The organism is Schumannella sp. GW821-FHT10F01 (genome assembly GCF_058809295.1).
Genome location: NZ_JBXASM010000002.1, coordinates 1 through 53,950 on the forward strand (window position 1 = coordinate 1; position 53,950 = coordinate 53,950).

Sequence of the window (53,950 nt, forward strand, 5' to 3'; positions counted from 1 at the left end):
CTGCCGCACCCGTCGCGGCAGCGCCCGTCGCCGAGCCGGTCGCCGCGCCCGTCGCGGCGGCGCCCGTCGCCCCGGTAGCCCCGGCCGCCCCGGTGGAGGAGCCGGCGCTCGCCGTGCCCGCCACCGCCGCGCCGGTCGACGAGGAAGACGTCTCCGACCTCAACCCGAGCAGCGGCGAGCCGGACGCAGACCTCATCGCGGCGCTCCAGCAGGTGCTGCTGACCGGCGCCTCCGACCTCCACATCTCCTCGAACGCGCAGCCGATGCTCCGCGTCGACGGCGGCCTCAGCCCGATCGCCGGCGCCGACGTCTGGGATCGCGGCATGGTGAAGAAGGCGCTCTACTCGCTCCTCTCGCCGAAGCTCATCGAGCGCTTCGAGGAGCACCTCGAGCTCGACTACGCGTACACGCTCAACGCCAACGCGCGCTTCCGCGTGAACTACTACCAGGACCGCGGCTCCATGGGCGCCGCCTTCCGCATCATCCCGACGCGCATCAAGACGCTGAAGGAGCTCGGCATCTCGCCCGAGGTCGGCTGGTTCTCCACGCTGCCCCGCGGCCTCGTCCTGGTCACCGGCCCGACCGGCTCCGGCAAGTCGACCACGCTGGCGGCGATGATCGACCTCGTCAACGAGACCCGACGCGACCACGTCGTCACGGTGGAGGACCCGATCGAGTTCCTCCACAACAACAAGAAGTCGCTGATCAACCAGCGCGAGGTCGGCCGCGACACGCACAGCTTCGGCAACGCGCTCAAGCACGTGCTGCGCCAGGACCCCGACGTGATCCTCATCGGCGAGCTCCGCGACCTCGAGACCATCTCGATCGCACTGACCGCCGCCGAGACCGGCCACCTCGTGTTCGCCACGCTGCACACGCAGTCCGCGCCGACCACGATCGACCGCGTCATCGACGTCTTCCCGCCGCACCAGCAGGACCAGGTGCGCACGCAGCTCTCGGCGACGCTCCAGGGCGTCGTCTGCCAGACGCTCGTGAAGAAGGCCGGCGGCCAGGGCCGGGCGGTCGCGACCGAGGTCATGTTCACCACGCCCGCCATCGCGAACCTCGTGCGCGAGGGCAAGACCTACCAGATCACCTCGATGCTCCAGTCCGGCAGCGCGCAGGGCATGCACACGATGGACCAGGCCCTCGCGGATCTCGTCAACGAGGGCGCGATCACCCGCGCCGTCGCGATGGAGAAGGCGCAGGACCCGGAGACGCTCGAGCGCCTCATCACCCGCGTCGACATGAACAGCACCGACGGTCCGTCGTTCTCGAGCTTCGACGCCGAGATGGACGCCCACATGGCCCAGCAGAACGGAGCGCAGTACTGATGGCTGCCGCAACCGCAACCGCCCGCTCGTTCGAGTACAAGGCGCGCAACGCCGACGGCAAGATCGTCAAGGGGCGCCTCGAGGGCTCCAGCGAGGGCGCCGCCGTCGAGAAGCTGCGCCTCATGGGGCTGTCGCCCGTCGAGGTGAAGGAGTCGCTCGGCGGCACCGGCCTCAACCGCGACATCTCGTTCGGCAGCTTCGGCAAGGGCGTCGACCTCAAGTCGCTCGCGATCTTCAGCCGCCAGATGGCGACGATGATCTCGTCCGGCCTCTCGATGCTGAAGACGCTGAGCATCCTCGGCGAGCAGACCGAGAACAAGAAGCTCGCCTCGATCCTGCAGCAGGTCACGCGCGAGGTGGAGTCCGGCTCCGCGCTGTCGGACGCGATGCTCAAGCACCCGACCGACTTCCCGCCGATCATGATCAACATGATCCGCGCCGGCGAGGCCGGCGGCTTCCTCGAGGGGGCGCTCGACTCGATCGCCACGAACTTCGAGAAGGAGTCGAAGCTCAAGGCGACGATCAAGTCGGCGCTGACCTACCCGGTGATGGTGCTGATCCTCGCGCTGCTCGCCGTCGTGATCATGCTCATCTTCATCGTCCCGATCTTCAAGAACATGTTCGAGGGGCTCGGCAAGGAGCTGCCGGCGCCGACGCAGCTGCTCGTGACCCTCTCCGAGAACATGGTCTGGGTCGTGCCGACCGCGGTGGTCCTGATCATCGCGTTCTCGATGTGGTGGCGCGTCAACAAGAACACCGAGGCGGTCCGCTCCAAGGTCGACCCGCTCAAGCTCCGGCTCCCGGTCTTCGGCAGCCTGTTCCAGAAGATCGCGGTGGCGCGCTTCGCCCGCAACCTGGCCAACATGATCGGCGCCGGTGTGCCGATCCTGCAGGCGCTCGTCATCGTCGGCGAGACGTCCGGCAACTGGGTCGTCGAGAAGGCCACCAAGGCCGTCGCCGAGTCGGTTCGCCAGGGCAAGTCGATCGCCGGTCCGCTGTCGGAGGAGAAGGTCTTCCCGCCGATGGTCACGCAGATGGTCGCGGTCGGCGAGGACTCGGGTGCGCTGGAGATCATGCTGACGAAGATCGGCGACTTCTACGACGACGAGGTCGAGGCCGGCACCAAGGCCCTCACGAGCCTCATCGAGCCGCTCATGATCGCCTTCCTGGGCGTCATCATCGGCGGCATGATCGTCGCGCTCTACATGCCGATCTTCAGCATCGCAGGTGCCGTCGGCGGCTGACCACCGCCCCGCGAGGGGCCCGGACTTCCTGGGGAGGAGTTCGCAATGCAGAGAATCATCAAGGCCCGGGTGGGGACCCGGGACGACGGCTTCACGCTCATCGAGCTGCTGGTGGTCGTCATCGTCATCGGCATCCTGGCCGCCATCGCGTTCCCGGTCTACTTCATGGGCCAGCAGGGCTCCAAGGAGGCCGGCGCGAGGACGGATCTCGAGCACGCGAAGACGGCGCTCATCAGCTACTGGACGACGAAGGGCACGAACGGCGCCACGCCGACGTTCGACGCCAATGCGACCACCGGCCTCGCCAAGTACGGCTACACGCTGACGCCGAGCACCACCACGTCGGTGGCCTTCATGGGCGGCACGCCGACCATGACCTCGTTCTGCATCCAGGCCACCGCCGTCACGACGAACTCGTTCCACATCACGCAGTCCGACGGCGTCGTCGCCGGCGGCTGCTGACCCCTCCAAGTGGGGTCAGCCGTACCACCGTTTCACCCCCGGACGCGGGATTCCGCGCCGGGAATGCACTGAATAACTTCATATCTGTCGGGTCGCACCGTTTGGGGGAACGGCTCGGACATCCATCACAACGAAGAAGAAATGGACCCATCATGACCCGCATCATGGAGGCGCTCGCCGCCCGCATGGACAAGATCCGCAAGGGCGACAAGGGCTTCACGCTCATCGAGCTGCTCGTCGTCGTCATCATCATCGGCATCCTCGCCGCCATCGCCATCCCGGTCTACGTGGGTGTGCAGAACAACGCCAAGGACTCGGGCGTCAAGTCCGACCTCGCCAGCCTGAAGACCGCGGTCGTCTCGCTGCAGACCTCGAACGGCTCGCTGCCGACCAAGTTCGCCGGCGCCACCACCCTGCCGACGACCCCGAAGTGGGCCGACGCGGGCGCGACCATGGGCACCGACACCGTGAAGCTCTCCTACGGCCCCGTCACCGCGAACGCGACCTCGGGCGCCTTCTGCATCATCGGCGAGTCCTCGACGAGCAACAAGTTCTACGCGACCGACACCCTCGGCGTCAGCTCCACGCCCTGCACCATCGGCTGATCTAGCCGCCTCTGAGCGGGGCGCCGGTTCCCACCGGCGCCCCGCTCTCCACGGATCCGGACCCGCAGTCCGGGAACACCAGGCAAGCAACCTTCGGGGGGAGGGGACCATGTCGATCCAGCAGCGAATCCGCACCGCGTTCCGCGGCATCCGGACCGGCGACGCCGGCCTGTCGATGGCGGAGATCATCGTCGCACTCATGGTCTTCTCGATCCTCGCCACGTGCGTGGCCTACAGCCTCACCTCCACGCTGGTGCAGACCCAGCACACCCGCGCTCGCGAGACGGCACTGTCCCTCGCCACGCAGGACCTCGACTCGCTCCGCATGCGCGCCCTCAACACGAAGGACGGCATCCTCCAGGTCACGTCGACGTCGACGCCGACCTACCAGAGCGTCGGCGGCACGACCTACGCCCTCGAGCGCGTGGTCAACTGGGCCGACACCAACGGCAAGCTCGGCGCCTGCGGCACCGGCACCGGCACGCTCGCCTACAAGAGCGTCGTCGACACCGTCTCCTGGCGGCTCAACTCGAACTCCGACCTGCAGAAGGTGACGATGGCCACGTCCATCGCGCCGATCAGCAACCTCAACACCGACACGACCGGCACGATCATCGTCTCGATCATCGGCGCCGACGGCTCGCCGCAGCAGGGCGTCACGATCACCATGAGCCCGGTCAGCGGCGGCGCCACCGCGCTGACCACCGCCCCGTCCGCGACCGACAGCGACGGCTGCTCCTTCGGCCTCAAAGCGACGCCGGGCACCTACAAGGTCACCGCGACCCGCGCCGGCGGCATCGACTTCAAGCAGGCCGACCCCTCGGTCAACGGCAACGTCGTCATCAAGGCGGGCCAGAACACGATGGTCAACTTCAGCTACGACACGGCGGCGACGTTCCCGCTCACCTATCCGGCCGCCGTCACGCCGGACATGGCCGTCAGCTTCGTCAACCCCACCTCGGGCGTGTCGACGTTCGCCGGTGCGCCGGCCGGCGTGAACGCCTACCCGTGGCAGGACGGCTACGGCATCGTCGGCGGCGCCTACGTGCCCGGCAGCGGCACGGCGAGCTGCCTCAGCCCGTACCCCGGCGCCTGGCAGACCCCCGACACGGACGGCGCCATCGGCGTCGCGCCGACGCCGGTCGCGGCGCAGGCCGGCACCACCGCGCCGTCGACCTCCGTGCCGATGGGCACCGTCACGATCACCGGGCTCAGCGGCGGTGGCGACTACGTCACCGCGGTGACGTCGACGGCGTCCGGCAAGGGCGACCCCGGATGCCAGGCGAAGCAGACGCTCGCCTTCCCGACGCCGTTCAAGACGACCGCGACCATCGCCCTGCCCTACGGCACCTGGAGCATCTACACGAGCAACAAGAAGGGCGAGCTGAAGAAGAACATCTTCGACCTGGCGAGCCTCGGCACGAACATCACCATCACCGGGCGCGGCCAGGTCAACCCCGGGCTGCTCTACCCGCTGTTCCCGAACACCGTCACCCTCGACCCGCGGACGGTGGTCTCGTGATCCGCCTCGCCCGCCGCGTGCGCCGCAGCGACGCCGGCCTCACGCTCGTCGAGGTCATGGTCGCGGCCGCCCTCGGACTGCTGATCCTCGCGATGCTCGGCGGGATGCTGATCTCGACGACCCGCGGCATGAACACGGCCGCGCTCGCCGATCGCAACACGCGCCCGGCGGCGAACATCATGGCGCAGTTCTCGCGGTACTTCCACGCGGCGACGCCGTACCCGATCTCGACGCAGACGAGCCCGCTGCCCGCCTTCGACACCGCGAAGCCGACCGAGGTCATCTTCTACGCCTACGTGAACCTCAAGGACACGACGGCGGCGCCGCAGAAGGTGCGCTTCTCGCTCGACGCGAACGGCAACCTCGTGCAGGAGGTCTGGGCGGCGAACGCCCCGGTCAACGGCTACTACACGTTCTCGACGGTCAGCACGAAGAACGTGCTCGGCGGCCCCATCGCCTCGCCCACGAGCGACGGCCCGCCGCTGTTCACGTTCCTCAACTCCGGCGGTGACGCCGTGACCGACCCGGCCGCGTTCTCGTCGGTGTCGGTGAACCTGGAGCTCGGCTCCAAGACGGCCGGCGCGTCCGGCAACTCGCACCTGAGCTCGGTGATCGCCCTGCTCAATGTCGGCCAGGCTGGAGCGTACGACGGCTCATGATCACGACCATCCTGCGCCGCATCCGGCGCGACGACCGAGGCGTGGCGCTCGCCGCCGTCATCCTCATGGGCATGGTGCTCACCGTCATGATCGCGACGGGGCTCTCGCTGAGCACCTCCGGCGCGGTGAAGTCCGGCACCGACCGCGACGGCGCGAACGCGTCCGCCGCCGCCTACGCCGGCCTCGCCGATTACCAGAGCCGCATCACCACCGACAACCAGTACTGGAACTACGGGGTCACGACTGCGTTCACCGGCACGAGCGTCTTCTCCGGCACCAAGAGCAACCCGGCCTTCGGCATCACCAAGGGCGGCACCTGGGCCGAGGTGCCGAACAGCGACGGCTCCGAGTTCTTCCGCTACGAGGTCGACAACTCGAACTTCGCCGCGACGGGCACGCTCAAGGTGCGCGTGACCGGCAAGATGAACAACCAGGTCAAGTCGCTCGTCGCCTCGCTGCGCGGCACCGGCTTCATCGACTACCTCTACTTCACGGACTACGAGTCGTCGAATCCGGCCATCACCGGCGAGACCATGGCGAGCAACAGCTCGAAGCTCTGCGTCTCGCAGCACGTCACCGACAGCGACTACGACGCGAACAAGGCCTGCAAGCAGGTGCAGTTCATCGAGAAGGACATCCTGCGCGGACCGGTCCGCACGAACGACTCCTTCTACATCTGCGGTGCGACCTTCCAGCGCCAGGTGCAGTCCACCGCCGCCAACGGCGTGTACAAGAAGCCGAGCACGACCTGCAAGAACGCGAACTTCCAGCAGGCCTCGTCGTCGAACCCGCAGCCGGAGAACGTGCAGACGTTCACGCTGCCCCAGACGAACTCGAAGATGATCCAGGAGACGCGCTACGACGTCGCCGGCACGACCCCGGGCTGCCTCTACACCGGCCCGACGCAGATCCTGTTCACCCAGGAGAGCGGCGTCGGCTACATGACGGTCTGGTCGCCGTGGACGAAGGCGACCCAGGTCGCGATCGCCGCCGACGGCAAGATGACCGGCAAGGACGCGTCGGCCCAGTGCGGCGCCCTGTCCGCGCTCAAGAGCACCACCGGCGCGAAGGTCAAGGTGCCCGCGAACAACCTCGTCTACGTGCAGTCCGTGCCCTCGAGCCTGCTCAACACGAACACCGACCCGAACTGGTGGGCGCCGACCGACCAGCCGACCTCCCCGTCGTCCGCGACGTTCTGCACGAAGACGACCATCGTCAGCGGCAAGACCGTCACCACCTACGGCAACGGACTGACGAACAAGAACGGCATGACGTACCCGGCGACCAACGAGAACACCGGCAGCGACGGCGCCGCCTCGTACTACGGCTGCCGCAACGGCGACGCCTTCGTGCAGGGCACGTTCGACGGCGCGCTGACGGTGGGGGCCCAGAACTTCCTCTACGTGACCGGCGACCTCCTCTACGCGGACGCGACCAGCGACATCCTCGGCCTCGTCGGCCAGACCGCCGTGCAGGTGTGGAACCCGATCAGCTGCTCCTCGGTGCTCAGCGACGGCAGCTGCTCGACGAGCAACGGCAAGAGCACGCTCCTCGCCCGTTCCGGGCTGGCCAACGTGACCATCCAGGCCGCGATCGCCTCCAACGGCGGCACGTTCCAGGTGCAGAACTACGGCTACGGCGCGCAGCTCGGCACCCTCACGGTGAAGGGCTCCATCGCCCAGGAGTGGCGCGGCGCGGTCGGCGTCTCGTACGGCGGCTCGTACCAGACGGGCTTCACGAAGGACTACGGCTACGACGACCGCCTCAAGGCGACCGCCCCGCCGAAGTACCTGCAGCCGGTCCAGACGACCTACGGCATCAACATCCAGGTCGAGGTCGCCGCCGCATTCAAGGCAGACGGGACCCCGGTCTGATGAGCGCCCTGACCTCCATCGCGCTCGGTGTCGCCGTCCTCGGCGGTGCGTTCGGCCTCGCGATCGGCTCGTTCCTCAACGTGGTCGTCTACCGCGTGCCGGCCGGCCTCTCGGTCGTGCGGCCCGCGAGCGCGTGCCCGAAGTGCCACACCGAGATCCGCGGCTACGACAACATCCCGGTGCTCTCGTGGCTGCTGCTGCGCGGACGCTGCCGCGACTGCGCCGAGCCGATCTCGTGGCGCTACCCGGCCGTCGAGCTGCTCACCGCCGTGCTGTTCGTCGGCACCGCCCTCGCCTTCGCGCCGCGCATCTCGGCCGCGACCGGCGGCGCGGCGACGGCCGGCGCCGTCGTCACGCTCGTGGCGTTCCTCTACCTCGCGGCGATCACCGTCGCGCTCGCCCTCATCGACCTCGACGTGCACCGGCTGCCGGATGCGATCGTGCTGCCCGCGTACGCGGTCGCGGCCGTGCTGCTCACCGCCGCCTCCGCGCTGTCGGGGGACTGGGGCGCGCTGCTGCGCGCCGGCATCGGCGCCGTGGCGATGTTCGTCTTCTACTTCATCCTCGCCATCGCCAAGTCCGGCGGCATGGGCGAGGGCGACATCAAGCTCGCCGGCGTGCTGGGGATGTTCCTCGGCTGGCTCGGCTGGCCGCAGCTGCTCGTCGGCGCCTTCGCCGCGTTCCTGCTGGGCGGACTCGTCTCGCTGGCGCTGATCCTCGCGAAGCGGGTCGGCCGTAAGGGCGGCATCCCGTTCGGGCCGTGGATGCTCGCGGGCGCCTGGGTATCGATCTTCGCCGGAGGGCCACTGGCCGCCGGCTATCTCAGACTCGTCGGCCTCGGCTGACGCAGCGAAAACAAGGGGGGAAGCATATGTCGTCCAGTGTCGTCGGTCTCGACATCGGGAACGGCGTGATCCGCGCTGCGGAAGTGATGGACACCGGAAAGGGTCGTCCGACACTCCTGCGGTATCACGCCATGAACGTGGCCACCACGGCCGCGCAGCGGGGTGAGGTGCTCGAGCAGGGCACCTTCGCATCCACGCTGAAGCAGCTGTGGTCCGCCGCGGGGTTCAAGTCCAAGAAGGTGGTGCTCGGCATGGGCAACCACCGCGTCCTGGTCCGCGACGTGACGGTGCCGAAGGCCCCGCTCGCGCAGATCAAGGAGTCGCTGCCGTTCCAGGTGCAGGAGCTCCTGCCCGTGCCGGTCGCCGACGCCCTGCTCGACTTCTACCCGGTCTCGGGCGGACGCGTGGAGAACGGCGAGGTCGTCAACGGCCTGCTGATCGCCGCGGTCAAGGAGCCGGTGCTCAACAACGTGCTGGCCGTGCAGGAGGCGGGACTCGACCCGGTCGAGGTCGACCTGGTCCCCTTCGCCATCGTGCGCGCGCTGCTCGGACCGCAGGAGGCCCGCGGCACCGCCGCGATCGTCCACGTCGGCGCGACCATGACCACGGTCATCGTGGCGCAGGACGGCGTGCCGCAGTTCGTGCGCATCGTGCAGCAGGGCAGCGAGGACGTCACGTCCGCGCTCGTGCAGAAGCTCGGCATCGAGCGCCACCAGGCCGACCAGGTCAAGCGCGGCTTCGGCCTCGCCACCGCCCAGGTCACGCCGGAGTGGCGACCGGCCGTCGAGACGATCGCGGCGGTCACGTCCGACCTGCTCGACAGCGTGCGCAACACCCTGAGCTTCTACGTGAACACCCGCCAGGGCGCCCGCATCGAGCGGCTGCTGCTCTCCGGCGGCGGCGCGCAGCTGCCCGGCCTCCCGCAGGCCATGGCGGAGGCGACCCGCATCCCCGTCGGCGTGCCGGATGTCACCACGCGGCTCACCGTCGCCAAGACCGTCGACCAGGCGCAGCTCAAGGCGGAGGCCGGCGGCCTCCCGGTGGCGGCCGGACTCGCGATCGGGGCGCGCGCATGAGCATCCTGACCCGCCCGCTGGGCAAGCAGAAGGAGAAGGCGCCGAAGAAGGAGGCGGCACCCGCCGCCCCCTCGACCGAGGTCGCCACGACCCGCGGCCACGCCGCGGGCTCGATCTCGCCGATCGCGCCGCGGGCGAACCTGCTCCCGCCGGAGCTCGCGATCGGGCAGAAGCAGAAGAGCGTCCGTCGCGGCCTGCGGCTGATCATCGTCGCCGTCGCGATCATCGCCATCGGCGGGGTGGGCGGCAGCGTCTACCTCTCGATGGCCGCCCAGGCCTCGCTGCTCACCTCGCAGCAGGAGACGGCGAACGAGCAGGCACGCCTCGGCAAGCTCCAGGACATCAAGAACACGAAGACCTGGATCGCCCAGGCCGAGGCCGCGCAGAAGGTGGGCGGCTCGACCGACATCGACTGGGCCGCGTTCTTCGCCGACCTGAAGGCGCACCTGCCGGCGGGCGTGACGCTCACCGGCGTCACCGTCGACTCCGCGGACGCGCTCACGCCGTACCCACAGTCGATCATCCCGCTGGAGGGCGAGCGCATCGGCACCGTGTCGATCACCGCCACGACCAGCACGCTGCCCGAGCTGCCGACCTGGATCACCGGGCTCTCGCAGGTGAAGGGCTTCGCGGACGCGTCGCCGCAGGGCGTCACGCTCTCGGACGGCCTGTACACGGCGTCGCTCACGATGCACATCGACGAGAAGGCGTACTCGCACCGGTTCGCGCCGGAGAAGGAGGGGGACAAGTGAAGATCGACAACCGCATCTGGGTGATCATCACCATCGTCGTCTGCGGCGCGCTGCTCGCGGGCGGATGGTTCCTCGGCGCCGCACCGGCGCTCGCCGCGGCCTCGGCCGCCGACGAGCAGCGGGCCACCGTCGACGCGCAGAACTCGGCGATCGCCGCCGAGGTCGCGCAGCTCGAGAAGGACAAGGCCTCGGAGTCCGACCTCAACGCGCAGCTCGCGGAGCTGAAGAAGTCGGTGCCCCCGGGCGTCGACGGCGACGGGTTCCTGCGCGAGCTCGAGACGGCGGTCTCGGCCAACGGCGTCGAGCTGCAGTCCTGGTCGCTCGGCGACCCGATGCCCTACGTCGCGCCGGTCGACCCGGCCGCTGCCGCAGCCGCTGCGGCCGCCGCCGACCCGAAGGCGAGCGCGTCGGCGTCCCCGTCGGCCTCCGCCTCGGCCGCTCCGGCAGCGACGACGACGGAGACGAATGTCATCACGCCGCTGACCGATCCGCTCGTCAGCTCGTCCAACCTCATCACCATCCCGGTGATCATCACGGTCACGGGCGGCAGCGACCAGACGTCGGCGTTCCTGTCGGCGATCCAGAAGGGCAGCCGGCTCATCCTCGTCGACAACGTCGTGAAGACGGCGGGCGAGGACGGCGTCTACACCCTGACGGCGACGGGCACGCTCTACGTGCTCCGCGACCCGTCGTCCGCCGGTTCCACAGCCGCCTCGGGGAGCACCTCCTCGAACGGCTGACACAGATGTGCGGGGCACTCCCTCCGCCCTTGCACACGAGCGCCCGGCCTGCCCTCCGCAGGCCGGGCGCTCGCGCTTCTCCCCGGAGCAGATGATCGGCCTCCGCCCTGAGCGGACAGCGCCCCGACCGGCCCGCGCCGCCTTGCGAGCGCCAGGTCATCCGGGGTAATCTGGGGCACGTGTGTGCGCGCTTCGTCGTGCGCACGGGACGCAGGTCCTCTCCGAGGACCCACCCCCACGGCATATCCGCTCGATCCGCGCTTCGCGGAGCACGGCGGATCTCGATGGCCGAGACCATTCCATCAATCGCTGTCACCGTGCAGCACAAGGAGAATCAGTAGTGCCCACCATTCAGCAGCTGGTGCGCAAGGGCCGCACGCCGAAGGTCGTCAAGACCAAGGCGCCCGCGCTCAAGGCGAACCCCCAGCAGCGCGGCGTCTGCACCCGCGTATACACCACCACCCCGAAGAAGCCGAACTCCGCGCTGCGGAAGGTCGCTCGCGTGAAGCTGAGCAACGGCGTCGAGGTGACCGCCTACATCCCCGGCGAGGGCCACAACCTGCAGGAGCACTCGATGGTGCTCGTGCGCGGCGGCCGTGTGAAGGACCTGCCCGGCGTCCGCTACAAGATCGTCCGCGGCGCCCTGGACACCCAGGCCGTGAAGAACCGCAAGCAGGCTCGCAGCCGCTACGGCGCGAAGAAGGGCTGAGGAAGATGCCTCGCAAGGGACCCGCTCCGAAGCGCCCCGTCGTCGCCGACCCGGTGTACGGCGCGCAGATCGTGAGCCAGCTCGTCAACAAGATCCTGCTCGACGGCAAGAAGGACCTCGCCCAGCGCATCGTGTACGGCGCGCTCGACGGCGTCGGCACGAAGTCGGGCCAGGACGCCGTCCAGGTGCTCAAGAAGGCGCTCGACAACGTGCGCCCCACCCTCGAGGTCAAGAGCCGCCGCGTCGGCGGCTCGACCTACCAGGTGCCGGTCGAGGTCAAGCCGCACCGCGCGAACACCCTCGCGCTGCGCTGGCTCACCTCGTACGCCAAGTCGCGTCGCGAGAAGACCATGACCGAGCGCCTCCAGAACGAGATCCTGGACGCCTCGAACGGCCTCGGCGCCGCGGTCAAGCGCCGCGAGGACACGCACAAGATGGCCGAGTCGAACAAGGCCTTCGCGCACTACCGCTGGTAGCAGCTCCGCGCTGAGCGGGGCCGCGACCCGGCCCCGCTCATCGCATCCGCATTTCTCCCGAAAGGAACCCCCGTGGCACAGGACGTGCTCACCGACCTCTCGAAGGTCCGCAACTTCGGCATCATGGCCCACATCGATGCCGGCAAGACCACCACGACCGAGCGGATCCTGTTCTACACGGGCATCAACCACAAGATCGGCGAGGTGCACGACGGCGCCGCGACGATGGACTGGATGGCGCAGGAGCAGGAGCGCGGCATCACGATCACGTCCGCCGCGACGACCTGCTTCTGGGAGGGCACCCAGCTCAACATCATCGACACGCCCGGACACGTGGACTTCACCGTCGAGGTGGAGCGCAACCTCCGCGTGCTCGACGGCGCGGTCGCCGTGTTCGACGGCAAGGAGGGCGTGGAGCCCCAGTCGGAGACCGTCTGGCGTCAGGCCGACAAGTACGACGTGCCGCGCATCTGCTTCGTCAACAAGATGGACAAGCTCGGCGCCGACTTCTACTTCACCGTCGACACGATCATCAAGCGCCTCGGCGCGAAGCCGCTCGTGATGCAGCTGCCGATCGGGTCGGAGTCCTCGTTCGAGGGCGTCGTCGACCTGGTCTACATGCGCGCGCTCACGTGGCGCGGCGACGCCAAGGGCGACGTGGAGATGGGCGCGAAGTACGCCATCGAGGAGATCCCGGCCGACCTGGTCGAGAAGGCCAACGAGTACCGGCAGATCCTGCTCGAGACCGTCGCCGAGACCGACGACGCGCTGCTCGAGAAGTTCTTCGGCGGCGAGGAGCTCACGGTCGACGAGATCAAGGGCGCCGTGCGCAAGATGGTCATCGCGAGCGAGATCTACCCCGTGTTCTGCGGCTCCGCGTTCAAGAACCGCGGCGTCCAGCCGATGCTCGACGCGGTCGTCGACTACCTGCCGTCGCCGCTCGACGTGCCGGCCGTCGAGGGCCACGACGTCAAGGACGAGGAGAAGGTCATCGAGCGTCACGCCGACGCCGACGAGCCCTTCTCCGCCCTCGCGTTCAAGATCATGACGCACCCGTTCTTCGGCCGTCTGACCTACATCCGCGTCTACTCGGGCCGTCTCGACTCGGGCGCCGGCATCGTCAACTCGACGAAGGGCAAGAAGGAGCGCATCGGGAAGATCTTCCAGATGCACGCCAACAAGGAGAACCCGGTCGACAGCGTCACCGCCGGTCACATCTACGCGGTCATCGGCCTCAAGGACACGACCACCGGCGACACCCTGTCCGACCCGAGCGCGCAGGTCGTGCTCGAGTCGATGACCTTCCCCGCGCCCGTCATCGAGGTGGCCATCGAGCCGAAGACGAAGGGCGACCAGGAGAAGCTGGGCACCGCGATCCAGAAGCTGGCCGAAGAGGACCCGACGTTCCGCACCGAGCAGAACCAGGAGACCGGCCAGACCATCATCAAGGGCATGGGCGAGCTCCACCTCGACATCCTGGTCGACCGCATGAAGCGGGAGTTCCACGTCGAGGCGAACGTCGGCAAGCCGCAGGTGGCGTACCGCGAGACGATCCGCAAGACCGTCGTGAAGTACGACTACACGCACAAGAAGCAGACGGGCGGCTCCGGCCAGTTCGCGAAGGTCCAGATCACCATCGAGCCCCTCGAGGTGACCCCCGAGACCTCGTACGAGTTCGTGAACGCCGTCACCGGCGGTCGCGTGCCCCGCGAGTACATCGGCTCGGTCGACAGCGGCATCCAGGACGCCATGCAGGTCGGCGTGCTCGCCGGCTACCCGACGGTCGGCGTCAAGGCGTCGCTCGTCGACGGTGCGGCGCACGACGTCGACTCGTCCGAGATGGCGTTCAAGATCGCCGGCTCGATGGCGTACAAGGAGGCCGCTCGTCGTGCCGACCCGGTGCTGCTCGAGCCGCTGATGGCCGTCGAGGTGCGCACGCCCGAGGAGTACATGGGCGACGTCATCGGCGACCTGAACTCGCGTCGTGGCCAGATCCAGTCGATGGAGGACGCCACCGGCGTCAAGGTCGTCACGGCGAAGGTCCCGCTCTCGGAGATGTTCGGCTACGTCGGCGACCTGCGGTCGAAGACCTCGGGCCGTGCCGTCTACTCGATGACGTTCGACAGCTACTCGGAGGTCCCGAAGGCCGTCGCCGAGGAGATCGTCCAGAAGTCCAAGGGGGAGTGAGCTCCCCGCTCACGAAGCCCTGACGGGAGGGGCGGCGACGCCCCTCCCGGATCCACGTAAGATACTCAACGCAGAAAACCGTCCTAGGGAGGACCACAGTGGCTAAGGCCAAGTTCGAGCGGACCAAGCCGCACGTCAACATCGGAACGATCGGTCACGTCGACCACGGCAAGACCACGCTCACCGCGGCGATCTCCAAGGTGCTCGCCGACAAGTACCCGTCGGACGTGAACAAGCCCCGCGACTTCGCGTCGATCGACTCCGCTCCCGAGGAGCGCCAGCGCGGCATCACGATCAACATCTCGCACGTCGAGTACGAGACGCCGAAGCGCCACTACGCGCACGTCGACGCCCCGGGTCACGCCGACTACATCAAGAACATGATCACCGGTGCCGCCCAGATGGACGGCGCGATCCTCGTGGTCGCGGCGACCGACGGTCCGATGGCCCAGACCCGCGAGCACGTGCTGCTCGCGAAGCAGGTCGGCGTGCCGTACCTGCTCGTCGCCCTGAACAAGGCCGACATGGTCGACGACGAGGAGATCCTGGAGCTCGTCGAGCTCGAGGTCCGCGAGCTGCTCTCGAGCCAGGACTTCGACGGCGACAACGCGCCCGTCGTGCGCGTCTCCGGCCTCAAGGCGCTCGAGGGCGACGAGAAGTGGTCGCAGTCCGTCCTGGACCTCATGGAGGCCGTGGACGAGAACATCCCCGACCCGGTGCGCGACAAGGACAAGCCGTTCCTCATGCCGATCGAGGACGTCTTCACGATCACCGGTCGTGGAACCGTCGTCACCGGCCGTGCGGAGCGCGGCACCCTCGCCATCAACTCCGAGGTCGAGATCGTCGGCATCCGCGCGACGCAGAAGACCACCGTCACCGGCATCGAGATGTTCCACAAGCAGCTCGACGAGGCGTGGGCGGGCGAGAACTGCGGTCTGCTCCTCCGCGGCACCAAGCGCGAGGACGTCGAGCGCGGCCAGGTCGTCGTCAAGCCGGGTTCGGTCACGCCGCACACCGACTTCGAGGGCACCGCGTACATCCTGTCGAAGGACGAGGGCGGGCGTCACAACCCGTTCTACGCGAACTACCGTCCGCAGTTCTACTTCCGCACCACCGACGTCACCGGCGTCATCACGCTGCCCGAGGGCACCGAGATGGTCATGCCCGGCGACACCACCGACATGACCGTCGCGCTGATCCAGCCGATCGCCATGGAGGAGGGCCTCGGCTTCGCCATCCGCGAGGGTGGCCGCACCGTGGGCGCCGGCAAGGTCACGAAGATCGTCAAGTAGTCCTTCCGGACTGCTGACCAGGAGGGGTCGGACCGCGAGGTCCGGCCCCTTCGTCGTCCCCGCCCCGTCGGATGGCTGAGCCTGTCGAAGCCGGCCCCTCTCGTGGCTGAGCCTGTGGAAGCCGGCCCCTCTCGGATGGCTGAGCCTGTCGAAGCCCGCTGGGGGCTGACTGCGGGGATCCCGCGCCCCGGGACGCCGCCATTAGCGTGACCGCATGGCCCGCCTCCGCCGCTCGGACTCCTCCGGCCCCGGTCTGCATCGCGTGCGCTCCGGCCGCGGTTTCAGCTACCGCACCGCCGACGGCGAAACGGTGCAGGACGCCGAGCTGCGCGCCCGCATCGAGCACCTCGCCATCCCTCCGGCGTGGACCGAGGTGTGGATCAGCCCGTACGGGAACGGCCACATCCAGGCGACCGGGATCGACGGTGCCGGGCGGCGGCAGTACATCTACCACCCGACCTGGCGCGAGCAGAAGGACCGCATCAAGCACGACCGCGCGCTCGCTCTCGCCGAGACCCTGCCGGCGGCGCGCCGGGCCGTCACGATCGACCTCCGCCGCGACGGGATGCCGCGGGAGCGCGCCCTCGCCGCGGCCTTCCGGATGCTCGACACCGGCAGCCTGCGGGTCGGTTCGGAGCGCTACGCGGCCGAGCACGGCAGCTTCGGGCTGTCGACGCTGCTCGGCGCCCACGCCTCCGTCACGGGCGGTGACACCGTCGAGCTGCGGTTCCCGGCCAAGAGCGGCCAGGAATGGGAGTCCGACATCCGCGATCCGGACCTGGCGGCCGCGGTGGCCGCGCTGAAGCGGCGCGGCGGCCGCGCCCGTCTGCTGGCGTGGAAGGACGAGCGCGGCTGGCATCCGCTCGCCGCCGCGGAGATCAACGCCGACGTGCGGGAGCGCACCGGCGGGGAGTTCTCGGCGAAGGACTTCCGCACGCTCCACGGCTCGGTCGCCGCCGCGGTCAGCCTCGCGCGGCACGGGACGGAGCCGACGCCGACGCGACGCAAGCGCGCCGTGGCGCAGGCCATGCGCGACGCCTCCGACGTGCTCGGCAACACGCCGGCGATCGCGAGATCGAGCTACGTCGACCCCCGCATCATCGATCTGTACGACGCCGGCACCACCATCGACGCCGCTCGGCTCGCGTCGGCCGAGTCGGAGCTCCGCGCGCTGCTCTTCGACTGATCGCATCCCGCGCGCGGCGCCTCCTTCGCCCGTGGTTCCAACGATGCAACCGGTTGCATAGTTACCGATCCGTGACCGCGGTCGGTTGCGCGACCTGCCGCGCTGTTCCAGAGTTGACCAGACGCGATCCCGACGCGCGGACCTGGTCCGTGCCGGCGGTTGGAGCGAACTCGATGAGGAGGACACCATGCGCAACTCGACCCGACGCGGCCGACTGCTGGTCCCGCTGGCGCTCGCCGGCGTGGCGGCGATCGTGCTGGCCGGATGTGCCGAGACCGGATCCGGCGGAGGCGGCGGTACCAACGAGACCGTCCAGATCTCCGGCGGCATCACCGGAACCGAGGCCGACGCCCTGAACAAGACCTTCGACAAGTTCACGAAGGACACCGGCATCAAGGTCAAGTACACCGGCGACAAGAGCTTCGAGGGCAACATCGTCACGAAGGTGACCGGCGGCTCCGCCCCGGACATCGCCATCGTGCCGCAGCCCGGACTGCTGAAGAGCCTGATCGGCACCGGCGAGGTGAAGACGGCGACCGCGACGGTCGACAAGAACGTCGACAAGTACTGGGGCGCCGACTGGAAGAAGTACGGCACCGACGGCGGCAAGTTCTACGCCGCTCCGATGCTCGCCAACCTCAAGGGCTACGTCTGGTACTCGCCGGCGCAGTTCAAGGAGTGGGGCGTCGAGGTGCCGCAGACCTGGGACGACCTGATCGCGCTCACCAAGACGATCCGCGAGAAGACGGGCGCCGCGCCCTGGTGCGCCGGCTTCGCCTCCGACGCGGCCTCCGGCTGGCCGGGCACCGACTGGGTCGAGGACCTCGTCCTCCGTCAGTCCGGCACCGACGTCTACGACAACTGGGTCGCCGGCAAGGTGAAGTTCACCGACCCGGAGATCAAGAAGGCCTTCGACTCGGTCGGCGAGATCCTGCTGAACCCGGACTACGTGAACGCCGGCTTCGGCGACGTCAAGAGCATCAACTCGACCGCCTTCGCCGACGTGGCGAACAAGGTGGCCGACGGCAGCTGCCCGATGACGCACCAGGCCTCGTTCCTCTCGGCGAACTTCCTCACCGCGAAGACCAAGTCCGGTGAGACGCCGAAGATCGGCGCCGACGGCGACGTCAACGCGTTCGTGCTGCCGGGCGACAAGGCCGGTCAGCTCTCGGTCGAGGCCGGCGGCGAGTTCGTCACCCGCTTCTCCGACACCGACGCGGTGAAGAAGGTCGTGGAGTACATGTCGACCCCGGAGTGGGCCGACGCCCGCGTGAAGCTGGGCGGCGTGGTCTCGGCCAACAAGGGCGCCGACCCGACGCTCGCCTCGAGCGAGTTCCTGCAGGAGACGATGAAGACGCTGCAGAGCGACGACACCACCGTCCGCTTCGACGCGTCCGACCTGATGCCGGCCACGGTCGGATCGGGCTCCTTCTGGAAGGGCATGGTCAACTGGATCGACGGCGAGCCCACCGACAAGGTGCTCAGCGACATCCAGGCGGGCTACGAGAACTAGCACGGCATGACAGCGGCCGGGGAGGGATGCCGAACCCTCCCCGGCCGCTTCACCACCTCCCCCTGAAAACCGGCATCCCCGATCGAACCCGCGCAACGGCGCGCGAGGAAGGCAGATCCCCATGGCCGTCGTCAGTCCCGGCGTCACCCGTCGCCGCAGGATCCCGCGCACCGCGACGGGAGTGATCGTCGCGATCGCCGCCGTCGCGATCGTCATCCTCTTCGTCGTGATGATCAGCAGGGGCCCTGCCGAGAGCGTCGTCCCGACCTCGCTGGGCTTCTCGCTCAACAGCTTCTTCGTCTGGCTCGGCGGCCTCCAGCCGCTCGTGCAGATCCCGATCGTCGTCGTCGCGTTCGCGGCGGTCGTCGCGCTGATCCTCGTGCTCATCGAGTTCGCGCCGCGACCCGGCACCCGCTACACGGTGCTCCGCATCGCGGCCTGCTTCGTCATCCCGTTCCTCGCCTTCATGGTGCTGCGGCCGTACCAGAACTCGGTGATCTACGTCGTCGGCATCGCGCTGCTCGCCGGCGCGCTGCTGTTCTTCGCCGACTACCGGGCGCGCGAGGGCTCGGGCTACCTGTTCCAGCTCGTGATCTTCCTGGCGCCGGCCGTGCTGCTGCTGCTGCTCGGCCTGGTCTACCCGGCGCTCTCGACGATCTACCAGTCCTTCTTCGACAAGACCGGCAAGTCGTTCGTCGGCCTCGAGAACTACGCCTGGACCTTCACGAACCCTGACGGCTTCTGGTCGGTCATCAACACCCTGATCTGGGCGCTCATCGCGCCGATCGTGTCGACCGTGATCGGGCTGATCTATGCGGTCTTCATCGACAAGGCCCGCGGCGAGAAGTTCCTCAAGGTGCTCGTGTTCATGCCGGTCGCGATCTCGTTCGTCGGCGCGGGCATCATCTGGAAGTTCGTGTACGACTACCGCGAGGGCCAGCAGATCGGCCTGCTCAACGCGGTCGTCACGGCGTTCGGCGGCCAGCCGGTCTCGTGGCTCGCCGCGCAGCCGCTGATCAACACGTTCTGCCTGCTCGCGGTGTTCGTCTGGACCCAGACCGGCTTCGCGATGGTCATCCTGTCCGCGGCCATCAAGGGCGTGCCGACCGAGCAGATCGAGGCCGCGCGCCTCGACGGCGCGAACGCGTGGGAGATCTTCCGCAACGTGACCGTGCCGGGCATCCGCTCGTCGGTGGTCGTGGTGCTCACGACGATCACCATCGCCTCGCTGAAGGTCTACGACATCGTCGCCGTCATGACGGGCGGCCGCTCGAACTCGACCGTGCTGGGCTTCGAGATGGTCAACCAGCAGCAGCGGTTCCAGAGCTACGGGCACTCGTCGGCGCTGGCCGTCGTGCTGTTCCTGTTCGTGCTGCCGCTGATCATCTACAACGTCCGGCAGATGCGCATGCAGAAGGAGATCCGCTGATGACCGCCATCGACCAGCCCGGCATCCGCGCCGTCGTCGCGCCCTCCGAGCGCGAGCTGAAGCGCCAGGAGCGCGACGCGCAGAAGAAGCTCACCTCGCGCGGGGCGACCATCGCCGCGATCGCGATCGCGGTGCTCTGGACCATCCCCACCTTCGGCCTGTTCGTCACGTCGTTCCGCCCCGGCGCCGACTCGGCGACGAGCGGATGGTGGACCGTCTTCACGAACCCGTCGTTCACCCTGCAGAACTACTCCGACGCGCTCACCTCGGGCGGCACCGCCCTGACGCTCGGGCAGTCGTTCATCAACTCGCTGGCGATCGCGATCCCGGCGACGCTGATCCCGATCGCCATCGCGGCGCTCGCGGCCTACGCGTTCGCCTGGATCCCGTTCCCGGGTCGCAACATCGTGTTCGTCGCGGTGTTCGCGCTGCAGATCGTGCCCATCCAGATGGCGCTCGTGCCGCTGCTGAGCCTGTTCTCCCGTGGTCTCACGATCAACGGCACGCAGGTCTTCCCGGGCTTCGTGCTCCGCGACGTCGACCACAGCTTCGCGACCGTGTGGATCGCCCACGCGATCTTCGCGATGCCGCTGGCGATCTTCCTGCTGCACAACTTCATCTCGGAGATCCCGCACGACATCATCGAGGCCGCGCGGGTGGACGGCGCCGGCCACGGGCAGATCTTCTTCCGGATGATCATCCCGCTCGCGATGCCGGCGATCGCGTCGTTCGCGATCTTCCAGTTCCTCTGGGTGTGGAACGACCTGCTGGTGGCGACGATCTTCGCGCCGTCGTCATCGCTGCCGCTCACCCAGACGCTGAACTCGCTCTCCGGCTCGTGGGGCGACCGCTGGTTCCTGCAGTCCGCCGGCGCGTTCATCTCGATCATCGTGCCGCTGGTCGTGTTCTTCTCGCTCCAGCGCTTCTTCGTCCGCGGCCTGCTCGCGGGCGCGACGAAGGGCTGAGGCCGGACGGCGCTCACCGTCCCGCTAGCGTGGGACGGTGAGCGCCGCCATCCACCCGCGGCTCTCGGTCGCGGGCCTGCTGCTGCTCACCGTCTCGACGGGCGCGGTGGACGCCGCGAGCTACCTCGGGCTCGATCGCGTGTTCACCGGCAACATGACCGGCAACGTGCTCTTCATCGGCTTCGCCGTCGTCGGGGTCGGCGGCATCCCGCTGCTCAACAACGTGGTGGCGCTCCTCGCCTTCGCCGCCGGCTCGGTGCTGGGCGGCCGCCTGGTCGCCCGCGGTCACCGCGACCGGAGCCTCCCGCGACGGAGCGCGATCGTGCTCGGCGCCGGCACGGCGGTGCTGCTCGGGCTCGCCGTGCTCTGGCTGATCTCGGGGCGGCTCGCGACGCCGGTGCAGCTCGTCGTCACGGCGCTGCTCGCCATCGTGATGGGCTGCCAGGTCGCTGCCGTGAAGCCGGTGGGCAACAGCGACGTCACGACCATCGTCGTGACGAACACGATCGCGAACCTCGCGCGCGAGAGCCGGGCGGGCGGCGGCGCGGGGGAGCGCTGGATCCCGAGGCTGCTGGCGGTCGTCGCCATGGCCGCCGGCGCCGCGGCGGGCGCGCTCGCGGTGGCCGTCGCGGGCGGCTGGCTGGCGCTGCTCGCCGCCGCCGTCGCCTCCGGCGCCGGGCTCCTCGTGCTCGGAGCGGCGGAGCGGCGCGCCCGCTGACCCCTCCGCGACACGCCCGGGTTGCAGGAGGCGCGATGTCATGGCAGAATCAACGGGTTCAACATTCTGCGCGTTCGCGCGCGGATCACTGCCGTGATACGTGAACAGCCCCCGGGCAGGCTTCGGTCCCCGGGACGGATGGGCCACCGGCAGCAGAGCAAGGCTTCGCAAGAGACCTTCGCCTCCATCGCAGGAGACCCGTGTGCCGCGCACTGCTCGTCAGGGTGCGGCGCGAGCACGGGTCGAGCGCGTGCAGCGCGGGTTTGACAGAAGAACAGTGGTGCGCCAGCAGAAGTGCTGCGCGCGTGCGGGAGTCCGCTCCCGCACGAGCAGATAGAGAGAGTTGAGTATGGCCGGACAGAAGATCCGCATCCGACTGAAGTCGTACGACCACGCAGGTCTCGACGCGTCGGCTCGCAAGATCGTCGACACCGTCACCCGTGCCGGAGCCACCGTTGTGGGTCCCGTGCCGCTGCCGACGGAGAAGAACATCGTCGTGGTGATCCGTTCGCCTCACAAGTACAAGGACTCGCGAGAGCACTTCGAGAAGCGCACCCACAAGCGCCTCATCGACATCATCGATCCGACGCCGAAGGCTGTCGACTCGCTCATGCGCCTCGACCTGCCCGCCGACGTCAACATCGAGATCAAGCTCTGAGCTTGCCAACCACTCACGCGAGAGATCAAAGGTAGATAAATGTCTGCTCTCACGACGACCAAGGGTCTGCTGGGCACGAAGCTCGGCATGACCCAGGTGTGGGACGAGAACAACAAGCTCATCCCCGTCACCGTTGTCCAGATCACCCCGAACGTGGTGACCCAGATCCGCTCGGAGGAGATCGACGGCTACACGGCCGTGCAGATCGCCTACGGCCAGATCGACCCCCGCAAGGCGAACAAGCCCGCCACCGGCCACTTCGAGAAGGCCGGCGTCACGCCGCGCCGTCACCTCACCGAGGTGCGCACCGCCGACGCCGCCGAGTACGCACTCGGCCAGGAGCTCGCGGTCGACGTCTTCGAGGCCGGCCAGCTCGTCGACGTCGTCGGCACCAGCAAGGGCAAGGGCTTCGCGGGCGTCATGAAGCGCCACAACTTCAAGGGCGTGTCCGCTTCGCACGGTTCGCACCGCAACCACCGCAAGCCGGGCTCGATCGGCGCCTCCTCCACCCCCAGCCGCGTCTTCAAGGGCATGCGCATGGCGGGCCGGATGGGCGGCGAGCGCGTCACCGTGCAGGGCCTCAAGGTCCACTCGGTCGACCTCGAGAAGGGCCTGCTGCTCGTCAAGGGCGCCGTCCCCGGCGCCCGCGGCCGCATCGTCTTCGTCCGCAACGCCGTGAAGGGAGCCTGACCATGGCTGACCTGACCATCGACGTCGTCGACGCCAAGGGCAAGAAGTCCGGCTCGGTCGAGCTGCCCGGCGCGATCTTCGACGTGCAGACCAATGTGCCGCTGATCCACCAGGTGGTGACCGCGCAGCTCGCGGCCGCCCGCCAGGGCACGCACAAGACCAAGAACCGCGGCGAGGTGTCCGGTGCCGGTCGCAAGCCGTTCAAGCAGAAGGGAACCGGTCGCAGCCGTCAGGGCTCGATCCGCGCCCCTGAGCACACCGGCGGCGGCGTCGTGCACGGCCCGGTGCCGCGCGACTACTCGCAGCGCACCCCCAAGAAGATGATCGCCGCAGCGCTGCTCGGCGTCCTCTCCGACCGCGCCCGCGGTGAGCGGCTCCACGTCGTCTCCGACTTCGGCGTCGACGCGCCCTCGACGAAGGACGCCGTCGCGGCCCTCGCCGGCCTCGGTGCGGCGCGCAACGTGCTCGTCGTGCTCGAGCGCGGCGACGAGACCGGCCTGAAGAGCGTGCGCAACGTGCCGTCGGTGCACGTGCTGTTCGCCGACCAGCTCAACGCCTACGACGTCGTCGTCAGCGACGACATCGTCTTCACGAAGGCCGCCTTCGAGGGCTTCGTGTCCGGCAAGTCCGGCGCCACCAAGAACGAGTCCGAGGAGGCCGGCGAGTGAGCGGCTACAACAAGGACCCGCGCGACGTCATCCTCGCGCCGGTCGTGAGCGAGAAGAGCTACGGCCTGATCGACGAGGGCAAGTACACCTTCCTCGTCGACCCCCGCTCGAACAAGACCGAGATCAAGCTGGCGATCGAGAAGATCTTCAACGTCAAGGTCGCCTCCGTGAACACGCTGAACCGCGAGGGCAAGACCCGTCGCACCAAGTTCGGCGCCGGCAAGCGCAAGGACACCAAGCGCGCCATCGTCACGCTCAAGTCCGGTTCGATCGACATCTTCACGGCTGTCGGCTAGGACCACAGGAGACCTCACCATGGCTATTCGCAAGTACAAGCCCACGACCCCCGGTCGTCGCGGCTCCTCGGTCGCCGACTTCGCCGAGATCACCCGGTCCACGCCGGAGAAGTCGCTGCTGAAGCCGCTGCCGAAGACGGGCGGCCGCAACAACGCCGGCCGCATCACCACCCGCCACATCGGCGGCGGCCACAAGCGCCAGTACCGCGTCATCGACTTCCGTCGCAACGACAAGGACGGCGTCGACGCCAAGGTCGCTCACATCGAGTACGACCCGAACCGCACCGCGCGCATCGCGCTGCTGCACTTCGTCGACGGCACCAAGCGCTACATCATCGCTCCCGACAAGCTCAAGCAGGGCGACGTCGTCGAGTCCGGTGCGGGCGCCGACATCAAGCCGGGCAACAACCTGCCGCTGAAGAACATCCCGGTCGGCACGGTCATCCACGCGATCGAGCTCAAGCCGGGCGGCGGCGCCAAGATGGCCCGCTCCGCCGGCGCGAGCGTGCGTCTCGTGGCGAAGGACGGCCCCTACGCGCAGCTGCGACTGCCCTCGGGCGAGATCCGCAACGTCGACGCGCGCTGCCGCGCGACGATCGGCGAGGTCGGCAACGCCGAGCAGTCGAACATCAACTGGGGCAAGGCCGGCCGTCTGCGCTGGAAGGGCGTCCGCCCGACCGTCCGCGGTGTCGCGATGAACCCGATCGACCACCCGCACGGTGGTGGTGAGGGCAAGACCTCCGGTGGCCGCCACCCGGTCACCCCCTGGGGCAAGAAGGAGGGGCGCACCCGCCACCCCAACAAGGAGAGCGACAAGCTCATCGTCCGCCGCCGGAACGTCGGCAAGAAGCGCTAAGGGAAGTTCAGAAGATGCCTCGCAGTCTCAAGAAGGGCCCCTTCGTCGACGACCACCTGTTCCGCAAGGTCCAGGTCGCGAACGAGTCGGGCAGCAAGAACGTCATCAAGACGTGGTCGCGCCGCTCCATGATCGTGCCGGCGATGCTCGGTCACACGATCGCGGTGCACGACGGCCGCAAGCACATCCCGGTCTTCGTGACCGAGACCATGGTCGGGCACAAGCTCGGCGAGTTCGCGCCCACCCGGACGTTCCGCGGGCACGAGAAGGACGACAAGAAGGGTCGCCGCCGCTAAGGCGGCGGAAGGAGGAAGAGAGATGGTGGAGTCCATCGCCCGGGTGCGCAGCATCCGCGTCACGCCTCAGAAGGCCCGTCGCGTCATCGCCCTGATCAAGGGCAAGCAGGCGCAGGAGGCCCTGGCGATCCTGAAGTTCGCGCCGCAGGGTGCGAGCGAGCCCGTGTACAAGCTGGTCGCGTCGGCCATCGCCAACGCCCGCGTCAAGGCGGATGCCAGCAACACCTACCTCGACGAGCAGGACCTGTTCGTGGCGAACGCGTACGTCGACGAGGGCACCACCCTGAAGCGGTTCCAGCCGCGCGCCCAGGGCCGTGCCTTCCGGATCAACAAGCGCACCAGCCACATCACGGTCGTGCTGTCCACCCCCGACGAGCTCGCGGGCGCCCAGCGCGCCGGCAGCAAGAAGGCGAGCAAGTAATGGGCCAGAAGGTCAACCCGTACGGCTTCCGTCTCGGCATCACCACCGACCACACGTCGCGATGGTTCGCCGACTCGACCAAGCCGGGTCAGCGCTACGCCGACTACGTCGCCGAGGACGTCAAGATCCGCCGGATGCTCACCACGAGCCTCGACCGGGCCGGCGTCGCGAAGATCGAGATCGAGCGCACCCGCGACCGCGTGCGCGTCGACATCCACACCGCGCGTCCGGGCATCGTCATCGGCCGCCGCGGTGCGGAGGCCGAGCGCATCCGCGCCGACCTGGAGAAGCTCACCAAGAAGCAGATCCAGCTCAACATCCTCGAGGTGAAGAACCCCGAGGCCGAGGCCCAGCTCGTCGCGCAGGGCATCGCCGAGCAGCTCTCCGCCCGCGTGGCCTTCCGCCGCGCGATGCGCAAGGGCCTGCAGGGCGCGCAGCGCGCCGGTGCCAAGGGCATCCGCATCCAGGTCTCCGGCCGCCTCGGCGGCGCGGAGATGTCCCGCTCCGAGTTCTACCGCGAGGGCCGCGTGCCCCTGCACACGCTCCGCGCGAACATCGACTACGGCTTCTACGAGGCCCGCACGACGTTCGGCCGCATCGGCGTGAAGGTCTGGATCTACAAGGGCGACATCACCAACAAGGAACTCGCTCGCGAGCAGGCGGCCCAGAAGTCGTCGCGCCCCGAGCGTCGTGACGGCGGCCGTGGCCGCGGCCCCCGTGCCGAGCAGCCCGCCACCGCAGGAGCCGAGGCCTAATCATGCTCATTCCCCGCAGAGTCAAGCACCGCAAGCAGCACCACCCCGGCCGTACCGGCCAGGCGACGGGCGGCACGAAGGTCAGCTTCGGCGAGTTCGGCATCCAGGCGCTCACGCCCGCGTATGTCACCAACCGCCAGATCGAGGCCGCGCGTATCGCGATGACCCGCCACATCAAGCGAGGCGGAAAGGTGTGGATCAACGTCTACCCCGACCGTCCGCTGACCAAGAAGCCCGCCGAGACCCGCATGGGCTCGGGCAAGGGCTCGCCGGAGTGGTGGGTCGCGAACGTCAAGCCGGGCCGCGTCCTCTTCGAGGTCGCCGGCGTCGAGGAGACCCTGGCGCGCGAGGCACTCCTCCGCGCCATCCACAAGCTGCCCCTCAAGGCACGCATCATCAAGCGCGAGGAGGGCGACGCGTAATGGCCGTCGGATCCAAGGAGCTCGCCCCGTCCGAGCTCGACACGTTCGAGAACGACCGCCTGGTCGACGAGCTGAAGAAGGCCAAGGAGGAGCTGTTCAACCTGCGCTTCCAGTCGGCCACCGGTCAGCTCGAGAGCCACGGTCGTCTGCGCGCCGTCAAGCGCGACATCGCCCGCATCTACACCGTGATCCGCGAGCGCGAGCTCGGGATCCGCGCCACCCCGGCGCCGGTCGAGAAGACCGAGAAGAAGGCTGCGGCGAAGAAGACCAACAAGAAGGCCGAGGCCGCTGAGGCCGAGACCACCGAGACCGCCGAGGAGGCGAGCAAGTAATGGCGAAGGTCACCGAGAAGACCGAGAAGACGGCCCCCGAGGCCGAGTCCGGTCACGAGCACGCCGCCCACGACGTCCGCGACGAGGCCGCGCGCGGCTACCGCAAGGTGCGCCGCGGCTACGTGACCAGCGACAAGATGGAGAAGACCATCACCGTCGAGGTCGAGGACCGCGTGAAGCACCCCCTCTACGGCAAGGTCCTGCGCCGCACCAGCAAGGTCAAGGTCCACGACGAGACGAACAGCGCCGGCATCGGCGACCTGGTCGTCATCGCCGAGACCCGCCCGCTGTCGGCGACGAAGCGCTGGCGTCTCGTCGAGATCGCAGAGAAGGCGAAGTAACCCATGCTGCAGCAGGAATCTCGAGTCAAGGTCGCCGACAACACCGGCGCCAAGGAGCTGCTCACCATCCGCGTGCTCGGCGGCTCCGGCCGTCGCTACGCCGGGCTGGGCGACGTCATCGTCGCGACCGTCAAGGACGCGATCCCGGGCGGCAACGTGAAGAAGGGCGATGTGGTCAAGGCCGTCATCGTCCGCACCCGCAAGGAGACCCGTCGTGCCGACGGCTCCTACATCAAGTTCGACGAGAACGCCGCCGTGATCCTGAAGGCCGATGGTGACCCCCGTGGCACCCGCATCTTCGGGCCGGTCGGCCGTGAGCTGCGCGACAAGCGGTTCATGAAGATCATCTCGCTGGCCCCGGAGGTCATCTAGTCATGGCGAAGATCAAGAAGGGCGACCTCGTCCAGGTCATCAGCGGCCCCTCGCAGGCCCGCGGCGGAGACCGCGGCAAGCAGGGCAAGGTCGTCGAGGTGCTGGTCGAGCAGGACCGCGTCGTGGTGGAGGGCGTGAACTACGTCACCAAGCACGTCAAGGTCGGCCAGACCCAGCGCGGCACGAAGACCGGCGGCATCGAGACCCACGAGGCCCCGATCCACATCTCGAACGTCGCGCTCGTCGACCCGAAGACCAAGAAGCCGACCCGCGTCGGCCACAAGGTCGAGACGGTCACCAAGGACGGCGTGGCCAAGAAGGTCCGCGTCCGCTACGCGAAGAAGTCCGGAGAGAACCTCTGATGTCCACCACCACTGCTGCGCCGGCTGGCACCATCCAGCCGCGCCTGAAGCAGAAGTACCACTCCGAGATCGTCAAGAACCTCACGGAGCAGTTCGGCTACACCAACCCGCACCAGGTGCCGGGTCTGGTCAAGATCGTCGTCAACACCGGCGTCGGCGAGGCTGCTCGCGACTCCAAGGTGATCGACGGCGCCGTCGCGGATCTCACCGCGATCACCGGCCAGAAGCCGCAGGTCACCAAGGCCCGCAAGTCGATCGCGCAGTTCAAGCTGCGCGACGGCATGCCGATCGGCGCCCACGTGACGCTGCGCGGCAACCGCTCGTGGGAGTTCCTCGACCGTCTGCTCTCGCTGGCCCTGCCCCGCATCCGCGACTTCCGCGGGCTCAGCCCGAAGCAGTTCGACGGCCACGGCAACTACACGTTCGGCGTCTCGGAGCAGTCGATCTTCCACGAGATCGACCAGGACCGCATCGACCGCGTCCGCGGCTTCGACATCACGATCGTCACGACCGCGAAGACGGACGACGAGGGACGCGCCCTGCTGCGCCAGCTCGGCTTCCCCTTCACGGCCGACGCCCCGGCGGCCTGACCGCCACTCCAAGAGAGGTCGGCAGCGGGTGGACCCGCTGTCGAAACCGATTGAGTAAGGAAACCAACCCATGACCATGACGGACCCTGTCGCCGACATGCTGACCCGGCTGCGGAACGCCAACTCGGCGTTCCACGACACCGTGGCGCTGCCGTCGTCGAAGCTCAAGACCCACATCGCCGAGATCCTCAAGCGCGAGGGCTACATCTCGGACTGGAAGGTCGAGGCGGCCCGCGTCGGCTCGACGCTCACGATCGACCTGAAGTACGGGCCGAACCGCGAGCGCTCCATCGCCGGCATCAAGCGCGTCTCGAAGCCCGGCCTCCGCGTCTACGCGAAGTCGACCGAGATCCCCCACGTGCTGGGCGGACTCGGCGTCGCCATCCTGTCCACCTCCTCGGGGCTCCTCACGGACCGCGAGGCGACGAAGAAGGGCGTCGGCGGGGAAGTCCTCGCCTACGTGTGGTGATCTGAGATGTCTCGAATCGGACGACTCCCCATCGACGTCCCGAGCGGCGTGACCGTCACCATCGACGGCCGCGACGTGTCGGTCAAGGGCCCCAAGGGCGAGCTCGCGCTCACCGTGGCCCAGCCCATCGAGGTCGCGCTCGAGGACGGCCAGGTGCTCGTCACCCGTCCCGACGACGAGCGCGAGTCGCGCTCGCTGCACGGGCTGACGCGCACCCTGATCGCGAACAACATCATCGGCGTGACCGAGGGCTACTCCAAGGGCCTCGAGGTCGTCGGCACCGGCTACCGCGTGCAGGCCGCCGGATCCGCCGTGACGTTCGCGCTCGGCTACTCGCACCCGATCACCGTGGAGCCGCCCGCCGGCATCACGTTCGAGGTCGAGGGCAACAACAAGCTGACCGTCCGCGGCATCTCCAAGCAGGCCGTGGGCGAGGTGGCTGCCAACATCCGCAAGCTGCGCAAGCCGGAGCCCTACAAGGGCAAGGGCGTCCGCTACGCGGGCGAGGTCGTGCGCCGCAAGGCCGGAAAGAGCGGTAAGTAACCATGTCCATCAAGAGCAAGAGCGCGCAGCGCGACCGCCGGCACACCCGGCTCCGCAAGCGCATCGCCGGATCGGCCGAGCGTCCGCGCCTGGTCGTGAACCGCTCGGCGCGGCACGTCTTCGTGCAGATCGTCGACGACAGCAAGGGCCACACGCTGGTCTCGGCCTCGACCCTCGAGGCGGACCTGCGCTCGTTCGACGGCGACAAGACCGCCAAGGCCCGCAAGGTCGGCGAGCTGCTCGCCGAGCGTGCGAAGCAGGCCGGCATCGATGCGGTCGTCTTCGACCGCGGAGGCAACAGATACGCCGGTCGCGTCGCCGCGATCGCCGACGGAGCGCGAGAGGGAGGGCTGAGCCTGTGAGCGACGCAACCAACGCAGAGACCCCGGCCGAGGAGACCCCGGCCACCGAGGCCACGGCCACCGAGACCCCGGCCGGCGAGACCGCGGCTGAGGACACCACCGCCAAGACCCCGGTCAACAGCACGGATGTCGCCACGGTCAACGAGGCGCCGGTCGAGACCGCCGCCTCGAGCGCGCCGTCGACGAACGAGCGCGAGGGCCGTCGCGGAGGCCGCGACCGCGGTCAGCGCAACGACCGCAACTCGCGGGATCGCGGCGACAGCCAGTTCCTCGAGCGCGTCGTCACCATCAACCGCGTGTCCAAGGTCGTCAAGGGCGGCCGTCGCTTCAGCTTCACCGCGCTCGTCGTGGTGGGCGATGGCAACGGCCTCGTCGGCGTCGGCTACGGCAAGGCGCGCGAGGTGCCGCTGGCGATCTCGAAGGGCGTCGAGGAGGCGAAGAAGAACTTCTTCCGCGTCCCGCGCGTCGACAAGTCGATCCCGCACCCCGTGCAGGGCGAGGCCGCTGCCGGCGTCGTGCTGCTGCGTCCGGCTGCCGCCGGTACCGGCGTCATCGCGGGCGGTCCCGTCCGCGCGGTGCTCGAGTGCGCCGGCATCCACGACGTCCTGTCGAAGTCGCTCGGCTCGTCGAACACGATCAACATCGTGCACGCGACCGTCGCGGCGCTGAAGCAGCTCGAGGAGCCCCGTGCCGTGGCCGCCCGCCGCGGTCTGGCCTTCGAGGACGTGGCCCCGGAGCGCCTCGTGCGCGCCGAGAAGGCCGCCGCAGAGCAGAAGGCGAGCGCCTGATGGCCGCCCAGATCAAGGTGACCCAGATCAAGTCCGTCATCAGCGAGAAGCAGAACCAGCGCGACACGCTGCGCAGCCTGGGGCTCAAGCGGATCGGCGACATCGTCGTCCGCGAGGACACCCCGGCCAACCGCGGCTACGTCCGCACGGTCGCCCACCTCGTGAAGGTCGAGGAGATTGACTAATGGCTGAAGAGAAGGCGGAGACCACGGCTGCGGCCGCGGCTCCGAAGAAGTCCACGGCGAAGCCCAAGACGGACGCGGCTGCCAAGCCCGCCGCCAAGGCCCCCGCCAAGAAGCCGGCTGCCGCCAAGGCCGCCGCCGACGCCCCGGCGGAGAAGGCCGCGGCCAAGCCCGCTGCCAAGAAGCCGGCCGCGAAGGCGACCGCCGCCAAGTCGGAGACCGCCGCCGCCTCGTCGAAGGACGAGACCACGGCGTCGAAGCCCGCCGCCAAGAAGGCCGCGCCGAAGAAGGACGTGGTGGCCTCGCGCCCCCAGATCCTCAAGGCGCACCACCTGCGTCCCGCCGCGGGCTCCAAGAAGGAGCGCACCCGCGTCGGCCGTGGTGAGGGCTCGAAGGGCAAGACCGCCGGCCGCGGCACCAAGGGCACGAAGGCCCGCTACCAGGTGCGCGCCGGCCTCGAGGGCGGCAACCTGAACTCCATCATGCGCGCGCCCAAGCTGCGCGGCTTCAAGAACCCGTTCCGGGTGGAGTACCAGGTCGTCAACCTCGACAAGCTGGCCGAGCTGTACCCGTCGGGCGGCGATGTCACCATCGTCGATCTGGTCGCCAAGGGCGCGGTCCGCAAGAACGAGAAGGTCAAGGTGCTCGGCACCGGCGACATCGCGGTTAAGCTGAACGTCGCGGTCGACAAGGTCTCGAGCTCCGCCGAGCAGAAGATCGTCGCCGCGGGCGGCTCCGTCAAGTAGCACCCTCGGGCGGGATCCCGGCAGCACTGCCGGGATCCCGCCCCGGGTGAGCGGGCCCGCGTTCCACCACCTTCCCGGGAAAGGGACCACCAGTGTTTCGAGCCGTCGCGCGGATCTTCCGCACGCCCGACCTGCGTCGCAAGATCCTCTTCACCCTGGCCGTCGTCGCGCTGTTCCGCCTCGGATCGTTCATCCCGGCGCCGTTCGTCGACTTCCAGAACGTGCAGGCCTGTCTCGCCGGCAACGCCCAGTCGACGGGTCTCTACACGCTCGTCAACCTGTTCTCGGGCGGCGCGCTCCTCAAGCTCTCGATCTTCGCGCTGGGCATCATGCCCTACATCACGGCGTCGATCATCGTGCAGCTGCTCCGTGTGGTCATCCCCCACTTCGACACCCTCTACAAGGAGGGGCAGTCGGGCCAGGCCAAGCTGACGCAGTACACGCGCTACCTCACCATCGCGCTCGGCGTGCTGCAGTCCACGACGCTCATCACGGTCGCCCGCTCGGGCCAGCTGTTCGCCGGATCCGGTAACACCACCGCGCAGTGCTCGCAGCTCATCACCTCCGACGGCTCGGAGTGGTACGGCATCGTGCTCATGGTCATCACCATGACGGCCGGCACCGGCCTCATCATGTGGCTCGGCGAGCTCATCACCGAGCGCGGCATCGGCAACGGCATGTCGCTCCTCATCTTCACCTCGATCGCGGCGCAGTTCCCGGCCTCGCTCGTGGGCATCTACCAGCAGGCCGGCGACCAGGGCGGCGTCGAGCGACTCGCCGCGGTCATCGCCATCGGCGTCGTGATCGTCGCCGCGGTCATCTTCGTCGAGCAGTCGCAGCGCCGCATCCCGGTGCAGTACGCGAAGCGGATGGTCGGACGCCGCACCTACGGCGGCAACAACACCTACATCCCGATCAAGGTGAACATGGCGGGCGTCGTGCCGGTCATCTTCGCCTCGTCGCTGCTGTACCTGCCGGCGCTCATCGCCCAGTTCAACCAGCCGCCGGCCGGCCAGGCCCCGCAGCCGTGGGTGCAGTGGATCACCGACTACCTGACCCGAGGCGACCACCCGCTGTACATGGCGGTGTACTTCATCCTCATCGTCGGGTTCACGTACTTCTACGTCGCGATCACCTTCAACCCGGAGGAGGTCGCGGACAACATGAAGAAGTACGGCGGCTTCATCCCGGGCATCCGCGCCGGCCGCCCGACGGCCGAGTACCTCGACTACGTGCTCACCCGCGTCACGCTGCCGGGCTCGATCTACCTCGGCCTCATCGCCCTCGTGCCGCTCATCGCCCTCGTGCTGATCAACGCCAACCAGAACTTCCCGTTCGGCGGCACCAGCATCCTGATCATGGTCGGCGTCGGCCTCGAGACGGTGAAGCAGATCGACTCGCAGCTCCAGCAGCGCCACTACGAGGGCCTGCTGCGATGACGGGGACCGGCGTGCGCATGCTCATCGTCGGCCCTCCTGGAGTCGGCAAGGGCACGCAGGCGGCGCTGATCGCGGAGCGCTACGGCATCCCGGCGATCTCGACGGGCGACATCTTCCGCGCGAACATCGCCAACGGCACCGAGCTCGGCCTCCAGGTGAAGGCGATCGTCGACGCGGGCGACTACGTGCCCGACGAGCTGACGAACGCGCTGATCACGGACCGCCTGAACGAGGCGGACGCGGACGGCGGGTTCCTGCTCGACGGGTACCCGCGCACCACCGACCAGGTCGCGTTCCTGAACCGGCTGCTGGCCTCGCACGGCCACGAGCTCGACGTCGTGGTCCGGCTGCTCGCCGACCAGGACGAGATCGTGCGCCGGCTGCGCAAGCGGGCGCTCGAGCAGGGGAGGACGGACGACTCCGAGGAGGCGATCCGCCACCGCCAGGAGGTCTACGCCCGCGAGACCGGCCCGCTCATCGACGCGTACCGGGAGTCCGGCCTGCTCGTCGAGATCGACGGCCTCGGCTCGGTCGACGAGGTCACCGGCCGCGTCTTCGGCGCGCTCGACGAGCGCGGCCTCGAGCGCGACTCCGCCTGAGCCCGCGACGGCGAGGGACCCCGCGGCGCTCTACCGCCGATTCCCGGCGCGGGCGATACGACTCGCCGACATGGTGTAAGCTCGACCCTTGGTGCTCCGTGCCCGCCATCCGGCGTGCGCGCATCCGGTCCCGTCCGACGGGCCCGGTGGACGGCATCGGAACCCACCCCGCAGACCAGCAGTCCTACACGTAACGAAGAGGGTATGGCCAAGAAAGACGGCGTCATCGAGATCGAGGGATCGGTTGTCGAAGCTCTGCCCAACGCGATGTTCCGCGTCGAGCTCAGCAACGGCCACAAGGTTCTCGCCCACATCTCGGGCAAGATGCGACAGCACTACATCCGGATCCTCCCCGAGGATCGCGTGATCGTGGAGCTGAGCCCCTACGACCTGACTCGCGGCCGCATCGTCTACCGCTACAAGTAAGGCAGCTGGAAAGTAACGGCCGCGCCGGCCCGCCGGCGCGCGCACGATGACAGCGAGAGAAGAACACCCATGAAGGTCAAGCCCAGCGTCAAGCCGATCTGCGATCACTGCAAGGTGATCCGCCGCAACGGCCGCGTCATGATCATCTGCAAGTCGAACCCGCGCCACAAGCAGCGCCAGGGCTGAGACGTCCGCGGCAGCCCGCGCCGTCCACCGGCACGGGCCGCCGCGTCCCACAACTGAACATCACGAACTGCTCCCTCAGATCCCGCAGCCGGCCGCACGGCCGCCGCGGGGGACACCCCGGGTCGGAGGCCCGGGAACCGGCGGAGCTCCACACCTCCGACACGACACCCAGGAGCAGCCGACATGGCACGTCTCGCCGGCGTCGACATCCCGCGCGACAAGCGCGTGGAGGTCGCACTCACGTACATCTACGGGGTGGGGCGCACTCGCGCTCTCACCACCCTGAAGGACACCGGGATCTCCGGTGACATCCGCGTCAAGGACCTGACCGACGACCAGCTCGTCCTGCTCCGCGACTACATCGAGGGCAACTACAAGGTGGAGGGCGACCTCCGCCGCGAGGTGCAGGCCGACATCCGCCGCAAGGTCGAGATCGGCTCGTACGAGGGTCTCCGCCACCGTCGCGGCCTGCCCGTCCGCGGCCAGCGCACCAAGACCAACGCCCGCACCCGCAAGGGCCCGAAGCGCACCGTCGCCGGCAAGAAGAAGGCAGGCAAGAAGTAATGGCCACCCCGAAGACCGCCGCGCGCAAGCCGCGCCGCAAGGAGAAGAAGAACATCGCCGTGGGCCAGGCCCACATCAAGTCGACGTTCAACAACACCATCGTCTCGATCACGGACCCCCAGGGCGCCGTCATCAGCTGGGCCTCCTCGGGCGGCGTCGGCTTCAAGGGCTCGCGCAAGTCCACCCCCTACGCCGCGCAGATGGCCGCCGAGTCGGCCGCCCGCCAGGCGCAGGAGCACGGCATGAAGAAGGTCGACGTCTTCGTGAAGGGTCCCGGCTCGGGCCGCGAGACCGCCATCCGCTCCCTCCAGGCCGCGGGCCTCGAGGTCGGCAGCATCAACGACGTGACGCCGCAGGCGCACAACGGCTGCCGCCCGCCCAAGCGCCGCCGCGTCTGACGTCGCGACGGCGAGGGGGTCCCCGGATCCCCTCGCCGTCCGCGCGCGTCCTCCAGCCTTTCCACAACTCCATATCCCGGCGGCCCAGCCACCCGCCGTTCTCCCGTGAACGTCATATGGCGGACGTTCTCGCCGAAAGGACAACCACGTGCTCATTGCACAGCGACCCACTCTCTCCGAGGAGACGATCTCGGAGTTCCGCTCCCGCTTCGTGATCGAGCCCCTCGAGCCCGGCTTCGGCTACACGCTCGGCAACTCGCTGCGGCGCACCCTGCTCTCCTCGATCCCGGGTGCCGCGGTCACCAGCATCCGCGTCGACGGCATCCAGCACGAGTTCGACACCGTCCCCGGCGTGAAGGAGGACCTGGTCGAGGTCGTCCTCAACATCAAGGGCCTCGTCGTCTCGAGCGAGCACGACGAGCCGATCACGGCGTACCTGCGCAAGACCGGCGCCGGCGTGGTCACCGCGGCGGACATCTCCGCCCCGGCCGGTGTGGAGATCCACAACCCGGACCTCGTCATCGCGACGCTGAACGACAAGGCGAAGTTCGACCTCGAGCTCACCATCGAGCGCGGCCGCGGCTACGTGTCGGCGACCCAGAACCGCAGCGAGTTCAGCGAGGCGGGCCAGATCCCGATCGATTCGATCTACTCGCCGGTGCTCAAGGTCACCTACCGCGTCGAGGCCACCCGTGCCGGCGAGCGCACCGACTTCGACCGCCTCGTGGTCGACGTCGAGTCGAAGCCGGCCATCACGCCGCGCGACGCGATCGCCTCGGCCGGCCGCACCCTGGTCGAGCTCTTCGGCCTCGCCCGCGAGCTCAACACCGCGGCCGAGGGCATCGAGATCGGCCCGGCGCCGGTCGACGCGATCGTCAGCTCCGAGCTGTCGATGCCGATCGAGGACCTGGACCTGTCGGTCCGCTCCTACAACTGCCTCAAGCGCGAGGGCATCAACACCGTCAGCGAGCTCGTCGCGCTGTCGGAGACGCAGCTGATGAACATCCGCAACTTCGGCCAGAAGTCGGTCGACGAGGTGAAGGACAAGCTGGTCGAGATGGGCCTGTCGCTCAAGGACAGCGTTCCCGGCTTCGACGGCGCCCACTTCTACGGCGGCTACGACGACGAGACCGTCTGACGGCCGCTCGACTGACACTGGAGATCTAGAACAATGCCCAAGCCCACCAAGGGTCCCCGTCTCGGCGGCGGTCCGGCGCACGAGCGCCTCATGCTCGCGAACCTCGCCGCGGCCCTCTTCACCCACAAGCGCATCCAGACCACCGAGACGAAGGCCAAGCGCCTCCGGCCGGTGGCCGAGCGCCTGATCACCTTCGCGAAGCGCGGCGACCTGCACGCGCGTCGCCGCGTGCTCGGCATCATCGGCGACAAGAGCGTCGTGCACGAGCTCTTCACCGAGATCGCGCCGCTGGTCGCCGACCGCGAGGGCGGCTACACCCGCATCGTGAAGACCGGCTACCGCAAGGGCGACAACGCGCCGATGGCCGTCATCGAGCTCGTGCTCGAGCCCGTCTCGAAGAAGCCCGCCTCGTCGACGAAGTCCGCCGCCCGCGCGGACGTCGGCGTGACGAAGCCGGTCGAGACCGCCGAGGACGTCGTTGAGGAGAACGTGGCCGACGAGGCCGCCGACGAGTCGAGCAGCGACGAGTCGAGCACCGGCGAGTCGGCTGTCGAGGAGACCGCGACCGAGGAGTCCGTCGAGGAGTCCGAGGCCCCCGAGGCCGACGCCGACAAGAAGTAGTCCTCGCACATCGAGTGCATCGCGAAGGCCCCGCTCCGGCGGGGCCTTCGTCGTACCCGGGTCGCTCCGCTACCGTGAGGCCATGGCCTCCGAGGCGACGACGATCGAGGTTCCCGGTCCGCACGGCGCGCGCGAGCTGCGCATCTCGAGCCCGAGCCGCGAGATCTGGCCCGCCGACGGCATCACGAAGCTCGAGCTGGCCGAGTACCTCGTCGCGGTCGGCGACGCGTTCGTCGCCGCGAACGGCGACCGCCCGATCTCGCTCGAGCGGTATCCGGGCGGCATCGACGGCGAGATGTTCTTCTCCAAGAACCCGCCGAAGGGCAAGCCGGAGTTCATCAGGGAGGTGGGCGTCACCTACCCGAGCGCGCGCTCGCATCCGCAGCTCGTCGTCGACGAGATCGCATCGGCCGTCTGGATGGCGCAGATGAACACGGTCGTGTTCCACCCCTGGGCATCGCGGGCCGGCGACAGCGACCACCCCGACCAGCTCCGCATCGACCTGGATCCGCAGCCCGGCCGCGACTTCCGCGACGCCGCCCGGATCGCCCCGGTGCTCCGCGACGTGCTCGCGGAGGCGGGGCTGACGGCGTTCGTGAAGACATCGGGCAACCGCGGCCTCCACGTCTTCGCCCCGATCGCGCCCGAGCGCGACTTCATCGACGTGCGCCACGCGGTCATCGCCGCCGCACGCGAGCTGGAGCGGCGCCTGCCCGACGAGGTCACGACGGCGTGGTGGAAGGAGGAGCGCGGAGAGAAGACGTTCGTCGACTTCAACCAGGCCGCCCGCGACCGCACGATCGCGGGCGCGTACAGCCCGCGCGCCCGGCCCGGCGCGACGGTCTCGACGCCGCTGGAGTGGGACGAGGTGCCGGATGCGGACCCGCGTGAGCTCACCATCCGGACGGTCCCGGCGCGGCTGGCGGACGTCGGCGACCCGTGGGCGCGGATGCACGAGCAGCCGGGATCGATCGCGACGCTGCTCGAGTGGTGGGAGCGGGACCTCGGCGACGGGCTCGGCGAGCTGCCGTACCCGCCCGACTACCCGAAGATGCCGGGGGAGCCGCCGCGGGTTCAGCCGTCCCGCGCGCGCAAGCCGGCGGAGTAGCTCCCCGGGGCATCGACAGGGGCTTCGACAGGCTCAGCCAGCCGAATGGGGCGACGCGGCCCTCCGGCGGGCGGGTCAGCCATCCGGCGGAGCGGGTCAGCCGTCCGCGCCGAGCAGCCGTGCCAGGTCGTACGCGCCCGGCACCTCGAGCTGCTCGAAGGTGCACGATCCGGGCTCGCGGTCGGGGCGCCAGCGCACGAACTGCGCGGTGTGCCGGAAGCGCATGCCCTCCATCTGGTCGTAGCGCACCTCGAGCACGCGCTCGGGGCGCAGCGGCACGAACGACGTGTCCCGATTGGAGGAGAACCGGTTGCGCTCGCCCTCGGCGGTCACGATGCCGCCGTCGTCGTCCCGGGTCACGAGCGGCTCCAGCTCGTCGATCAGCTCGAGCCGGCGGGTGTTCGTGAAGGCGGAGACGCCGCCGACCCCGAGCAGGCGGCCGTCGGAGAACAGCCCGAGCAGCAGCGAGCCGACGCCGGCGCCGGACTTGTGCACCCGGTAGCCCGTGAGCACCACGTCGGCCGTGCGCGCGTGCTTGACCTTCAGCATCCGCCGGGCGCCCGGCTCGTACGGGGCGGCCAGCGGCTTCGCGACGACCCCGTCGAGCCCCGCCCCCTCGAACTCCTCGAGCCAGCGGCGGGCGGTGTCCGCCTCCGTCGTCGTCTGCGTGAGGTGAAGGGGCGGCCGCGCGCCCGCGAGCAGCGACTCCAACGCGGCACGGCGCTCGCCGAACGGCGTGGCGAGCAGTGAGCCGCCGTCGGCCGCGAGCAGATCGAACGCGACGAAGGAGGCCGGGGTCTCCTCCGCCAGGCGCGCCACCCGGCTGGCCGCTGGGTGGATCCGCTGCGACAGGGCCTCCCAGCCCAGATGCTCCCCGCCGTCGGCGCTCACCCGCACGACGATCTCGCCGTCGACGACGGCGCCGACCGGCAGCTGGGCGCCGAGCTCCTCGACCAGCTCGGGGAAGTAGCGCGTGAGCGGCTTGCCGCCGCGACCGCCGATCTCGACGCCGTCGGCGGTGCGCTCCACGATGGCTCGGAAGCCGTCCCACTTCGGCTCGTAGAGGAGGCCGCCCTCGATCGAGTCCGACTCGGGGACCGTCGCGGCCGCCTTCGCCAGCATCGGCTCGGTGGAGGACGTCGGGCGCGCGGTCATGCGCCCGAGGCTAGCCCGATCATCCCGGGCGCGGCACCCCGGCCCAGTCGTGGGCGACGCGCGCCGGCGGCAGCTCGGCGAGGCGCTGCACGGCGTCCTTGACCGCGCCCGTCCAGACGCGCGCGCCGAAGCCGCCGAAGTGGATCTGGTCGCGGTTGAGCTGCCCGAGGTCGGGCTGGATGGCGTCGTGCCAGTTCGCCAGCTCGACGTTGCGGTACTGCCGGGCGTAGTCGCTCAGCGTCTCGTTCACGTCGGGCTCCCAGCCGCGCGGCGCCTGGGTGTTCACGAGCACGAGCTGCCGCGACGGCCCGATGATCGCCCGCACCTGATCGAGCACCGCGCGCGGGAACGGCCCGTTCGTGCCGAGTGCGAGCACGATCACCGGGCGGAGCGACCCCGAGTCGCGCAGGCCGGACAGGATGCCCGGCGCCTGGTTCATCTGGCGCGAGACGGCGGCGTCGACCTCGACGCCGGGGAACTCCGTCTGCAGCTCCGTCGCGGCGGCGAGCGTCACCGAGTCGCCGACGACGAGCAGCTGATCGCCGGTGACGGCGCGCGCCGAGGCGGAGGGCGTCGGGCCGGGACGGTCGACGGCCTCCGATCCGGCGCTCACCTGGCGCTCGGTCAGGCCGCGTCCCGGGTCGGCCGCGACCCCGACCGCCGTCGCGGCCGCCGCCCCGAGCGCGAGCACGACGGCGAGGCTCGCCGCGATCGCGGAGCCGGCGCCCCACCGCCACCAGCCGAGCGCGAGCCGGGCCGAGCGGCGGACGCCGTCGCGGCGGATCGGCTGCTCGACCACCGCGTACGACAGCGTCGCCGCGACGACCGTGAGCGCCAGGGCCATGCCGCCGAGCGCCCAGCCGCCGAGGCCGTCGCGCGGCCACGCCGGGAGCGCCGCCGACAGCAGGAGCAGCACCGGCCAGTGCCAGAGGTAGAGGCCGTAGCTGCGGACGCCGATCCAGCGGACGGGCGCCCATTCGAGCACGGCGGCGAGCGGCGTGCCGGGCACGAGCAGCGCCGCGATGGCGAGGGCGGAGAGCACGGCCACGAGGCCGAGCCCGCCCGTGAACGGCAGCGCGGAGTGCTCGGGCAGCAGCACGGCGACCGCGCCGAGACCGGCGAGCGCGAGGAGGCCGAGCACGGAGGCGACCGCGCGGCCGCCGCGCCGGGCGGCCTCCGGCATCCGCCCGTCCGCGAGCACGGCGACGAGCGCGCCGAGGGCCAGCCCGAAGCTGTGCGTGTCGGTGCCGTAGTAGACGCGGGTGGCGCCGTCGGCGCCCCAGAGCAGGGCCATCGCGGCGAGCGAGCCGGCGGCCAGCAGCCCGACGGCTCCCGCGCGCACGGCACGGGGCAGGAGCGCGAGCACGAGCACGACGGCGGGCCAGACGAGGTAGAACTGCTCCTCGACGGCGAGCGACCACAGGTTGCGGAAGAGCTCGGGGTCCGCGGCGCCGAAGTAGTCGGAGCCCTGGGCGATGAGCACCCAGTTGCTCGAGAAGGTGACGGCGCCGAGCAGCTGCGATCCCAGGCGGAGCGTCAGGTCGCCGCCGAGCAGCGCGGCCGCCGCGCCGCAGACGAGGAGCAGCAGCACCAGCGCCGGCAGCAGCCGTCGCGCGCGCCGGAGCCAGAAGGCGCCGAGCCGCACGCCGCCGGTCGCCTCCTGCTCGCGCAGGAGCAGCGAGGTGATGAGGAAGCCGCTGATCACGAAGAAGACGTCGACGCCGACGAACCCGCCCGGCAGCGCGCCGGGGGAGAGGTGGAAGACGAGCACCCCGGCAACGGCGAGGGCACGGAGGCCGTCGATGCCGGGCACGCGGAAGCCGGCCGTGGACAGCGTCGTCGGGCGGCTCCGGGAGTCCGTGCGGGGCGAGGGCATGGCGTGCGCAAGCCTAGACTCGGCGCATGGACGGCGGCCGGACGGATGCCGCGCGCGTGCGCCTCGACGTCGCGTACGACGGCACCGCGTTCTCCGGGTGGGGGCGCCAGCCCGGCCTCCGCACGGTGCAGGGCGTGCTCGAGGAGGCGCTCGACACCGTGTTCCGCCGCCACGGCGAGCCGCCGCGGCTGACCGTCGCCGGCCGCACCGACGCCGGGGTCCACGCCCTCGGCCAGGTGGCGCACCTCGACCTCGACGCGGCGCAGCTGGCGAGTCTCGACCGGCCGCACCGCGGCGCGCGCCCGGGATCCGCCGTGCCGACCGGGCCCACTGCGCCGACAGCACCGAGCGCGCCGACCGGGCCGGAGGGGCTCGTGCGCCGGCTCAACGGGATCGCCGGGCCCACGTTCGACGTCCGGGTGCTCGGCGCCCGGCTCGCCCCGGAGGGCTTCGACGCGCGCTTCTCCGCGGTGTGGCGGCGCTACGAGTACCGGATCGCCGACGCCGAGGCCCTGCACGATCCGCTGCGCCGCGTCTCGACGCTCTGGCACGCGGCCGCGCTCGATGCGGCGGCCATGGACGCGGCCGCGCGCGCACTTCCGGGACTCCACGACTGGGCGGCGTTCTGCAAGCCGCGCGAGGGCGCGACGACGGTGCGGACGCTGCTCGACTTCTCGTGGCGCCGCGACGAGGACGGCGTGCTCGTGGCCGAGGTGCGGGCCGACGCGTTCTGCCACAGCATGGTGCGCGCCCTCGTCGGCGCGTGCGTCGCCGCGGGGGAGGGGCGGCTGGCCCCGGACGACGTGGTCGCGCTCCGCGACGCGGCCGAGCGCGGCGCCGGCTTCATCGTCGTGCCCGCGCGCGGCCTGACGCTGCTGGAGGTCGGCTACCCGGACGACGGCGAGCTGGCCGCCCGCGCCGAGCAGACTCGCGCGCGACGCGCCGCGATCGATCGCAGCGGTTTGACCGCCACGGGCCCGATCACGTAGTCTTCTGAGGTTGTCCGCGGTCACCCGCGGGCGCCGAGCCCTCCACCGTCGGGTTCCCTGCCGCAGCTGCGGCGGATGGAACGCACACCGGAGCGGGATCCACGACCACCTCGACAGGAAGCAGTGCATCATGACGCGCACTTTCAGCCCCACTCCCGCTGACGTCCAGCGGAACTGGGTCGTCATCGACGCGACGGACATCGTGCTGGGCCGCCTGGCCAGCCACGCCGCCGCCATCCTCCGCGGCAAGCACAAGCCGACCTTCGCCCCCCACATGGACATGGGCGACTTCGTCATCATCGTCAACGCCGAGAAGGTCGCCCTCACCGGCGCCAAGCTCGAGAAGAAGATGGCGTACCGCCACTCCGGCTACCCGGGCGGCCTCACGGCCACCTCGTACTCCGAGCTCCTCGAGAAGCACCCGACGCGCGCGGTCGAGAAGGCCATCCGCGGCATGCTCCCGAAGAACTCGCTGGGCCGCGCCCAGATCAAGAAGCTGAAGGTCTACGCCGGCGCCGAGCACCCGCACGCCGCGCAGCAGCCCACGCCGTACACCCTCACCCAGGTCGCCCAGTAGCGCCCGCCGAGACCAAGGACTTCAACACCATGGCGAAGATCGAAGACGCCGTCTCCGGCGACGTGCTCCAGAACTACTCCACCGAGACCCCGGCCGGCGAGACCGCCGCCGTCGCGGCCCCTCGTCCCGTCCTCAGCGTGCCCGGCTCGGCCGTCGGCCGCCGCAAGGAGGCCATCGCCCGCGCGCGACTGACCCCGGGCGCCGGCACCTTCACGGTGAACGGCCGCACCCTCGAGGAGTACTTCCCGAACAAGCTGCACCAGCAGCTCATCACGGACCCCTTCACGGTGCTCGAGCTCACCGGCAGCTACGACGTGATCGCGAAGATCACCGGCGGCGGCCCCTCCGGCCAGGCCGGCGCGCTGCGCCTCGCCATCGCCCGGGCGCTCAACGAGATCGACCGCGAGAACAACCGCCCGAACCTCAAGAAGGCCGGCTTCCTGACGCGCGACGCGCGCGTCATCGAGCGCAAGAAGGCCGGTCTGAAGAAGGCCCGCAAGGCCTCGCAGTTCTCGAAGCGCTGATCGGCGGGGCTCTCATGCCTCGACTCTTCGGCACGGACGGGGTCCGCGGTCTCGCCAACGGCGAGATCATCACCGCGGACCTCGCCCTCGGCCTGGCGCAGGCCGCCGCCGTCGTGCTCACCAAGGGCCGGCACGCGGAGGAGAACCGCGCGCTCGGACGTCGTCCGCGCGCGGTCGTTGCGCGCGATCCGCGCGTCTCGGGCGAGTTCATCTCCGCGGCCGTGGCCTCCGGGCTCGCGAGCTCCGGCATCGACGTGCTCGACGCCGGCGTCATCCCGACCCCGGCGGCGGCGTTCCTCGTCGGCGACATCGACGCGGACTTCGGCGTGATGGTCTCCGCCTCGCACAACCCGATGCCCGACAACGGCATCAAGTTCTTCTCCTACGGCGGCACGAAGCTGCCGGACGAGGTGGAGGACCGCATCCAGGAGGCCCTGGGCGCGCCGCACCTGCTGCCGACCGGCGCGGGCGTCGGGCGCATCCGCCGCTTCGCGGACGCCGAGGACCGCTACCTGCTGCACCTGCTGTCGACCCGCGACATCGACCTCAAGGGCATGCGCATCGTCATCGACGCCGCCCACGGCGCCGCCGCCGGCATCTCGCCGCAGGTGTTCAAGGACGCCGGCGCCCGGGTCAGCCTCATCGGCGGCGACCCCGACGGCGTCAACATCAACGACGGCGTCGGCTCGACGCACCTCGCGCCGCTCCAGGCCGCCGTGGTGGCGCAGGGCGCCGACCTCGGCATCGCGCACGACGGGGACGCCGACCGCTGCCTCGCCGTGGACGCGGACGGCCGCATCGTCGACGGCGACCAGCTCATGGCGATCCTCGCCCTCTCGCTGAAGTCGCGCGGGCTGCTGGCGAAGGACACGCTCGTCGCCACGGTGATGTCGAACCTCGGGCTCCGCCGCGCGATGTCGGAGCACGGCGTCCGCCTGCTCGAGACCAAGGTCGGCGACCGCTATGTGCTCGAGGCGCTCGCGGCCGAGGACCTCAGCCTCGGCGGCGAGCAGAGCGGCCACGTCATCTTCAGCGAGCACGCCACGACCGGCGACGGCATCCTCACCGGGCTCCAGATCGCCACCGAGATGGCGCGCACCGGCCGCAGTCTCGCGGAGCTCGCCTCGGTGATGACGGTGTACCCGCAGGTGCTCGTCAACGTGGCCGGCGTGGATCGCGAGCGCCTGGCCGGCGACCAGGTCGTGGCCGCCGCGGTCGCCGCCGTCGAGGACGAGCTCGGCGACGACGGCCGGGTGCTCCTGCGCCCCTCCGGCACCGAGCCCGTCATCCGCGTGATGGTGGAGGCGTCGGAGTCGTCCGTCGCCGAGGACGTCGCCGCGCGCCTCGCCGCGATCGTCCGTCGTGAGCTCGCGCTGAGCTGAGCCGGTCGGCGCCCGCACCTGCCCTGGTTCGACCTGAGCGGCGCGTCCGGTCTCAGACCTTCCGGAGCAGCACGCTCGAGACGGCGTGGCCGGAGTCCTTCCGCAGCACGGCGGAGGCCCGGGCGCGCGTCGGCAGGATGTTCTGCTCGAGGTTCGGCTCGTTGATGGAGCGCCAGATCTCGCGCGCGCGCTCGATCGCCTCCGGCTCGCTGAGCGACGCGTAGCGGTGGAAGTACGAGTCCGGGTCGGCGAACGCGCCGCGCTGCAGCCGGAGGAAGCGGCCCACGTACCACTCCTCGATGTCGGCGGTGCGCGCATCCACGTAGATCGAGAAGTCGAACAGGTCGCTGACGGCGAGCCGCGCGGCGGACACCGGCGGCTGCAGCACGTTGAGGCCCTCGACGATGAGGATGTCGGGCCGGTGCACGACGTTCACCTCGTCGGGCAGGATGTCGTAGCTCAGGTGCGAGTACACGGGCGCGGCGACCTCGGCGACGCCGCTCTTCACCTGGCTCACGAAGCGGAGCAGCGCCCGGCGGTCGTAGCTCTCCGGGAAGCCCTTGCGCTGCAGCAGCCCGCGGCGCTCGAGCTCCGCGTTCGGCAGCAGGAAGCCGTCGGTCGTGACGAGCTCGACGCGCGGCGTCTCCGCCCAGCGGCCGAGCAGCTCGCGCAGCAGGCGCGCGATCGTCGACTTGCCGACCGCGACCGAGCCGGCGACGCCGATCACGAACGGCGTGCGCGGGCCGTCCTGCCGGAGGAAGCCGCTCGTCGCCGTGTGGAGCGACTGCGCGCTCGCCGCGTACAGGCTCAGCAGCCGGCTCAGCGGCAGGTACACCTGGGCCACCTCGGTGATGTCGAGCGCGTCGCCGAGGCCCCTGAGCTGCTCGACGTCGGCCGACGTGAGCGGGTTCGGCGTCGCCCCCGCGAGGGCCGCCCAGTCGGCACGGGGGATCTCGAGGAACGGGGTCGACCCGCGCTGGTCGCCGGTGCCGTGGCTGTCGGACATCCCGACGAGCCTAGCGACGGCGGGCGCACGGCTCCGCTCTCGTAGACTCGGCGCCATGTGCGGCATCGTGGGCTACGTCGGATCGGGCAGCAGCCTCGAGGTTCTCGTCGGCGGTCTCCGTCGACAGGAGTACCGGGGCTACGACTCGGCGGGCGTCGCCGTGCTCGGAGCTGACGGCGCGCTCGGCGTGCGGAAGAAGGCCGGCAAGCTCGGCGTGCTCATCGACGAGCTCGCCGCCGCGCCGCTCCCCGACGGCGGCACGGGCATCGGCCACACCCGCTGGGCGACGCACGGCGGCCCCTCGGACGCGAACGCGCACCCGCACCTCGGCGACGACGGGCGCCTCGCCCTCATCCACAACGGCATCATCGAGAACTTCGCCGAGCTCCGGGCCGAGCTCGCCGCCGCGGCGGAGACCTTCACGAGCGAGACGGACTCGGAGGCCGCCGCGCTGCTCGTCGGGCGTGCCTACCGCGAGACGGGCGACCTCGCCGAGGCGCTCCGCACGGTCGCCGCGCGGCTGGAGGGCGCGTTCACGCTCCTCGTCGTGCACACCGACCAGCCCGGCGTCGTCGTCGGCGCCCGCCGCAACTCGCCCCTCGTGATCGGCCTCGGCGACGGCGAGAACTTCCTGGGATCGGATGTCGCCGCGTTCGTCGAGCACACCCGCCGCGCGATGGAGATCGGGCAGGACCAGATCGTCACCATCCGCCCCGACGCGGTGGAGGTCACCGACTTCGCCGGCGCCCCGGTCGAGACCCGCGAGTTCGAGATCGCCTGGGACGCCTCCGCCGCCGAGAAGGGCGGCTGGTCGAGCTTCATGAAGAAGGAGATCTCGGAGGAGCCGGAGGCGATCCGCAACACGGTGCGCGGCCGGGTTCACGAGGGCCGCGTCGTCATCCCCGAGCTCGAGGCCCACGACGACCTGCTCCGCGGCATCGACCGCGTCGTCGTCATCGCCTGCGGCACGGCGCTCTACGCCGGCCTGCTCGGCAAGTACGCGATCGAGGCGTGGGCGCGCGTGCCCGTGGATGTGGAGCTCTCGCACGAGTTCCGCTACTCCGACCCGGTGCTGACGCCCTCGACGCTCGTGGTGTCGGTGAGCCAGTCGGGCGAGACCATGGACACGCTCATGGCCGTGAAGTACGCCCGCGAGCACGGCGCGACGACCCTGTCGATCTGCAACGCGCAGGGCGCGACGATCCCGCGCGAGTCGGACGCGGTCGTCTACACGCACGCGGGGCCGGAGGTCGCGGTCGCCTCGACGAAGGCGTTCGTGGCGCAGGCGACGGCGCTCTACCTGTTCGGCCTCCACCTCGCCCGACTGCGCGGCACGCTCGACGCCGCGACGGAGGCGGACGCGATCGAGGAGCTGACGGCGCTGCCCGACAAGTCCGCCGCGGTCATCGCGAGCGCGTCCGAGCGGATCGAGGAGCTGGCGCACTGGATGGGCGACACGCAGTCGGTGCTCTTCCTCGGCCGCAACGTCGGCTACCCGATCGCGCTGGAGGGGGCGCTGAAGCTCAAGGAGCTCGCGTACATCCACGCCGAGGGCTTCGCCGCCGGCGAGCTGAAGCACGGCCCGATCGCGCTGATCGAGCCCGGCCAGGTCGTGTTCGTCGTCGTGCCGAGCCCGCGCCACCCCGGCTCGCTGCACAAGAAGGTGGTCTCGAACATCCAGGAGATCCGCGCCCGCGGCGCCCGCGTCATCGCCGTGGCCGAGCTCGGCGACGTCGAGGTCGTGCCGTACGCGGACGAGGTCATCCGGGTGCCGCTCGCCGGCCGCCTGTTCGAGCCGCTGCTCGCGGTCGCGCCGCTGCACATCTTCGGCATGGAGCTCGCCGCGGCCAAGGGGCTCGACGTCGACCAGCCGCGCAACCTCGCCAAGTCGGTGACGGTCGAGTAGGCCATGATCGCCGGCATCGGCGTCGACCTCGTCGACCTCGCGCGCTTCGAGCGCGCGCTGACGCGGACGCCGGTGCTCCGCGACCGCCTGTTCGCCGAGAGCGAACGCGGCCTGCCCCTGCGCTCCCTTGCCGGGCGGTTCGCCGCGAAGGAGGCCATCATCAAGGCCCTCGGCGAGTCGACCGGCGTGCGCTGGCTCGACATGGAGATCGTGCCCGACGAGCACGGCTCGCCCGGCGTGCGCGTCTCGGGCGGCGCCGCCGTGCTCGCGGCGGCGCGCGGCATCAGCTCGTGGCACGTGTCGATCACGCACGACAGCGGCGTCGCCGTCGCGATGGTGGTGGCAGAACGGTGAGCGGAGCCCCGCTGCGCGAGCTCCGCGTCGACCTCGACGCGGTCGCCGCGAACGTCGTCGCGGTCCGCCGCGCGGTCGGGCCGGTGCAGACGATGATCGTGGTGAAGGCCGACGCCTACGGACACGGTGCGGTGCCGGTGGCGCGGACGGCGGTGGAGGCCGGCGCCGAGTGGCTCGGCACGGCCGACCTCGACGAGGCCCTCGCCCTCCGAGCCGGCGGGATCACCGCGCCGGTGCTCTGCTGGCTGCACGGGCCGGCGACCGACTTCGCGCTCGCCGCCGAGGCGGGCATCGACGTCGGCATCAGCTCCCTCGACCAGCTCGAGCGTGCCGCGGCGGCGGGCGCGGTCGTGCAGCTCAAGGCCGATACCGGGCTGAGCCGGAACGGCATCCCGCCGGCCGACCTGCCCCGCGTGCTCGCGCGCGCCGCCGAGCTGCGCCGCACGGCGGGGCTGCACGTGCGGGGGCTGTTCAGCCACCTCGCGAACGCGGGCGCCGACGACACGACCCGTCAGAACGAGCGCTTCCGCTCGGCCCTCGAGGCCGCGACGGCCGCCGGTGTCGAGGTCGAACTCGCGCACCTCGCCGCGTCGGAGGCCGCGCTCACCCGCCCGGAGACCCGCTACGACCTCGTGCGCATCGGCATCGCGGCGTACGGCGTCGCGCCCGACCGCGCCGTCGACCCGCGCGCGCTGGGCCTCCGCGCCGCGATGGAGCTCTCCGCCGAGGTCGTCGCGGTGCGGCGGGTGCCGGCCGGCGAGGGCGTCTCGTACGGCTTCACCTACCGCGCCCCGCGCGAGACGACGCTGGCGCTCGTGCCGCTCGGCTACGCGGAGGGCGTGCCGCGCTCGGCGTCCGGGCGCGCGGAGGCCGCGATCGCCGGCGTCCGCCATCCGGTGGCCGGCCGGATCGCGATGGACCAGCTCGTGCTCGACGTGGGCGACGCGCCGGTGCGCGTCGGCGACCGCGCCGTGCTCTGGGGCGACGCGTCGACCGGGGCGCCGACCGCCGACGACTGGGCCGATGCGGCCGGGACGATCGGCTACGAGATCGTCACCCGGGCCGGTGGCCGCGCGGTGCGCACGCACGTCGGCGGCACCGCGTGACCGACCGCCGCGAGCTGACGGTGCCCGACACGGCGGCGATGGAGGCGCTCGGCGCGCGGCTGGCGGCCGTGCTCCGGGCCGGCGACCTCGTGCAGCTCGACGGGGAGCTCGGCGCCGGCAAGACCACGCTCACCCGCGGGATCGGCGCCGCGCTCGGCGTGCGCGGCGCCGTGACGAGCCCGACGTTCGTGCTCGCGCGCACGCACCCGACCGCGTCCGGTGCGCCGCTCGTGCACGTCGACGCCTACCGGCTGCGCAGCGCGGCGGAGCTCGACGACCTCGACATCGACTGGGACGGGTCCATCACGGTCGTGGAATGGGGCGCCGGCAAGCTCGACGGCGTCGCGGACTCGCTGCTGCGGATCGGGATCGAGCGGCGCACGGGTGCGAGCGCCGCGGTCGAGGACGACGGCGACGGCGACGGGCTCGAGGAGCCGCGCCGCGTCGTGATCGAGGGGTCCGGCCCGCGCTGGGACCCGCTGCCGGAGCTCGCCGGCTGACCGGCCTCGGCCGATCGGCTTCGGCGAGGCGCCTCAGTGCACGTGGTGCGCGGCGTGCGGGTCGTCGTAGCGGTCGCGGTGCCGCAGCCAGCCGAGCGCGTCCTGCCGCCCGAACGGCGTCATGTCGAGCACGACGTCGTAGTTCTGGGTCAGCTCGGTGCCGCGCGCGTAGGCCGAGTACTTGTGCAGCACGCGGTCGCCGTCGAGCAGGAAGGTCGAGTGCGCCGGCATGTCGTAGGCGACGTCGCCGGGGTCCGGCACCTCGCGGTAGTTGTACTCGGTGAGCCCTCGTGACGGGTCGATCCGGGTGCGGAAGCCGTCGGCGAAGTCCGTGCCGACCGCGGCGTAGATCGGGCGCTCCCAGCCCATCCGCTCGCGCATCCGCTCGATGGAGGCGAACGGGGCAGAGGCGACGAACTGCACGCTCGTGCGGGCCGCCGCGAAGTGCTCCATGCGGCCGAGGCTGTCGTAGAAGGCCGAGCAGCCGGGGCACGCCTCGTCGGAGTCGAGCCACATCATGTGGTGCACGAACAGCTGGGGCTGCCCGGCGAACAGCTCGCGCAGGCCGACCTCGCCCTCCGGCCCGACGAAGCGGTAGTCGCGGTCGACCTCGACGTACGGCAGCTCCCGCAGGACGCGGAGGGCGGCGTCGCGGGCGCGCGTGGCCGCCTTCTCCTGGGCGAGCAGCGCGATGCGCGCGGCGCGCCACTCGTCCGGCGACACGACGCGGGGCGGTCCGGGCGGGGCGTCGAACGGTGAGACGGCGTCGGTCATCGCGGTCCTCCTGGGGGTCGTCGACGCGCCGATCCGCGCGCCGTCGCAATGTGGACGCTGTTCACATTAGACGGCCGGCGACGGGTCGTCAACGCTACGATCGTCCCCGTGCTCCTGCTCGCGATCGACACCTCGGCGGGCACGAGCGTCGCGGTCGTCGACGGCGGCGACCGCGTGCTCGCGCAGCTCGACGAGACCGGCACCCGCTCCCACGCAGAGCGGATCGGCCCGCTGCTGCTCGGGGCGCTCGCCGACGCCGGCGTCGAGCCCGCCGCGCTCGGCGGCGTCGTCGCCGGCATGGGGCCGGGTCCGTTCACCGGGCTCCGCGTCGGCATCGCGGCCGCCCGCACGTTCGCGCGCGGCATCGGCGTGCCGGTGATCCCGGTCGCCTCCCACGACGCGGTCGCGCTCGACCGGTCCGCCTCCGCGCTCGTCGTGACGGATGCGCGCCGCCGCGAGGTCGCCTGGTCGGCGTACGCGGCGCCGGACGGCAGCGGCATCCCCGTGCGCCTCCGCGGGCCCGAGCTCGCCCGCGCGGACGCGCTCGACGCGGCGGTCGCCGGAATCGACGCGCGCGAGCGGGTCGCCGCCGCGGTCATCCCGGCCGGCGCGCTCGGGATGCTCGCCGCCCGGCTGCTGGCGGCGGGCCGCCCGACCGGGCCGGCGGAGCCGCTGTACCTGCGGGCGCCCGACGTCACGCCGTCCGACGGCCCGAAGCGGGTGACCGCGTGATCTGGACCCGACGGCGCGCCACCCTCGACGACCTGGAGCGGATCATGGCGATCGAGACCGTCACGTTCCCGGACGACGCGTGGTCGACGGCGTCCATGGCGGCCGAGCTCGCCTCGCCGCACGGCTACTACCTCGTCGCCGAGGACGCGCAGGGCGCGCTGATCGGCTACGCCGGGCTGCTCGCCCCGGATGCCGCCGGGCAGGGCGACGTGCAGACGCTGGCGGTGGTCGAGGCGGCCCGTCGGACCGGGATCGGCCGAGCGCTGCTGCGCGAGCTCCTGGCCGAGGCGGCGGCGCGGCGCGCCGACGAGGTCTTCCTCGAGGTGCGCGCCGACAACCCGGACGCGCAGGCCCTCTACGAGTCCGAGGGCTTCGAGCGGATCGCGACCCGTCCGCGCTACTACCGCGGCGGCATCGACGCCGTGATCATGCGCCGGCAGGCCGAGGGGAGCGCGTCGTGACCCGCGAGCCCCTCGTGCTCGGCATCGAGACGAGCTGCGACGAGACCGGCGTCGGGATCGTGCGCGGCCGTCGCCTGCTCGCCAACGTGATCGCCTCGTCGATGGACGAGCACGCGCGCTACGGCGGCGTCGTGCCGGAGGTCGCGGCCCGCGCCCACCTCGAGGCGATGACGCCGACCCTCGACGCGGCGCTGGCGGAGGCCGGGGTCGGCCTCGAGGACCTCGACGCGATCGCGGTCACCGCCGGGCCGGGGCTGGCGGGCGCGCTCATGGTCGGCGTCGGGGCCGCGAAGGGCCTCGCCGCCGCGACAGGACTGCCGCTGTACGGCGTGAACCACCTCGTCGGCCACGTCGGTGCCGACCTGCTCCACGGCGGCGAGGCGTCCGGCGACGGCGGCGAACTCGAACTGCCGACGATCGCGCTGCTCGTCAGCGGCGGCCACACCAGCCTCCTCGCCGTGCGCGACCTGCTCGACGACGTGGAGCTGCTCGGCGAGACCATCGACGACGCGGCGGGGGAGGCCTTCGACAAGGTCGCGCGGCTGCTCGGGCTGCCGTATCCCGGCGGACCGCAGATCGATCGCGCCGCCGCCGACGGCGATCCGCGCGCGATCCGGTTCCCCCGCGGCCTGACCGCTGCGAAGGACCGCGAGCGGCACCGCTTCGACTTCTCGTTCTCCGGTCTCAAGACCGCCGTCGCGCGACACGTCGAGGCGGCGCGCGACCGCGGCGAGGAGCCGGACGTCGGGGACGTGGCCGCGTCGTTCCGCGAGTCGGTCGTCGACGTGCTCACCGCGAAGGCCGTCGACGCCTGCCGGGAGCTCGGCATCCCGCGCCTGCTGCTCGGCGGCGGCGTCGTCGCCAACGCGCGGCTGCGGGAGGTGGCGGCGGAGCGGTGCGCGGAGGCCGGCATCGCCCTGCGCATCCCGCCGCTCTCGCTGTGCACGGACAACGGCGCCATGATCGCGGGGGTCGGCGCGCTGCTCGTCGCGGCCGGTCGTGCGCCCTCGGATCCGGCCTTCGGCGCCGATTCCACGCTGCCGGTCGAGTCGGTACAGGTCTGAGCACGCGGCGGGAATCCCCTCCGAAAGCGACGGGAATTCCGCTATCGTCGTTCGCATGACTGATGCACCCCCTCCCGGCCAGCCGCAGCAGCCGAGCCAGCCCGTCCAGCCCGGACAGCCGAGCTACCCGCCGGCCGGCGGCGCCACCCCGCCGCCGTACACCGGCGCCCCGAGCTACGCCGCCGGTCCCGCCGGCGGAGCCGGCTACGGCGGAGCCCCGGTCAAGAAGACCCCGCTGCTCAGCATCCTGTCGCTCGTCTTCGGCGGCGTCGGCTTCCTGTTCGGCTGGCTCGTGATCATCCCGTTCATCGGGTCGGTCCTGCAGCTCTTCTTCCCCGCCGCGGGCATCATCCTCGGCTTCCTCGCTCGCTCGCGCGAGCCCCAGGCGCCCAAGGGACTCTGGATCGCCGGCATCATCCTCGGCGCCATCGCACTGCTGGTCGCCATCGGCGCGGCCATCGCGTGGGGCGTCGCGGTCGCGAACTGCAGCGACCCGAGCGCCTGCACCTCCAGCTGACCCGGAACCGGATCTGAGGGCCGCGACCTGCGTCGCGGCCCTCTGCCGTCTCCGGACCACCCCGCACCGACCAGGAGCAGCCCGTGACCGAAACCCCGCAGCAGCCCGCCCAGCCGCCGCAGCCCGCCGGACCCGTCTACGGTCAGCCCGGCGCGCAGCCGCAGTACGGCCAGCCCGCATACGGGCAGCCGCAGTACCTCCAGTACCAGGCCGGTCCCGGCGGCGTGTACGCGCCGGTGGCGACCCCGCCGACGAACGGCCTCGCGATCGCGTCGCTCATCCTGTCGATCGTCGGGGTGCACCTCGGCGGCATCATCTGCGGGCACATCGCGCTCGGTCAGATCCGCCAGACCGGGCAGGGCGGTCGTGGTCTCGCGCTCGCCGGCATGATCATCGGCTACGTGTTCGCGGCGATCGTGGTGCTGACCCTGATCGGCACCCTGGTGATCTCGCTCGTCACCGGCGTGTTCATCTTCGGGGCGGCCGCCGCCGGCTCGAGCTGAGTCCTACGCGCGCTCGGCGAGGATCGCCACCCGGCGTCCGGCGACTCGCGTGAGCACGAGCGTGGCCGACGCGTCGCCGCGCGGGGCGAGTCGCCGGCGCAGCTCGGCCGGGTCGATGTCCACGCCGCGCTTCTTGATCTCCACCGTGCCGATGCCGCGGGACTCGAGCTCGCGCTTCAGCGTCCGCACGTCGAGCGGCAGCTCCGCGATCACCTGGAAGCGCTGCGCGAACGGCGTCCGGATCGCCGCGTCCGAGGTGATCCACGCGATCGTCGGATCGAGCATCCGGCCCGCCAGCCGCCGCGCGA

Annotated in this window: 67 protein-coding genes (1 of these 67 cut by a window edge); 62 read left to right on the forward strand and 5 right to left on the reverse strand. The window is 70.5% G+C overall.

Going from position 1 to position 53,950, the window contains the following annotated elements:
- The 49 genes from AC1RSJ_RS02955 to ligD all read left to right on the forward strand — a co-directional run.
- Positions 1–1,334 (forward strand): type IV pilus twitching motility protein PilT (locus tag AC1RSJ_RS02955; protein ID WP_493116844.1); only part of this gene is annotated, 1,334 nt, incomplete at its 5' end.
- Positions 1,334–2,578, forward strand: a complete 1,245-nt coding sequence (locus AC1RSJ_RS02960; protein ID WP_493116845.1) for a type II secretion system F family protein — start codon at positions 1,334–1,336, stop codon at positions 2,576–2,578. The genes AC1RSJ_RS02955 and AC1RSJ_RS02960, both read left to right, overlap by 1 nt.
- 45 nt (positions 2,579–2,623) lie before the next feature.
- Entirely contained in the window at positions 2,624–3,040 is a 417-nt protein-coding gene (locus AC1RSJ_RS02965) for a type IV pilin protein (RefSeq protein WP_493116846.1), read from the forward strand.
- Positions 3,041–3,192: 152 nt separating this feature from the next.
- Positions 3,193–3,645: a type II secretion system protein gene (locus AC1RSJ_RS02970; RefSeq protein ID WP_493116847.1), complete on the forward strand. Its 453-nt coding sequence runs from the start codon at positions 3,193–3,195 to the stop codon at positions 3,643–3,645.
- A 109-nt stretch (positions 3,646–3,754) separates the two neighbouring features.
- Positions 3,755–5,167: a hypothetical protein gene (locus AC1RSJ_RS02975; RefSeq protein WP_493116848.1), complete on the forward strand. Its 1,413-nt coding sequence runs from the start codon at positions 3,755–3,757 to the stop codon at positions 5,165–5,167.
- The gene (locus AC1RSJ_RS02980) at positions 5,164–5,826 is read left to right on the forward strand and encodes a prepilin-type N-terminal cleavage/methylation domain-containing protein (protein WP_493116849.1); all 663 of its coding nucleotides are present in this window, start codon (positions 5,164–5,166) and stop codon (positions 5,824–5,826) included. Before AC1RSJ_RS02975 ends, AC1RSJ_RS02980 begins: the two co-directional genes overlap by 4 nt.
- Complete coding sequence (locus AC1RSJ_RS02985; RefSeq protein WP_493116850.1) at positions 5,823–7,700, forward strand: hypothetical protein; 1,878 nt, start codon at positions 5,823–5,825, stop codon at positions 7,698–7,700. Before AC1RSJ_RS02980 ends, AC1RSJ_RS02985 begins: the two co-directional genes overlap by 4 nt.
- On the forward strand, positions 7,700–8,545 hold the full coding sequence (locus AC1RSJ_RS02990) for a prepilin peptidase (protein WP_493116851.1): 846 nt from the start codon (positions 7,700–7,702) through the stop codon (positions 8,543–8,545). Before AC1RSJ_RS02985 ends, AC1RSJ_RS02990 begins: the two co-directional genes overlap by 1 nt.
- Before the next feature lie 26 nt (positions 8,546–8,571).
- Entirely contained in the window at positions 8,572–9,621 is a 1,050-nt protein-coding gene (pilM, locus tag AC1RSJ_RS02995; RefSeq protein WP_493116852.1) for a type IV pilus assembly protein PilM, read from the forward strand.
- Positions 9,618–10,373, forward strand: coding sequence for a hypothetical protein (locus tag AC1RSJ_RS03000; RefSeq protein ID WP_493116853.1), 756 nt, complete (start codon positions 9,618–9,620; stop codon positions 10,371–10,373). The genes pilM and AC1RSJ_RS03000 overlap by 4 nt, the downstream gene beginning before the upstream one ends.
- Positions 10,370–11,113, forward strand: coding sequence for a hypothetical protein (locus tag AC1RSJ_RS03005; protein WP_493116854.1), 744 nt, complete (start codon positions 10,370–10,372; stop codon positions 11,111–11,113). Before AC1RSJ_RS03000 ends, AC1RSJ_RS03005 begins: the two co-directional genes overlap by 4 nt.
- A gap of 340 nt (positions 11,114–11,453) precedes the next feature.
- Entirely contained in the window at positions 11,454–11,822 is a 369-nt protein-coding gene (gene rpsL / locus AC1RSJ_RS03010) for a 30S ribosomal protein S12 (RefSeq protein ID WP_493116855.1), read from the forward strand.
- Positions 11,823–11,827: 5 nt separating this feature from the next.
- Positions 11,828–12,298 (forward strand): 30S ribosomal protein S7, encoded by a 471-nt coding sequence (gene rpsG / locus AC1RSJ_RS03015; protein WP_493116856.1) that lies wholly within the window; start codon positions 11,828–11,830, stop codon positions 12,296–12,298.
- 72 nt (positions 12,299–12,370) lie between these two features.
- Complete coding sequence (fusA, locus tag AC1RSJ_RS03020) at positions 12,371–14,485, forward strand: elongation factor G (RefSeq protein ID WP_493116857.1); 2,115 nt, start codon at positions 12,371–12,373, stop codon at positions 14,483–14,485.
- A gap of 98 nt (positions 14,486–14,583) precedes the next feature.
- Positions 14,584–15,777, forward strand: coding sequence for an elongation factor Tu (gene tuf, locus AC1RSJ_RS03025; RefSeq protein WP_493116858.1), 1,194 nt, complete (start codon positions 14,584–14,586; stop codon positions 15,775–15,777).
- Positions 15,778–15,991: 214 nt separating this feature from the next.
- The gene (locus AC1RSJ_RS03030; protein ID WP_493116859.1) at positions 15,992–16,963 is read left to right on the forward strand and encodes a DNA topoisomerase IB; all 972 of its coding nucleotides are present in this window, start codon (positions 15,992–15,994) and stop codon (positions 16,961–16,963) included.
- 187 nt (positions 16,964–17,150) lie between these two features.
- Positions 17,151–18,476 carry an ABC transporter substrate-binding protein gene (locus tag AC1RSJ_RS03035; RefSeq protein ID WP_493116860.1) on the forward strand — a complete coding sequence of 442 codons (1,326 nt, stop codon included), beginning with the start codon at positions 17,151–17,153 and terminating at the stop codon, positions 18,474–18,476.
- 121 nt (positions 18,477–18,597) lie between these two features.
- Complete coding sequence (locus AC1RSJ_RS03040) at positions 18,598–19,905, forward strand: carbohydrate ABC transporter permease (protein WP_493116861.1); 1,308 nt, start codon at positions 18,598–18,600, stop codon at positions 19,903–19,905.
- Positions 19,905–20,870, forward strand: coding sequence for a carbohydrate ABC transporter permease (locus tag AC1RSJ_RS03045; RefSeq protein ID WP_493116862.1), 966 nt, complete (start codon positions 19,905–19,907; stop codon positions 20,868–20,870). The genes AC1RSJ_RS03040 and AC1RSJ_RS03045 overlap by 1 nt, the downstream gene beginning before the upstream one ends.
- Positions 20,871–20,907: 37 nt before the next feature.
- The gene (locus tag AC1RSJ_RS03050; protein WP_493116863.1) at positions 20,908–21,588 is read left to right on the forward strand and encodes a YoaK family protein; all 681 of its coding nucleotides are present in this window, start codon (positions 20,908–20,910) and stop codon (positions 21,586–21,588) included.
- A 349-nt stretch (positions 21,589–21,937) separates the two neighbouring features.
- Positions 21,938–22,246 carry a 30S ribosomal protein S10 gene (gene rpsJ, locus AC1RSJ_RS03055; RefSeq protein ID WP_493116864.1) on the forward strand — a complete coding sequence of 103 codons (309 nt, stop codon included), beginning with the start codon at positions 21,938–21,940 and terminating at the stop codon, positions 22,244–22,246.
- 39 nt (positions 22,247–22,285) lie between these two features.
- Positions 22,286–22,936 carry a 50S ribosomal protein L3 gene (gene rplC, locus AC1RSJ_RS03060; RefSeq protein ID WP_493116865.1) on the forward strand — a complete coding sequence of 217 codons (651 nt, stop codon included), beginning with the start codon at positions 22,286–22,288 and terminating at the stop codon, positions 22,934–22,936.
- Between the two features lie 2 nt (positions 22,937–22,938).
- Positions 22,939–23,604 (forward strand): 50S ribosomal protein L4, encoded by a 666-nt coding sequence (rplD, locus tag AC1RSJ_RS03065; RefSeq protein WP_493116867.1) that lies wholly within the window; start codon positions 22,939–22,941, stop codon positions 23,602–23,604.
- Positions 23,601–23,900, forward strand: coding sequence for a 50S ribosomal protein L23 (rplW, locus tag AC1RSJ_RS03070; RefSeq protein ID WP_493116868.1), 300 nt, complete (start codon positions 23,601–23,603; stop codon positions 23,898–23,900). Before rplD ends, rplW begins: the two co-directional genes overlap by 4 nt.
- A 19-nt stretch (positions 23,901–23,919) precedes the next feature.
- A complete protein-coding gene (rplB, locus tag AC1RSJ_RS03075) occupies positions 23,920–24,756 on the forward strand; it encodes a 50S ribosomal protein L2 (RefSeq protein WP_493116869.1) in 837 nt (278 codons plus the stop codon).
- Positions 24,757–24,770: 14 nt separating this feature from the next.
- Positions 24,771–25,052 carry a 30S ribosomal protein S19 gene (gene rpsS, locus AC1RSJ_RS03080; protein WP_493116870.1) on the forward strand — a complete coding sequence of 94 codons (282 nt, stop codon included), beginning with the start codon at positions 24,771–24,773 and terminating at the stop codon, positions 25,050–25,052.
- 22 nt (positions 25,053–25,074) lie between these two features.
- Entirely contained in the window at positions 25,075–25,473 is a 399-nt protein-coding gene (gene rplV / locus AC1RSJ_RS03085; protein ID WP_493116871.1) for a 50S ribosomal protein L22, read from the forward strand.
- Entirely contained in the window at positions 25,473–26,228 is a 756-nt protein-coding gene (rpsC, locus tag AC1RSJ_RS03090) for a 30S ribosomal protein S3 (RefSeq protein WP_493116872.1), read from the forward strand. The genes rplV and rpsC overlap by 1 nt, the downstream gene beginning before the upstream one ends.
- A gap of 2 nt (positions 26,229–26,230) precedes the next feature.
- A complete protein-coding gene (gene rplP / locus AC1RSJ_RS03095; RefSeq protein ID WP_493116873.1) occupies positions 26,231–26,650 on the forward strand; it encodes a 50S ribosomal protein L16 in 420 nt (139 codons plus the stop codon).
- The gene (gene rpmC, locus AC1RSJ_RS03100; protein ID WP_493116874.1) at positions 26,650–26,982 is read left to right on the forward strand and encodes a 50S ribosomal protein L29; all 333 of its coding nucleotides are present in this window, start codon (positions 26,650–26,652) and stop codon (positions 26,980–26,982) included. Before rplP ends, rpmC begins: the two co-directional genes overlap by 1 nt.
- Positions 26,982–27,323 carry a 30S ribosomal protein S17 gene (gene rpsQ, locus AC1RSJ_RS03105; protein WP_493116875.1) on the forward strand — a complete coding sequence of 114 codons (342 nt, stop codon included), beginning with the start codon at positions 26,982–26,984 and terminating at the stop codon, positions 27,321–27,323. The genes rpmC and rpsQ overlap by 1 nt, the downstream gene beginning before the upstream one ends.
- Positions 27,324–27,326: 3 nt before the next feature.
- Positions 27,327–27,695 carry a 50S ribosomal protein L14 gene (gene rplN / locus AC1RSJ_RS03110; RefSeq protein ID WP_493116876.1) on the forward strand — a complete coding sequence of 123 codons (369 nt, stop codon included), beginning with the start codon at positions 27,327–27,329 and terminating at the stop codon, positions 27,693–27,695.
- Positions 27,696–27,697: 2 nt separating this feature from the next.
- On the forward strand, positions 27,698–28,057 hold the full coding sequence (gene rplX / locus AC1RSJ_RS03115) for a 50S ribosomal protein L24 (protein WP_493116877.1): 360 nt from the start codon (positions 27,698–27,700) through the stop codon (positions 28,055–28,057).
- Complete coding sequence (rplE, locus tag AC1RSJ_RS03120; RefSeq protein ID WP_493116878.1) at positions 28,057–28,647, forward strand: 50S ribosomal protein L5; 591 nt, start codon at positions 28,057–28,059, stop codon at positions 28,645–28,647. The genes rplX and rplE overlap by 1 nt, the downstream gene beginning before the upstream one ends.
- Positions 28,648–28,717: 70 nt before the next feature.
- On the forward strand, positions 28,718–29,116 hold the full coding sequence (gene rpsH / locus AC1RSJ_RS03125; protein ID WP_493116879.1) for a 30S ribosomal protein S8: 399 nt from the start codon (positions 28,718–28,720) through the stop codon (positions 29,114–29,116).
- A 6-nt stretch (positions 29,117–29,122) separates the two neighbouring features.
- The gene (gene rplF / locus AC1RSJ_RS03130) at positions 29,123–29,659 is read left to right on the forward strand and encodes a 50S ribosomal protein L6 (RefSeq protein WP_493116880.1); all 537 of its coding nucleotides are present in this window, start codon (positions 29,123–29,125) and stop codon (positions 29,657–29,659) included.
- Positions 29,660–29,661: 2 nt separating this feature from the next.
- Positions 29,662–30,021, forward strand: coding sequence for a 50S ribosomal protein L18 (gene rplR / locus AC1RSJ_RS03135; protein WP_493116881.1), 360 nt, complete (start codon positions 29,662–29,664; stop codon positions 30,019–30,021).
- The gene (gene rpsE, locus AC1RSJ_RS03140) at positions 30,018–30,809 is read left to right on the forward strand and encodes a 30S ribosomal protein S5 (RefSeq protein ID WP_493116882.1); all 792 of its coding nucleotides are present in this window, start codon (positions 30,018–30,020) and stop codon (positions 30,807–30,809) included. The genes rplR and rpsE overlap by 4 nt, the downstream gene beginning before the upstream one ends.
- Positions 30,809–30,994, forward strand: coding sequence for a 50S ribosomal protein L30 (gene rpmD, locus AC1RSJ_RS03145; protein ID WP_493116883.1), 186 nt, complete (start codon positions 30,809–30,811; stop codon positions 30,992–30,994). Before rpsE ends, rpmD begins: the two co-directional genes overlap by 1 nt.
- The gene (gene rplO, locus AC1RSJ_RS03150) at positions 30,994–31,737 is read left to right on the forward strand and encodes a 50S ribosomal protein L15 (RefSeq protein WP_493116884.1); all 744 of its coding nucleotides are present in this window, start codon (positions 30,994–30,996) and stop codon (positions 31,735–31,737) included. The genes rpmD and rplO overlap by 1 nt, the downstream gene beginning before the upstream one ends.
- A 92-nt stretch (positions 31,738–31,829) precedes the next feature.
- Entirely contained in the window at positions 31,830–33,176 is a 1,347-nt protein-coding gene (gene secY / locus AC1RSJ_RS03155) for a preprotein translocase subunit SecY (protein ID WP_493116885.1), read from the forward strand.
- Positions 33,173–33,775, forward strand: a complete 603-nt coding sequence (locus AC1RSJ_RS03160; protein WP_493116886.1) for an adenylate kinase — start codon at positions 33,173–33,175, stop codon at positions 33,773–33,775. Before secY ends, AC1RSJ_RS03160 begins: the two co-directional genes overlap by 4 nt.
- A 204-nt stretch (positions 33,776–33,979) precedes the next feature.
- Entirely contained in the window at positions 33,980–34,201 is a 222-nt protein-coding gene (gene infA, locus AC1RSJ_RS03165) for a translation initiation factor IF-1 (protein WP_066056559.1), read from the forward strand.
- Between the two features lie 69 nt (positions 34,202–34,270).
- Positions 34,271–34,387: a 50S ribosomal protein L36 gene (gene rpmJ / locus AC1RSJ_RS03170; protein WP_141929790.1), complete on the forward strand. Its 117-nt coding sequence runs from the start codon at positions 34,271–34,273 to the stop codon at positions 34,385–34,387.
- Between the two features lie 183 nt (positions 34,388–34,570).
- Positions 34,571–34,951 carry a 30S ribosomal protein S13 gene (gene rpsM, locus AC1RSJ_RS03175; protein WP_493116887.1) on the forward strand — a complete coding sequence of 127 codons (381 nt, stop codon included), beginning with the start codon at positions 34,571–34,573 and terminating at the stop codon, positions 34,949–34,951.
- On the forward strand, positions 34,951–35,349 hold the full coding sequence (gene rpsK / locus AC1RSJ_RS03180; RefSeq protein ID WP_493116888.1) for a 30S ribosomal protein S11: 399 nt from the start codon (positions 34,951–34,953) through the stop codon (positions 35,347–35,349). Before rpsM ends, rpsK begins: the two co-directional genes overlap by 1 nt.
- A 148-nt stretch (positions 35,350–35,497) precedes the next feature.
- Positions 35,498–36,487 (forward strand): DNA-directed RNA polymerase subunit alpha, encoded by a 990-nt coding sequence (locus AC1RSJ_RS03185; protein WP_493116889.1) that lies wholly within the window; start codon positions 35,498–35,500, stop codon positions 36,485–36,487.
- Positions 36,488–36,520: 33 nt separating this feature from the next.
- Positions 36,521–37,108: a 50S ribosomal protein L17 gene (gene rplQ / locus AC1RSJ_RS03190; RefSeq protein ID WP_493116890.1), complete on the forward strand. Its 588-nt coding sequence runs from the start codon at positions 36,521–36,523 to the stop codon at positions 37,106–37,108.
- A gap of 82 nt (positions 37,109–37,190) precedes the next feature.
- Positions 37,191–38,216 (forward strand): non-homologous end-joining DNA ligase, encoded by a 1,026-nt coding sequence (gene ligD, locus AC1RSJ_RS03195; RefSeq protein ID WP_493116891.1) that lies wholly within the window; start codon positions 37,191–37,193, stop codon positions 38,214–38,216.
- A 96-nt stretch (positions 38,217–38,312) separates the two neighbouring features.
- On the opposite strand, the gene AC1RSJ_RS03200 is transcribed toward ligD, so the two are convergent.
- Together AC1RSJ_RS03200 and AC1RSJ_RS03205 are read right to left on the reverse strand one after the other, a co-directional pair.
- Positions 38,313–39,371, reverse strand: coding sequence for an ATP-dependent DNA ligase (locus tag AC1RSJ_RS03200; protein ID WP_493116892.1), 1,059 nt, complete (start codon positions 39,369–39,371; stop codon positions 38,313–38,315).
- A 19-nt stretch (positions 39,372–39,390) separates the two neighbouring features.
- Complete coding sequence (locus AC1RSJ_RS03205) at positions 39,391–41,247, reverse strand: acyltransferase family protein (protein ID WP_493116893.1); 1,857 nt, start codon at positions 41,245–41,247, stop codon at positions 39,391–39,393.
- Positions 41,248–41,273: 26 nt separating this feature from the next.
- Here AC1RSJ_RS03205 and AC1RSJ_RS03210 point away from each other — a divergent pair, with 26 nt between their 5' ends.
- From AC1RSJ_RS03210 to glmM, 4 genes are all read left to right on the forward strand, one after another.
- The gene (locus AC1RSJ_RS03210) at positions 41,274–42,236 is read left to right on the forward strand and encodes a tRNA pseudouridine synthase A (protein ID WP_493116894.1); all 963 of its coding nucleotides are present in this window, start codon (positions 41,274–41,276) and stop codon (positions 42,234–42,236) included.
- Positions 42,237–42,366: 130 nt separating this feature from the next.
- A complete protein-coding gene (gene rplM / locus AC1RSJ_RS03215) occupies positions 42,367–42,813 on the forward strand; it encodes a 50S ribosomal protein L13 (RefSeq protein ID WP_493116895.1) in 447 nt (148 codons plus the stop codon).
- A 29-nt stretch (positions 42,814–42,842) separates the two neighbouring features.
- Positions 42,843–43,337 carry a 30S ribosomal protein S9 gene (gene rpsI, locus AC1RSJ_RS03220; RefSeq protein WP_493116896.1) on the forward strand — a complete coding sequence of 165 codons (495 nt, stop codon included), beginning with the start codon at positions 42,843–42,845 and terminating at the stop codon, positions 43,335–43,337.
- 14 nt (positions 43,338–43,351) lie between these two features.
- Positions 43,352–44,719 (forward strand): phosphoglucosamine mutase, encoded by a 1,368-nt coding sequence (gene glmM, locus AC1RSJ_RS03225; RefSeq protein WP_493116897.1) that lies wholly within the window; start codon positions 43,352–43,354, stop codon positions 44,717–44,719.
- A 52-nt stretch (positions 44,720–44,771) separates the two neighbouring features.
- Here glmM and coaA read toward each other — a convergent pair whose 3' ends face one another.
- Positions 44,772–45,725 (reverse strand): type I pantothenate kinase, encoded by a 954-nt coding sequence (coaA, locus tag AC1RSJ_RS03230; protein WP_493116898.1) that lies wholly within the window; start codon positions 45,723–45,725, stop codon positions 44,772–44,774.
- Between the two features lie 55 nt (positions 45,726–45,780).
- Between coaA and glmS the strand changes: the two genes are divergently transcribed.
- Genes glmS through tsaE form a run of 4 tightly spaced genes read left to right on the forward strand, consistent with a single transcriptional unit; the run spans position 45,781 to position 49,591 of the window.
- Entirely contained in the window at positions 45,781–47,631 is a 1,851-nt protein-coding gene (gene glmS / locus AC1RSJ_RS03235; RefSeq protein WP_493116899.1) for a glutamine--fructose-6-phosphate transaminase (isomerizing), read from the forward strand.
- Between the two features lie 3 nt (positions 47,632–47,634).
- Positions 47,635–47,985, forward strand: a complete 351-nt coding sequence (locus tag AC1RSJ_RS03240) for a holo-ACP synthase (RefSeq protein WP_493116900.1) — start codon at positions 47,635–47,637, stop codon at positions 47,983–47,985.
- Positions 47,982–49,091 carry an alanine racemase gene (alr, locus tag AC1RSJ_RS03245; RefSeq protein ID WP_493116901.1) on the forward strand — a complete coding sequence of 370 codons (1,110 nt, stop codon included), beginning with the start codon at positions 47,982–47,984 and terminating at the stop codon, positions 49,089–49,091. Before AC1RSJ_RS03240 ends, alr begins: the two co-directional genes overlap by 4 nt.
- 38 nt (positions 49,092–49,129) lie before the next feature.
- Positions 49,130–49,591, forward strand: coding sequence for a tRNA (adenosine(37)-N6)-threonylcarbamoyltransferase complex ATPase subunit type 1 TsaE (tsaE, locus tag AC1RSJ_RS03250; protein WP_493117214.1), 462 nt, complete (start codon positions 49,130–49,132; stop codon positions 49,589–49,591).
- 33 nt (positions 49,592–49,624) lie between these two features.
- Here the strand turns inward: tsaE and AC1RSJ_RS03255 are convergent, their stop codons facing one another.
- Positions 49,625–50,365 (reverse strand): DUF899 family protein, encoded by a 741-nt coding sequence (locus AC1RSJ_RS03255; RefSeq protein WP_493116902.1) that lies wholly within the window; start codon positions 50,363–50,365, stop codon positions 49,625–49,627.
- 108 nt (positions 50,366–50,473) lie between these two features.
- Here AC1RSJ_RS03255 and tsaB point away from each other — a divergent pair, with 108 nt between their 5' ends.
- From tsaB to AC1RSJ_RS03280, 5 genes are all read left to right on the forward strand, one after another.
- On the forward strand, positions 50,474–51,097 hold the full coding sequence (gene tsaB / locus AC1RSJ_RS03260) for a tRNA (adenosine(37)-N6)-threonylcarbamoyltransferase complex dimerization subunit type 1 TsaB (RefSeq protein ID WP_493116903.1): 624 nt from the start codon (positions 50,474–50,476) through the stop codon (positions 51,095–51,097).
- Positions 51,094–51,558 carry a ribosomal protein S18-alanine N-acetyltransferase gene (rimI, locus tag AC1RSJ_RS03265; protein WP_493116904.1) on the forward strand — a complete coding sequence of 155 codons (465 nt, stop codon included), beginning with the start codon at positions 51,094–51,096 and terminating at the stop codon, positions 51,556–51,558. Before tsaB ends, rimI begins: the two co-directional genes overlap by 4 nt.
- A complete protein-coding gene (gene tsaD / locus AC1RSJ_RS03270; RefSeq protein WP_493116905.1) occupies positions 51,555–52,622 on the forward strand; it encodes a tRNA (adenosine(37)-N6)-threonylcarbamoyltransferase complex transferase subunit TsaD in 1,068 nt (355 codons plus the stop codon). Before rimI ends, tsaD begins: the two co-directional genes overlap by 4 nt.
- 55 nt (positions 52,623–52,677) lie before the next feature.
- Positions 52,678–53,139 carry a DUF4190 domain-containing protein gene (locus tag AC1RSJ_RS03275; RefSeq protein WP_493116906.1) on the forward strand — a complete coding sequence of 154 codons (462 nt, stop codon included), beginning with the start codon at positions 52,678–52,680 and terminating at the stop codon, positions 53,137–53,139.
- 83 nt (positions 53,140–53,222) lie between these two features.
- Positions 53,223–53,642 (forward strand): DUF4190 domain-containing protein, encoded by a 420-nt coding sequence (locus AC1RSJ_RS03280; protein WP_493116907.1) that lies wholly within the window; start codon positions 53,223–53,225, stop codon positions 53,640–53,642.
- Positions 53,643–53,645: 3 nt separating this feature from the next.
- Here the strand turns inward: AC1RSJ_RS03280 and AC1RSJ_RS03285 are convergent, their stop codons facing one another.
- On the reverse strand, positions 53,646–53,950 hold the end of the coding sequence (locus tag AC1RSJ_RS03285; protein WP_493116908.1) for a class I SAM-dependent methyltransferase. It continues 871 nt past the right edge of the window; only the last 305 of its 1,176 coding nucleotides appear in the window; its start codon lies beyond the right edge, outside the window; it ends in the stop codon at positions 53,646–53,648.

Coding starts and splice junctions, on each gene's coding strand:
- AC1RSJ_RS02960 (WP_493116845.1), top strand. CDS start 1,334: ATGGCTGCCGCAACCGCAACCGCCCGCTCGTTCGAGTACAAGGCGCGC.
- AC1RSJ_RS02965 (WP_493116846.1), top strand. CDS start 2,624: ATGCAGAGAATCATCAAGGCCCGGGTGGGGACCCGGGACGACGGCTTC.
- AC1RSJ_RS02970 (WP_493116847.1), top strand. CDS start 3,193: ATGACCCGCATCATGGAGGCGCTCGCCGCCCGCATGGACAAGATCCGC.
- AC1RSJ_RS02975 (WP_493116848.1), top strand. CDS start 3,755: ATGTCGATCCAGCAGCGAATCCGCACCGCGTTCCGCGGCATCCGGACC.
- AC1RSJ_RS02985 (WP_493116850.1), top strand. CDS start 5,823: ATGATCACGACCATCCTGCGCCGCATCCGGCGCGACGACCGAGGCGTG.
- AC1RSJ_RS02990 (WP_493116851.1), top strand. CDS start 7,700: ATGAGCGCCCTGACCTCCATCGCGCTCGGTGTCGCCGTCCTCGGCGGT.
- pilM (WP_493116852.1), top strand. CDS start 8,572: ATGTCGTCCAGTGTCGTCGGTCTCGACATCGGGAACGGCGTGATCCGC.
- AC1RSJ_RS03000 (WP_493116853.1), top strand. CDS start 9,618: ATGAGCATCCTGACCCGCCCGCTGGGCAAGCAGAAGGAGAAGGCGCCG.
- rpsG (WP_493116856.1), top strand. CDS start 11,828: ATGCCTCGCAAGGGACCCGCTCCGAAGCGCCCCGTCGTCGCCGACCCG.
- AC1RSJ_RS03030 (WP_493116859.1), top strand. CDS start 15,992: ATGGCCCGCCTCCGCCGCTCGGACTCCTCCGGCCCCGGTCTGCATCGC.
- AC1RSJ_RS03035 (WP_493116860.1), top strand. CDS start 17,151: ATGCGCAACTCGACCCGACGCGGCCGACTGCTGGTCCCGCTGGCGCTC.
- AC1RSJ_RS03040 (WP_493116861.1), top strand. CDS start 18,598: ATGGCCGTCGTCAGTCCCGGCGTCACCCGTCGCCGCAGGATCCCGCGC.
- AC1RSJ_RS03045 (WP_493116862.1), top strand. CDS start 19,905: ATGACCGCCATCGACCAGCCCGGCATCCGCGCCGTCGTCGCGCCCTCC.
- rpsJ (WP_493116864.1), top strand. CDS start 21,938: ATGGCCGGACAGAAGATCCGCATCCGACTGAAGTCGTACGACCACGCA.
- rplC (WP_493116865.1), top strand. CDS start 22,286: ATGTCTGCTCTCACGACGACCAAGGGTCTGCTGGGCACGAAGCTCGGC.
- rplD (WP_493116867.1), top strand. CDS start 22,939: ATGGCTGACCTGACCATCGACGTCGTCGACGCCAAGGGCAAGAAGTCC.
- rplB (WP_493116869.1), top strand. CDS start 23,920: ATGGCTATTCGCAAGTACAAGCCCACGACCCCCGGTCGTCGCGGCTCC.
- rpsS (WP_493116870.1), top strand. CDS start 24,771: ATGCCTCGCAGTCTCAAGAAGGGCCCCTTCGTCGACGACCACCTGTTC.
- rplV (WP_493116871.1), top strand. CDS start 25,075: ATGGTGGAGTCCATCGCCCGGGTGCGCAGCATCCGCGTCACGCCTCAG.
- rpsC (WP_493116872.1), top strand. CDS start 25,473: ATGGGCCAGAAGGTCAACCCGTACGGCTTCCGTCTCGGCATCACCACC.
- rplP (WP_493116873.1), top strand. CDS start 26,231: ATGCTCATTCCCCGCAGAGTCAAGCACCGCAAGCAGCACCACCCCGGC.
- rpmC (WP_493116874.1), top strand. CDS start 26,650: ATGGCCGTCGGATCCAAGGAGCTCGCCCCGTCCGAGCTCGACACGTTC.
- rpsQ (WP_493116875.1), top strand. CDS start 26,982: ATGGCGAAGGTCACCGAGAAGACCGAGAAGACGGCCCCCGAGGCCGAG.
- rplN (WP_493116876.1), top strand. CDS start 27,327: ATGCTGCAGCAGGAATCTCGAGTCAAGGTCGCCGACAACACCGGCGCC.
- rplX (WP_493116877.1), top strand. CDS start 27,698: ATGGCGAAGATCAAGAAGGGCGACCTCGTCCAGGTCATCAGCGGCCCC.
- rplE (WP_493116878.1), top strand. CDS start 28,057: ATGTCCACCACCACTGCTGCGCCGGCTGGCACCATCCAGCCGCGCCTG.
- rpsH (WP_493116879.1), top strand. CDS start 28,718: ATGACCATGACGGACCCTGTCGCCGACATGCTGACCCGGCTGCGGAAC.
- rplF (WP_493116880.1), top strand. CDS start 29,123: ATGTCTCGAATCGGACGACTCCCCATCGACGTCCCGAGCGGCGTGACC.
- rplR (WP_493116881.1), top strand. CDS start 29,662: ATGTCCATCAAGAGCAAGAGCGCGCAGCGCGACCGCCGGCACACCCGG.
- rpmD (WP_493116883.1), top strand. CDS start 30,809: ATGGCCGCCCAGATCAAGGTGACCCAGATCAAGTCCGTCATCAGCGAG.
- rplO (WP_493116884.1), top strand. CDS start 30,994: ATGGCTGAAGAGAAGGCGGAGACCACGGCTGCGGCCGCGGCTCCGAAG.
- AC1RSJ_RS03160 (WP_493116886.1), top strand. CDS start 33,173: ATGACGGGGACCGGCGTGCGCATGCTCATCGTCGGCCCTCCTGGAGTC.
- infA (WP_066056559.1), top strand. CDS start 33,980: ATGGCCAAGAAAGACGGCGTCATCGAGATCGAGGGATCGGTTGTCGAA.
- rpmJ (WP_141929790.1), top strand. CDS start 34,271: ATGAAGGTCAAGCCCAGCGTCAAGCCGATCTGCGATCACTGCAAGGTG.
- rpsM (WP_493116887.1), top strand. CDS start 34,571: ATGGCACGTCTCGCCGGCGTCGACATCCCGCGCGACAAGCGCGTGGAG.
- rpsK (WP_493116888.1), top strand. CDS start 34,951: ATGGCCACCCCGAAGACCGCCGCGCGCAAGCCGCGCCGCAAGGAGAAG.
- rplQ (WP_493116890.1), top strand. CDS start 36,521: ATGCCCAAGCCCACCAAGGGTCCCCGTCTCGGCGGCGGTCCGGCGCAC.
- ligD (WP_493116891.1), top strand. CDS start 37,191: ATGGCCTCCGAGGCGACGACGATCGAGGTTCCCGGTCCGCACGGCGCG.
- AC1RSJ_RS03200 (WP_493116892.1), bottom strand. CDS start 39,371: ATGACCGCGCGCCCGACGTCCTCCACCGAGCCGATGCTGGCGAAGGCG.
- AC1RSJ_RS03205 (WP_493116893.1), bottom strand. CDS start 41,247: ATGCCCTCGCCCCGCACGGACTCCCGGAGCCGCCCGACGACGCTGTCC.
- AC1RSJ_RS03210 (WP_493116894.1), top strand. CDS start 41,274: ATGGACGGCGGCCGGACGGATGCCGCGCGCGTGCGCCTCGACGTCGCG.
- rplM (WP_493116895.1), top strand. CDS start 42,367: ATGACGCGCACTTTCAGCCCCACTCCCGCTGACGTCCAGCGGAACTGG.
- rpsI (WP_493116896.1), top strand. CDS start 42,843: ATGGCGAAGATCGAAGACGCCGTCTCCGGCGACGTGCTCCAGAACTAC.
- glmM (WP_493116897.1), top strand. CDS start 43,352: ATGCCTCGACTCTTCGGCACGGACGGGGTCCGCGGTCTCGCCAACGGC.
- coaA (WP_493116898.1), bottom strand. CDS start 45,725: ATGTCCGACAGCCACGGCACCGGCGACCAGCGCGGGTCGACCCCGTTC.
- glmS (WP_493116899.1), top strand. CDS start 45,781: ATGTGCGGCATCGTGGGCTACGTCGGATCGGGCAGCAGCCTCGAGGTT.
- AC1RSJ_RS03240 (WP_493116900.1), top strand. CDS start 47,635: ATGATCGCCGGCATCGGCGTCGACCTCGTCGACCTCGCGCGCTTCGAG.
- tsaE (WP_493117214.1), top strand. CDS start 49,130: ATGGAGGCGCTCGGCGCGCGGCTGGCGGCCGTGCTCCGGGCCGGCGAC.
- AC1RSJ_RS03255 (WP_493116902.1), bottom strand. CDS start 50,365: ATGACCGACGCCGTCTCACCGTTCGACGCCCCGCCCGGACCGCCCCGC.
- AC1RSJ_RS03275 (WP_493116906.1), top strand. CDS start 52,678: ATGACTGATGCACCCCCTCCCGGCCAGCCGCAGCAGCCGAGCCAGCCC.